This is a genomic window from Lysinibacillus sp. RS11, from assembly GCF_042019215.1.
GTDB classification, from domain to species: Bacteria; Bacillota; Bacilli; order Bacillales_A; family Planococcaceae; genus Lysinibacillus; species Lysinibacillus xylanilyticus_A.
On record NZ_CP168124.1, the window covers coordinates 2,882,912 to 2,940,582 of the forward strand.

Below are 57,671 nucleotides of genomic sequence, written 5' to 3' on the forward strand. Positions count from 1 at the left end.
TCTGCTAAATGGGCCATTCGCATATTTGCAATATCACGATCCTTTAAATTGATCTCTGCCGGGCTTCCTGCTCCTTCAAGGACAATGACATCATATGTATTTTGTAAAGTTCTCACAGACTTTCCAACAATCGGCATCGCTTCTTGTACAAATTGATTACGATAGCTTTTAGCGTCCATATTTAAAAAATGCTTGCCATGAACAATCACTTCTGAAACCATATCCTGCTTCGGTTTAAGCAATATAGGATTCATATCCGTAGTGGCGACAACGCGTGCCGCCTCTGCTTGTACCCCCTGTGCACGGCCGATTTCTCCACCATCATGCGTTACAAATGAATTCAAGGCCATATTTTGCGATTTAAACGGTACTACCTTTAGCCCATCATCTGAGAAAATACGGCACAGCGCAGTACAGATCATACTTTTCCCAACATCAGAAGCCGTTCCTTGAATCATAATAGATTTTGCTGGCATAGTCTTTTTCCTCCGTATCTATAGTTGAAGCGTAGGTACTCAGCTTCTTAGCGCGGGGATTCTCTTCGCTTCCGCGGGTATTTCCCTCCGAATCGCGGATATTCTCTTCACTTTCGCGGGTATTTCCCTCTAAAGCGCGGATATTCTCCTTGCCTCCGCGGGTATTTCCCCTAAAGCGGGGATATTCTCTTCGCTTCCGCGGGTATCCCCCCCCAAAGCGCGGATATTCCCTTCGCTTCCGCGGGTATTTCCCTCTAAAGCGCGGATATTCTCTTCACTTCCGCGGGTATTTCCCTCCGAATCGCGGATATTCTCTTCGCTTCTGCGGGTATCCCCCCAAGCGCGGATATTCTCTTCGCTTCTGCGGGTATTTCCCTCCGAATCGCGGATATTCTCTTCGCTTCCTTCCGCGGGTATTTCCCCCCGAATCGCGGATATTCTCTTCGCTTCTGCGGGTATCCCCCCAAGCGCGGATATTCCCTTCGCTTCCGCGGGTATTTCCCTCCGAATCGCGGATATTCCCTTCGCTTCCGCGGGTATTTCCACCTGAAACGCGGATATTCTCCTTGCTTCCGCGGGTATGTCTCCCCGAATCGCGGATATTCTCCTCACTTTCGCGGGTATTTCCCTCTAAAGCGCGGATATTCTCTTCGCTTCCGCGGGTATTTCCCTCCGAATCGCGGATATTCTCTTCGCTTCCGCGGGTATTTCCCTCCGAATCGCGGATATTCTCTTCGCTTCTGCGGGTATCCCCCCCAAGCGCGGATATTCCCTTCGCTTCCGCGGGTATTTCCCTCCGAATCGCGGATATTCTCTTCGCTTCCGCGGGTATTTCCACCTGAATCGCGGATATTCTCCTCGCTTCCGCGGGTATTTCCCTCTAAAGCGCGGATATTCTCTTCGCTTCCGCGGGTATTTCCACCTGAAACGCGGATATTCTCCTTGCTTCCGCGGGTATTTCCCTCCGATGCGCGGATATTCTCCTTGCCTCCGCGGGTATTTCCCCCCGAATCGCGGATATTCTCCTTATTAATAACTGCTTAGAATTCTAGGCCCTTGACTGCTGGAATTCCTTCGTCATAATAATGCTTTGTCGCATCAATGTTCGATACTAAATCTGCCATCGCGATAAGTGCTGGATTTGCGCTTCGTCCGGTAACTACTAAATGCATTGTCGATGGACGTTGTTGAATGGCTTCTATGATTTCGGCTAGTGGTAGCACATCATCAATAGGGAATTTTGTTATTGCCAGTGCATTATTCAGCTCGTCTAGTACGAGTAAATCAATATTGTCGTCTTGCAATGCTGCTTTTGTTTTCTTCCATGCTTTTGCTAAGGCAGCACGATGCTCTTCCGGTGTTTTTGTCCAAGTGAAGCCAATGCCCATCTGCTCCATTTCTACGCCAAGCTTACGAAGTGCGATTTGCTCTCCGTATGTACGCTCTGGTGATTTAATAAACTGCATATAGCGTACATTTAGACCTCGACCAATTGCGCGCAGTGTGACACCTAGAGAAGCTGTTGTTTTGCCCTTCCCTTCACCTGTATAAACTAAAAACAAGCCTTTTCTAGCCATTGTTCAAGCCTCCCTTAAAGCCATGTTGTTTTTTCTTCAAATGGTGTGCGTTTCTTGTCTTTAAGCTCCTGCTCTTCTGGATAGCCAATAAAAATAGTACCTACTACTTTTTGTGATTCATTCGCTCCGATAAATGCATGCATTCTTGCATCATGAACAAGCCCTACTCCGCGTGTACGCCATACAAAGCCAAGTCCTAGCTCCTCCGCAGCAAGCCACATCGACATGATCGCACTACATACAGCAAAGACATTATCCTCTGTCGCATCAGCATCATCTTCCACCATATCTGCCGTAACAACAATGGCAACAGGTGTCGTTTGCACAACTTTTAATGAACTTTCTACTAAATTTGGCTTTGTTGGGAATCGCTCCTGTAAATAAGCATTAGCCATTTCCTCATAGCGTTTCATCGCTTCGCCTTGAATAACATAAAAATGCCAAGGCTCGCGCATACGGTCATTTGGAGCATAGGTAGCTGCTTGTAATATTTTCTTGATTTTCTCTTGTTCAACAGGCTGTGTCGTGTAATTGCGAATCGCCCGACGATTTTTTAAAGCCTCAATTACTGGCATGATGTTTCCTCCTTTGTTAAAATCTTTGCCCTCATTTCATTACGATAAAGCAAGTCCCTGCTCTTCAAACCATTTAATTTTCTCGCGGACATTTACTACTTCACCCACAACAATCATGGAAGGATTATGATAGCCTTCACGTTCAATAATGTTGGCTATTTCATCGAGCTGACCTGTAATGGTACGTTGTTGATCTGTTGTTCCCCATTCAATCACTGCTACTGGGGTAGTTGGCTTACGACCATTTTCGACGAGCTTTTTAGTTATATAAGCAATATTGCCAACACTCATATAAAAGGCAACTGTATCAATACCTGTTGCAAGTGCAGACCAATTTAAAAAGTCCTGTCCTTTTTCCTCACGACCATGCCCTGTTACTAGAGCAAAGCTTGTCGCAAAGTCTCGGTGTGTTACAGGTATACCTGCATATGCTGGCGCAGCAATTCCTGCAGTAATACCAGGGACGATTTCATAAGCAATACCATGATTTTTTAAGATTTCGGCTTCCTCTGCGCCGCGACCAAAAACAAATGGATCGCCACCCTTTAATCGTGTGACAATCTTGCCTTCTTGTGCTTTTTCGACAAGTAATGTATGAATCTCATCTTGAATGAGGTGATGCTTACCAGGTAATTTACCACAGTACACAAGCTCAGCATCTTTTTTTGCAAACTCTAGCAATTTAGGATTCACAAGACGATCATACGCAATGACATCAGCCTTTTGAATACATTCTAGCCCGTACACTGTAATGAGCTTTGGATCTCCTGGTCCAGCTCCAACTAAATACACTATTCCGTCTTTCATCGCGCTTCTCCCATCAGTAATTGTTGTAAATAAGCTTCGCGTCTATCAATCTCTCCACTACGTGTCCATTCTAGTAAGCTCGGTTCAAGTAATGCTTGTAATAAAGCACGTCTTTGTGGACCTTTCTCAAACTTAGCAGCAATCATTAAACGTGCCTGCTGCAAGAAGCATACATAGTCATCATAAATCTTATCAAATTGCTCTTCGAGATCCGCTTTGATTTTACGCGCTAGTGATGGACTGGCACCTGACGTTGATACAGTTAACACTAATGGACCACGGCGCACTGTTGCTGGCGTTATAAAATCGCTCTCCGCTTGTGCATCAGTACGATTGATTAGCTGCCAATGCTGTGCTGCTTCTTGTACAGCTTCATTTATTGTCGTATCATTTGTTGCCGCAATGATGAGAATTGCATCATCTAAATCACGTGGTTCAAATGCTTTTTCACGCCATGTAATTTGACCTGATTCAGCAAGAGGTAGTAATGAATCATCTAGGGTTGGACTTACTATAACAATATTTGCTTTAGCCGGAAGCAGTGATGCTACCTTCTGTGTTGCTACGTGACCTCCACCAACGATTACTACCGTTTTATATTCAACATTAATATGAATAGGAAAATAATTAGTCATAATTTTTCACCTTCTTACAAGCTGTTAACCAGTTGTCAACAAGTTTTGGGTTAGATACAAAATGAAAATGCGTATAGCCAGCCACTAGATTTCCTGCTTGGTAGCCCTCTTGTTTGTTACCAAATCGCCCTTTCGTTTGGTAAGCTGGTGTGTTATGTGTGCCGCTATACTTTGAATAGTGGAATTCATGTCCCTTTGCCTCTTCATCCGTACCAATTAAGAAATTACCTTGTGTGCCAAAGATTTCACGGTAACCAAGGGCTGCTAATTTTGTTTGCATTGCTACTTCACCTGGAATAACACCTACCATGTCATAACGGTCCCCATTACTATTCGTAATAGCCTCCGTCAAGTACATATAGCCCCCACACTCTGCTAATGTTGGTAACCCTTTGTCGATTGCTTCACGAATAGATTTTTTTACAGCAGTATTTTTTGCCAGGATATCAGCAAATTCCTCTGGGAAGCCCCCACCTATATACAATCCATCTGCTTCAGCTGGAACAGGTTCATTTGCTAGTGGAGAGAAAAATTGCAGTGTTGCTCCCTTTGCACGTAACAGTGCCAAATTTTCTTCATAATAGAAGTTAAACGCGGCATCCTTTGCTACAGCAATGCAGATATTTTGAGAGGGTTCTTCCACAAATAGTTGCCCTGATTCTTGTAAAACAGGAGCCTTTGTTAATGCAAGTAATTGATCTAAATCAATCGTCTCTGCCATTAATGAGCCTAGCTTTTCAAAAAATGTATCGAGTTCTCCTCGTTCAATCGCAGGCACTAATCCTAAATGACGACTAGGAATATCAATCCCTACCTCACGCTTCAAGTATCCGATAACAGGGATTCCACATTCCTGCTCAATGGCAGCTTTCGCAATTTCATAATGTCCGACACTACCGACCTGATTGGCAATAACACCAACGATATTCGGCTTATCAGACAACAATTGGAAGCCTTTCACAACCGCTGCTACACTTCGTGCCATACTTGCACAATTGACAATTAAAATAACAGGGCTCTCTGTTACTACACTAATGTCCGCTGCAGAACCTTCATCAGATAATGGACTTTTACCATCATAAAAGCCCATAACGCCTTCAATAATTGAAACATCCGCATCAACGCTTGCGCGCGCAACAATATCACGCACGGCTTCATGTGAAAACATCCAGCTATCGATATTGCGCGATACCCGTCCTGTTACGGCAGTATGATACGTTGGATCAATATAATCGGGACCACATTTAAAGCCCTGCACAGTCTTGCCCTTTTCTTGTAATGCTTTCATGAGTCCAATGGTAAAAGTCGTTTTACCAACTCCACTGCCAGTACCAGCAAGTACAAAGCGATTTGTTTGCATAGGCTTCCTCCTTAAAATGTTAATCTAGCAACAGAAATCGTAGCATTGCCCGATTTTTTCTTCTGTAACACAAGCGACTCCACCTGCGCATAACGCATCGCTGCAGGCTCACTCACTCCATATGCACCTGTATATTGAAAGACCGTCTCTGAAGGTGTTGGAAAATCGATTTCATTTAATTCAGTAGGTGAATATGTTACAAATTCCCAATCATATCTCTTTGTTATCTCAAGGAAGCATTGCTCATCTTTCTTCAAATCGATTGTACATAGTGCCTTGACACTTTTTTTCGAAAGTTTAAGCTCTGCAAGTGTGTCATCAATGACCTGTTCAATTTCTTCCACAGATGTCCCACGATTACAGCCCATGCCAAGCACAACCGATTTTGGTCGATAAATGACACCATTTTCAAGAAGTACTTCTTCTTCAGGTTCTATTATGCGATCTGTAATAAGCAATGTCGCATGTGGTTTAGCTTCAATCGCAGCATACGTTGACGGATAGACTTTAATTTGCTCAGGCATTGGTGTGTCACGCATCCACCAGTCGCGTTCACCCGTTTCCTGTACGATTGCGACATGCTCCTCATTGACAACAGAGGCACTAACTGGTGTTAGTTTATCGGCACTATCCCATACCCAGCCAAATCGTGCGCCAAATAAATCAACAGGGATTGTCTTTTGCACATCTGAAGCTGTTGTAATTATTGGATTGGCTCCAAGTGCTGCGGCCACTTCATGTGTCAGCTCATTGGCACCACCTAAATGTCCAGATAACACGCTAATCACATTTTCACCTCGGTCGTCAATGACAACAACGCCAGGATCTGTTTTCTTATCCTTTAATATCGGTGCAATCATGCGTACAACTGCACCGAGTGAAATGATTAAAATTAAACCTTTATATTGCTTAAACAAGGTTGGCAGTAGCAAACGCACAGTCCCTGTAAACATTTGAATATGCTTTTCCGCTTCATCGCCCTGTTCAAATTTACTCATATAATATAAATCGCTCGCAGCAAAAGTTTGCTGCAAGCGGCGTCCGAGTTGAACACCATGTTTGGTGATGGCTACAACAGCATAAGCATTTCGTTGCTCAACTGCTGGTAAAATACCTTCTTGTAACTCAATCACTTGTCTTCACACCTTTTCTAAAACCATGTGTAAAGGTAGCATCATATAACTTCGAACGATATTGATCCTTATCATGAATAGTCGGATCTAATGCCCAACCAGCTAAAATCATCGCATGCTTACGAATACCGTTCACACGCATTGCTTCATCTAGCTCAACCAACGTAGTACGTACGATTTTTTGATCTGGCCAAGAAGCTCTTTGAATAACCGCTACAGGTGTATCATCAGCCCAGCCTGCACTCTGCAATTCTTTTACGATTTTCTTCGTTAGCGTTGCACTTAGGAATAAGGCAATTGTACAATGGTGACTTGCTAAATCGCGTAGTTTTTCGAATTCTGGCACAGGTGTACGCCCTTCTGCACGCGTTAAAATAAGTGTTTGCGTTAAGTCAGGGATCGTTAATTCTGCCCCAATTGCTGCCGCCGAAGCGAAGACAGAGCTAACACCAGGAATGACCTCGTAGCCAATGCCTTCTTTTTTTAATAATGCAACCTGTTCCATGATGGCACCATACATAGCAGGATCTCCTGTATGCATACGAGCCACTACTTTACCTGCATTGACACGGTCTGCCATTACGGCTACCATTTCCTCTAAATGCATACCCGCTGTGCGAATAACTTCCGCATCTGGCCTTGCTTTGGCAATAAGATCTTCATTTACTAACGAATCTGTATACATGACAACATCCGCTGTTTGTAGCATATGTAAACCTTTTACTGTAATTAAATCCGGATCGCCAGGACCAGCGCCGACAATATATATTTTCTTCATTATTTTCGCACCACCATTAATGTTAAGTATTCTAAATCGACACCGTCTAGCTCGCGTACATCCCAAATAATCTCCTCGTCAGATGTGACCTTCGTTACGACAGATGCCTTATCAAGTAGATCTAAATCACGTAACACCTCTAACATTAAATCAATCACCTTCGCCACTTTTATGAATACCACCGCATCGTGACTTTCAATCGCTTCACGCATTGCATCATAGTTATCATAGGCAGGTACGATGGCAACACGGTCATCACCATCTGCGAGCGCAATCCCTAAACGCGATGCCGAACCATTGAACGAAGAAATTCCTGGTACTGTTTGGATTTCAACCTCTGGGTGCATGTCCTGCATAAGCTTCATCATATGGATAAACGTACTATATAATAGTGGATCTCCTTCTGTTACGAATGCGACATCTTTGCCTTCTTTTAATTTGCTATAGACAAGTTCAACAGATTTTGTCCATTCACGTTCTAATACAGCCTCATCCTTTGTCATTGGGAATACTAGGCCAAGCATATCCTTTTCTTCTGGATTAATGTAAACATCTACAATACGATGTGCATAGCTTTTACTGCCTTTTAATTTTTTTGGATACGCAATAACTGGCGACTCCTGAATAACGCGGAATGCCTTAACTGTAATTAATTCTGGATCGCCAGGACCTACGCCCAAGCCATATAAAATACCAAGATTACTCATGATTTTCTTCCTTTCGATATGCAGAAATAATATAAATCGGATTTAATGGGACAAAACGTGTCATATCTAAAATTGGTTTACTGCGCGCAAGCTGTGCCTGTAAGATGTCAACAGCAAAGCCACAAGCTTTAAACGCTTCGACTGCCTTATATAAATTTTCAATTGTTGCAGCATTTAAGACAATGCGACCTTTTGGCTTTAAGCGGGTACAGCATAATTGCAATAGCTCCACCATTTCGCCTCCTGTTCCACCGATAAAAATCGCATCCGGATCAGGGAAGTTTTCAAGTCCTGCAGGTGCTTTACTATGAATAGCGGTTATATCAACACGAAACTTTTGCTGATTTTGCAGGCAATTTTCTAAATCAGGTGCATTTTTCTCTACCGCAAAAACTTGACCTTCTGGCGCAAGCTTACCAGCCTCAATCGCCATAGATCCCGTACATGTACCGACATCCCATACAATACTATCCTTTTGTAGCTGCATTGCTTGTAAACTTAAGACACGAATTTCTTTTTTCGTAATAAGCCCTTTATCTGGCTTACGCTGTGAGAATTCTTCATCATCAATCCCGAGTGTATAGCGTTTTGGTTCTAATGATTGTTTTAAAATCACGACATTTAAAGGAGAAAAGTCTGTAGTCTCTAATTCATCAAGAGAATACGAGCCAAATTTTTCATTAATGCCCTGTAAATTTTCTGCCACAAATGCACTGTATTCTGTCATGCCAAAATGCTTTAAATAGCGTGCTAGTGCATTCGGGTTATTTTCAGCATCTGTTAGAAGCGCCACTTTCTTTTTGCCATCAATACGCTGTGCTAAGCCTTTCATAGAGCGCCCATGAATACTTGTTACATAAGCGTCCTGCCAGCTTTCTCCCATCTTCGAAAAGGCAAGCTGTACCGAGCTCATATATGGATAAACTTCAACGTTTAGCTTTTTCGCTAAATAACCACCGATTCCATAAAATAGCGGATCACCTGACGCTAGAATAACGGTGTTTCTTGTTTCTGTAGATAATCTTTCAACAAGCGTTGAAAGACCACCTTTGATTATTATTTTTTCTCCAGTAAAGCTCGGGAAAAATTCTAGAACACGCTCACCGCCAACAAGCACCTCACAGTCTTCAATCCACTGTACATATTGTGGTAGCAAGCTTTCTTGTCCGTTATCCCCGATCCCAATCAATTTCATCGATCGATGCAATGTCATCAGCCCTTCCTAATAATTGTCCCTGCATCGAATAGATCGATGTGGAAAGCGTTAAACCGCCTCTAACATGATGTAATGAAGAATAGCAACAAGCCTCACATAAATGGTGAAAGAATGCATCATAGCCCTTCTCTGCCATAATTTCGCCGACTTGTGAAGCAGTATTTGCCTCTCGTACCTCAGCTACTGTCTCTTCGTCTGCACCTATATCCACTGCCAATTGTGCTAAAGAGTTAAAATCAATCGGAGCACTTTTGGAATGCACCATCATCACACCTTGAGCAACCTTTGAAAACTTACCCATCATACCAACTAGTGATACTTCTTTAATACCAAGTCGTTTACAATGTTTTAATGTAAAGCCAACAAAGTCGCCCATCTCTATAAACGCTTCCTCTGGCAAATGAGGGTACTGTGCCATCCCAAATTTTTCACTGCGTCCACCAGTAGTCACGACTAAATGCTCACAGCCAGCTGCCTTTGCAACACTAATAGCTTGAACGATACTTGCCATATAAGCGGAACTCGAAAAAGGCACGACGGTTCCCCTTGTGCCTAAAATGGAGATGCCTCCAATAATACCAAGTCGCCCATTTAACGTTTTCTTTGCAATTTCCTCACCTTCAGGTACTGAAATCACTACATTGACGCCTCTGTCAATTTCAAAATCGTTAAGCACACCCTGTACAGTACTATGAATCATCTTCCTTGGCACAGGATTAATCGCTGCTTCTCCAACAGGCACTGGTAAGCCGGGCTTTGTTACGCGCCCGACACCAATCCCTCCGTCTAAATGAATGCCAGGTGTATCAGCCCAGCTCACTGTACCAATAATAAGTGCCTTATGTGTTGCATCAGGGTCATCACCAGCATCTTTAATCGTTTCACAACTTACAGCATTATTTTTAAATGTACATTTTTCTATCGTAAAGGTTGCATCTCGCCCAATCGGCAAATGAATTGTACTTGTTTCTTGCTCTTCATTTGTAATTAAGGCCAGTAATGCAGCCTTCGTTACTGCAGTTGCACAGGCTCCCGTTGTATAACCGTGACGCATGTCCTTGGGATCCTTTTTAGGCTTCCGCTCCATTATTTTTTCGCCTGTTCATCCGCTAAAAGTGAAACAGCATTCAATGCGGCAACCGTCACTGTACTACCGCCTTTACGACCAACATTTGTAATATACGGAATACCTTCTAGTTTTAATAACTCTTCTTTCGACTCAGCAGCAGAAACGAAACCAACTGGCATACCGATAATTAAATCTGGTTTCGCTAAGCCTTCTTTAATTAAACGAATTAATTCCAGCAATGCTGTCGGTGCATTACCGATTGCATAAATGCCGCCTTCATGTAATTTAGCTGCCTTTTGCATAGAAATAATCGCACGCGTAGTGTTTTGTTTTTTCGCTTCAATCGACACGTCTTCATCTGCAATATAGCAGTGTAAATCGCCACCATGTTTTTGGAAGCGTTTTTTCCCTGAACCACTTTCAATCATTTGCACATCTGCAATGACATGGCGACCAGCAAGAATTGATTTAATACCAGCTTCAAGCGCACCTGGTGTAATAATTACGCTACGTCCTAGTTCAAAGTCAGCAGAAGCATGAATGATGCGACGTACTACTTTCCACTCGTCTTCTGAGAAATTATGTTCGCCCATTTCCTCTGCAATAATTGAAAAACTGTAATCGTAAATTTTATCTGGGTCTACTGTTAATGGTTTGAAATCTGTTTTAAAGTCCATCTGGATTGCCTCCTAAAGTGTGTTTTGTACAGCTTGTAATACATCTTCAAATGTAGAGTATTGCTGTCCGTATTTTATATTTGGTCTTGCAATTAAAATCGTTTCAATGCCACATGCTAGGGCAGCATCTAGCTTTTCATCCACAGAACCAACCTTGCCGCTTTCTTTTGTGATCATCAATGTCACATCATATTGACGGAAAAGCGCTTCGTTTAATTCCTTTGAAAACGGACCTTGTATCGCAACGATATCTCTTTGTGCCACACCAAGTGCTTCACATTTTTCCATATTATCGAGTCGAGGAAGCATACGCGCAATTACTCGTGTATTGTCTAAGCCATGTAATACTTTTGTAAATGTTGCAAGTGTTTTACTGCCCGTCGTTAACATGATGACACCACGTTTTTCCGCTGCTAAGTGAGCAGCCTCCTCATAATCTTTCACAACCGTAATTAGTGGGTGTGAATAATGCTCCTGTGCTCGTTCATAGCGAATATATGGTACATTTGCTTGCTCAGCTGCAGCCATAGCATTTTTTGAAGCTTCCTCAGCAAATGGATGAGAGGCATCTACAACTAAACGATACCCTTGCTCTGTGATGATTGTCGCCATTTCTTCAGCTGTTAATCGACCGACTAAATGAGGCAGACCCACTTCTGCAAGGCTTGAAGCGGCTGATTCAGTAACGACTGTAGCTGTCACAACATAACCTGCTGACTGTAATTCTAGTGCTAAATTCCTTGCATCACTCGTCCCCGCTAACATGAAAATCATTTCACTGGCTCCTCTTCATGGTGGTGGTCGTGATGATGGTCATGGTCGTGATCATCGTGGTGATGGTGGTCGTGCCCATGATCGTGGTCATGATGGTGATGATGATGCGCATGTCCATGTACCGCCGCATAAGCACGATAGTTTTCTAAATCTTGCATACCTGTTGATGTACCATTCACAGCTTGCTCAATACGCTCTAATAACACATTTTGCAAACGCTCATGATAGCCAAAATAGTTAGCGATTTGAATATCACAATCCGGATATTTCTCGTTAAATTGCTTGCACATACCATTCATGCGTTCCATTAGGATACCTGTGAATAAAAAGTACGGTAGCATAATAATTTTTTTAGCACCAAGTTTTACACAGCGCTCAATGCCTTCTTCAACACGAGGATCTGTTACTCCCATAAAGGCGCTTTCTACGTACTGTACAGGTAGTTTTTCCCATAGCAAACGTGTAATTTTATAAAAATCACCATTCGCATATGGGTCACTGCCGCCTCGTGCAATTAATAAAATGGCAGTATCCTTATGTTCTTCTTCCGCATTAAAGCCAATCTCTGTTAGGCGGTCTTCTAGAATCGCAAATATTTCTTCATGCACACCAATAGTTTGGCCATATGTGAATGTAATATTTGGATAATGCTCACGCGCATGCTCGATTTCTGCAGGAATATGCAGTTTTGAATGTCCCGCATGAAGCAGAATAATCGGAATAACATGTACCTCAGTAGCGCCCTTCTTGACACAATTCGTAATACCTTCTTCAATGTTTGGCGAGGCAAACTCTAAAAAACATGTTTCTACTAAAAAACTATCATCAATACGAGGTGTCATTTGCTCGATAAATGTACGTACCTCATCATTTCCTGCTGCTAAACGGCTCCCATGGCCAACAAATAAAATTGCTTTCATCCTCATTACTCCTCACTAGTCGCCGCACGGAGCTGGCTCAACTTTTATTTTTGAAGACATATCCTGATACGTAAAATGAAGTATCTTTTTCACACGCTTAAAGTATTTAAACAAACGTTCATTCGGATGTGCATTTGCTTTATACTCTTCGATAATATCTGTGATCAGCGGTATAAGTTGCTCAGGTTCTAAACCCTCCACAACAGGCTGAGCGGCATGTGCTGTACGACCAACTGGCTTAGCCCCAATAAAAACATCAAACTTACTTTTGCGATACACAATACCAATATCATCAAATACCGCTCGATAACATGCCATACCACAGCCGTTAAAACCTATATTCAACGTTTTCGGTAACGACATACCGCCAAGCTTTTCTTGAATCTCTTCTGCATAAGGAATCGAATCAGTCTTTTCTCCATAGCAGAAATCACAAGCCTTTAACGATAGCACGTCACCAATCGGTGCTAGTAAAAAGCCAACTTCTCGAAGCTTTGCTGTAATCACTGCAGGATCAGTCGTCGGAATTTTCAGATGAATTTGATGGTCTGGTGTATACTCCATCGTTCCTTCTTCACCAACTACCTCTGCTAGCGTCATCATTTGTTGAGGAGTAAAGAACTTATTAGCTACTCCTGGACTCACAGCTAATTCAAAAATGGATTCAATTTTCTGTTGAACAAGCTTCGGTGTTACCCTCACTGCACTTGTTCCCTTCACCATTGCTAGTGCTGATGTCGCCATTTCAAGTGATGACTTTTTTTTAGGCTTTGGTTCTGATGTTATAGCTAAACTGGGCTTAATACGATTGGCATTGGGATCTGTCGCAAAATCATTACGAGCCATCCCTGTTTCTTGATTCATTGCCCATGGTTCATTTTCTTCTTTTAGACGTTGATGTGGTCGTAACGGTTGTTTTTCATCGCCAAGTGTATATTTACGCTGATAACCACGTGGCGTAATCATTTTATTGTCATAGAAAAACGTTGATGAATTCCCGATAACAACAGTTGTTAGCATGCCAATATCATGTTCTAGCATTTCCGCTAAAGTTGTCATCGTAATTTCCTGACGTTCACGATACGCACTTTTCACAAGTCCTACCGGTGTATCTGGAGAACGATATTCTAATAAAATTCGTTGTGCTTCTACGATTTGTCTCGTACGACGGCCACTTTTTGGGTTATAAAGAGCAATAACGAAATCAGCCATTGCCGCTGCTTCTACTCGCTTTGCAATTAAATTCCAAGGTGTTAAGTGGTCACTTAAACTAATCGTACAGGCGTCATGCATAATCGGAGCACCTAGTAAACTTGCACATGAATTGATAGCAGAAATACCAGGAACAATCTCTACCTCAACACCAGTTGCTTCCGTCCAGCCTAGTTCAATTAAAACTTCATATACTAAGCCTGCCATGCCATAAACGCCAGCATCACCGCTCGATATAACCGATACGATACTTCCTGCCTCTGCTTGGCGTACTGCTTCTTGTGCACGTGAAACTTCTTCTGTCATACCAGTACTAACAATTGACTTTGCACTAACTAAATCCTGAATAAGCTCAACATATGTTTTGTAGCCTATGATCATATCACTTTGTTGAAGTGCCTCAACAGCACGAGTCGTAATATGTTTAAAATCCCCAGGTCCAAAACCAACTACGAAAATCTTTCCTTTTTGCGCCATTTTGTTACCCCTCTTTCACCTTTTCAATGCCTTTAATGGCTGTTGTTTGTGCTGTACGCTGTAACGAACCTTCACGCAGTGTAAAGACATGCTCATTTTGTAATACTTCATGATTTAAATCTTGTACGAGTGCCCGCGCATGCTCTGTAGTCGGCACACGGTACCAATTCCCCTGAGGATAAGCGATAACAACACATGCATCCTTACATCTACCATTACAGCGTGTCCTAGTCGTATGTATGTCCTGATCAAGCGCTTGCATTTGTATTTCATCACGGATTGCCTGTGTAATTTCCTCTGCATCTTTTTTCATACAGCTACTGCCATTGCAAATAAAAAGATGCGTTTTCATCCCCTCTAAATTCCAAGTTGTCATTGTTGTTCTCCCCTCATTTGCTTTTAGGAAAAAGAAAAAACCTTTACTCTAGACGAAGAATAAAGGTTTTGTAGAAGCCAAATTAAAACGAATATATACAGGTACTCGCTCTCGCTTCAACTTCTCCCTCCGAAAAGTTTGCATGCATTTATCACAATAAGCAGGTTTCCTGACTTAAGCTTCCTTTTACTTTCGCGCCTTCCTAAGTTTTCACTAGTGGCATTTGCGATTTCATCAGCTATTACAGTAGCGGGGGCTGTATCGGATTTTCACCGATTTCCCTATTATCTCGAAAATATTCAAGCACTTATTGATGTTTTATATGAAATTGTATCTTTTATGTAATAGAAAACTGTCTCTATCATATCTTAATTTTTAAAAATTTCAATATTTCTTTCTCAAATTGTGACATTTTTATTAAAAATTCAGAGAAAACGCGAAATTTCTATCTGTATTTATCTGAATTTTCGACATTGACCTTTAATTCTAAAATTTTTATAAAAAGTATGGCATATATGTGGAAATTCATGTTACACTTTGTCGTGAAATCTCACAACTTCATACTTTTTCGGTGCGAAGTGTATACCATTTCGCTTAAAAGGGAAGCCGGTTCAAGTCCGGCGCGGTCCCGCCACTGTACTAGGGAGTTTTATAGATCATGTCACTGTCCAAAGGATGGGAAGGCCTATAAAACGTTGAACTAAAGCCAGGAGACCTGCCGAAAAATATGTGATCGTTTCAACCTACGAGGATAGGTGTGCGGCTTAGCAGATTAAAATTTTATTTGCCTCTTTTAGCTATGCACTTTTCCAAAGTCGGAGAAGTGCTTTTTATTTTCATTCAGAAGAGACCCCATCTTATGGTGGTAGATGTTTACAGATATAACCAAAACACCTCCTGAATGGAAATAAAGCCTCCGGACGCAATTACGCCAAGGCGAAATTGATTTCGTTCGCACGCTACATTCGAAAAATATAATGTTAGGAGGAGAGATTTTGAAATTCTCACATTGGAAGCTTAGTTATTTCTTGTTGGCATTTTTACTTGTGCCAAATCGTGCATTTGCTATGCATATCATGGAGGGCTTTTTGCCGATTGAATGGGCGATTTTTTGGTGGGTCTTATCGATTCCATTTATTATTTTAGGATTACGCTCTATTCGTAAAACCATTGATGAAAATCCTGAAACAAAAATGATACTAGGTTTATCCGGTGCCTTCGCCTTTGTATTATCAGCCTTAAAAATCCCTTCTGTAACGGGGAGCTGCTCGCATCCGACAGGAGTTGGACTTGGGACTGTTCTTTTTGGGCCACTAGCCATGAGTGTGATTGGGACAATCGTTTTATTATTCCAATCTTTACTTTTAGCACATGGCGGGCTTACAACATTAGGGGCAAATACATTTTCTATGGCAATTGTTGGTCCTATTATTGCTTACTCTGTATTTAAAGGCGCACAAAAAATGGGGCTATCATTTTCAGTAGCTGTCTTTTTAGCAGCAATGCTTGGTGACTTAGGTACATATGTTGTTACATCTGTACAATTAGCTCTTGCCTTCCCTTCTGAAGTAGGAGGATTTATGGCATCATTCACAAAATTTGCTGGTATTTTTGCATTAACACAAATTCCGCTCGCGGTTAGTGAAGGAATTTTAACAGTGATTGTTATGAATTTCTTGAAAAAATATAATGTGAGCGAACTAAAAGCATTACGTGTTTTCTCAGCTAAGGAGGCACACTAAAATGAAAAAAAATTTACTGCTCTTGGCAATTGTTGTGTTTCTAGCTATCATTCCTCTATTTATCCAAAAGGGTGCAGAATTTGAGGGTGCTGATGGCCAAGCGGAAGCAGCAATTGGTGAAATTAACGCTGACTACGAACCATGGTTTGAAAGCATTTGGGAGCCACCAAGTGGTGAAATTGAAAGCTTATTATTCGCTCTACAAGCTGCTATCGGCGCTGGATTTATCGGCTATTTCATCGGCTTTATGCGCGGCAAACATAAAGAAGGTTAAACGATATGTTACTCATTGATAAGTATGCTTATTTGAATAAGCTAGCGTCTGTTCATCCGCTAGAAAAAATGACGTTATCCTTAGGACTACTATTATTGTCGCTTATCATGAGAGATGAACGAATTTCACTCATTACATTTATTGTAATGAGTGCTTTTACCATTTTAAGCGCAAAAATCCCAGTTAAATATTATGCAAAACTTCTATTACTACCGGGATTTTTTTTACTTTCTAGTTTAGTATCCATATTAATTTCTATAGCCCCATCAACAAGCACGCTTCCTACCCATATTTGGTCATTTTCTATTAATGGTTGGACAATTTTTGTAGGGCGCGCGAGTATAGAAACAGCCCAGCAGCTTTTTTTCATCGTCCTTGGTAGCATTAGCTGTTTGTATTTTTTAATTCTTACAACATCAGTACAATCGATCTGCTATGTTCTACGACTATGGCGACTTCCCACTTTATTTGTAGAGTTAGTGGAACTAACGTATCGATTTATTTTTATTTTTTTAGACAGTATGCAAAAAATCCATCTTGCCCAGCAGGCTCGATTAGGTTACCGCTCCCCTATGCAATGGCTACGCTCAATTTCAATGCTAATTGCAGCTTTATTTGCCGAGATGTTCCAGCGAAGTCGTGAACTAAACAATGCAATGCAAGCACGCGGTGGAGAAACTGTCTATTGGCAGGAGAATTGTACCTATTGCATGAAAAACTGGCTAGGTATGGCTGTTATTTTTATTTCCCTTATCATTTATGGAGGTTTTTTCTGATGACAGATTTATACTTTGAACTAAAACAATTATCCTACGCTTATGCAGATGGAACCCATGCTTTGACAGATATGACACTCCAAATTCCAAAGGGAAAAAAAATCGCTTTACTTGGTCATAATGGAGCTGGGAAATCGACTTTATTTCAGCATTTAAATGGCATTTTAAAGCCTACCACTGGAAGTATATCCTTTTGTGGCGAAGAACTTAACTATAATAGAAAAGCATTAAAAGAATTGCGCCAACAGGTTGGTATTGTTTTTCAGGATGCAGACAACCAGCTTTTTTCAGGTACTGTTATGCAAGATATTGCGTTTGGACCTTTAAACCTTGGTTGGACAACAGAAAAAATTGAAGAGAAAATTGCATGGGCTGTTGCTCAAACTGAAGTTGAATCATTACTCGATAAACCGATCCATTTTTTAAGTGTTGGCCAGAAAAAACGTGTTGCAATGGCTGGAGTACTAGCGATGGAACCATCTGTTTTATTATTAGATGAACCAACTGCTGGACTTGATAATTATTATGCTGCACAAGTTTTACAGTATTTAGCTAAATTAGAGAATGGTGAACGGACTATTTTACTGGCAACGCATGATATCCCATTAGCTTATGAATGGGCAGACCAAATAATCGTGATGGAAGCTGGAAAAATCATTTATAATGGGGACCCTGTTGAGTTGTTCTTTCAAGAGCAATTGCTTGAACGGGCCCATCTCGAACGCCCATGGGTCTTTGAAATGGCGATTGCCTTGCAAAATAAGAAACTATTTGACAAAAACATTACAATGCCTCGTTCGAAGGAAGATTTACAAAGACTTATTGAGCAGCTTTAAGACGATGTTTTAAGGATGTAACATTTCTTGGACTATAGTTGTGTTTTTAGGCTCATCACCAAAAGTTGTGGATGACATTTATTAAGACGTATGCCTTTTATCTTCATTCAGTAGAAGACTCCCACCTCTGAAGGTTGTGAGATAAATACGGATGTGGTTAATTGTTAATATATTCTAATCATTTACTGAAATAGAGGAACTCAGTCTAAGAACGCCACGTCCTCAGTCGGAACGGAAATCAACCACACGTTATGGTGATGATCCATAGATTTTACATAAAGGAAAAATATAGATTGGTACTTTTGGAAAAATAACACCTTATTTACGAAACTTTTCTATCATTCATCCGTATTAGTATAGATGTGACTTATATTAAACACTCAAGGAGGTAATACAGTTGAAGAACTGGAAAAAGAAATCATTTGCTATAGTAGCATCTGCTGCACTAATGGTCCCTACTGCTTCTGCCTTTGCTGAAGCACCGCAAAAAGCAGAGAAGAACCCAGAGTCAGTGAAAGTAGCTAGCAATCAGAAACAAGCAGAAAAGAATCACAAAGAATGGATTAGTAAGGATACAATTATCGTCAAGCATTCTGGTCTTGATAAGAATGTCCATAAAAAAATTGGCGCAAAAGTAATCCGCTCTATTCCTTCATTAGGTTACGATGTTATCCAACTTAACAAAGGAGTAACTTTAGAAAAAGCAGTTTCATATTATGCAAATCAAAAAGGGGTTAAAAATGTTTCCCCAAGTTACATGTATCATTCCTTTGGCAATGGCGGAGACCCAAAGAAAAATGATATGTATCATTTAAACTTACTTGAAATTGATAAGGCCCTAGAATTAGCAGGCAATAACGAAGTAAAAGTAGCGGTTATCGATTCTGGTGTGGATTTTAAACATCCAGATCTAAAATCTCAAGTGCTTCCACCTTATAATGCAGCAGCACCTGCCAATACTACTAATACTGGTGATCACGGAACACACGTAGCAGGAATTATTGCTGCGGCAAAAGATAATGCTGTGGGAGGACATGGGATTAATCCAAATGCCAAGATTCTTCCAATTGATGTATTCAACGGAAAAGCTGGAGCCAATGATTTCGTCATTGCACAAGGTATCCTTTACGCTATTGAGCAAGGCGCTGATGTTATTAACATGAGTCTTGGTGGGTATGGACAATCTCCACTAATGAAAGATGCTGTTCAGAAAGCGATTGATCAAGGAATTACCGTTGTAGCGGCTGCTGGTAATGAATCGACAGATAATTACTCCTTCCCTGCTTCTTACGAAGGCGTTATTAGCGTAGGTTCTACGAATGATAGAAACAAACTATCAAGCTATTCAAACTATGGCCCATCGGTTGACCTAGTAGCTCCAGGTGAAGAAGTATACAGTACAGTTCATGATGAGAAAAAAGGATCTTCCTATGTAAAATTTAGTGGGACATCGATGGCTTCTCCTGTTGTTGCAGGTGTGGCGTCCCTATTAAAATCAAAATATCCAAATTTAAAGCCTCATGAAATAGAAGCTATTCTCGAAATGACGGCAAAAGATTTAGGTGAGAAGGACTATGATTTGACATATGGACATGGCCTTGTTAACCCTGTGAAAGCATTACAGTTTGATTTAAAAAATCTTCCTAAACAGTATTCGGAAACAACAGATGAGCGTATGAAAAACGCAAAAGTCCTCAAAAAGAATACACTAAATACAGAAAAAGGTGAATTCAAGCAGCCAGACGAAAAGAAATGGTACAAGGTTGATTTAGAAGCAAATGAATACGCACAACTGACACTAAAAGGTGCAAATAAATACGATTATGCATTTGATTTGTACTTCTACCCTGAAGGTCAAAATGGGAAAGCAGAACCAATCAACGTGAATGATGTTCGTATTGGAAAGCAAGAAGGATACCTATATAAAGCAGATCAAAAAGGAACCCTTCTTGTTGGCGTAAAGGATCATAATGGCAGCTACGACTTAAAGGGTAAATCTAACTACATCTTCACAGCTCAAACAACTAAAGAATTACCAGTTGATTCATTAGAAATAGACAAAATGGAGAAAATTGCAAAATTCCCATTCAATACAGCAGGGAAAAACTATACCCTACTTTCTAAAGATCAGAAAAGTGACAAAGATTATTTTACATTTTCAGTAAAAGAACCAACGACACTGAAATTTGATTTATCTGGTATTCCAGGTGTTACAGCATCTATGGAACTTTATTTAAAAGAAGACTTAGATAATGTAGCAAAAGAACAAGTCGATACTGAGGAACCAGAAGAGGCCTATCCTCTCCAAGCATCCTACGGTATGGATAAAGGCGACGGAGTAAGCCTTATTGTCGATGCTATGCCTGAAGAAGAGTATGTACTAAGCGTATCTAATGAAAACGGAAACGACTTCTCGCTTGAAATGTTCTTTAGCGGCGGCATTGATACGAAAGAAAATGTAAGTGAATCAATTATTCCTTACACGTTAACAGGAGCAGCCGTTACCCTTCCTAAAGATGAAGACGGACTTCCATTAATTGAGGAAATGCCAGAAGAAAATGGACAAATGGATTCTGTACCTTTAGCTGAATCTAAAATAACAAAACGCAATGAAATAGATGATTTAATGAATATGTTCATGAATCCCGATGCTATGGAAAATCCAGAAGACGTGGATGCAATTATGAAGCATGCGATTCGTTTTGATATTGGTAAAGATCAAAAAGCATACTTCCAATCAGATTATGATAAAGATTACTTCTTATTTAAAGCCCAAGAAGATGGCATATATGGTTTCAACATTAAAAAAGGTATGAACCAAATGCCAGCTGGTACTGTATTTGAATATGATGAAGAAACAAAAGAATTATTACCAGTTTCTTCATTAACAAATGATTTAGGGCTAATGGGTCTATTCCTTGGATCAACAAGTGATGAAAACGTTGCAAAGACAATTTCATTGAAAAAGGACAAAACCTACGTTGTAAAAGTAGGTAATTTTGGTGACCGTTCTTCTGAACCATATACACTTAAAACAAGTAAAGTGGCAGCTATTCCAGAAGGCTATAATAAAGAAAATAATACAGAAAAAACAGCTCAAACGATTCAACTTGGTAACAGCTATAAAGATTATCTAGTTTATCAAGATGATAGTGATTTCTACTATTACAAGCAACAAGGCAAAGATGAAGTCATGAGTCTTCTTGTTTCTTCTGAACTACTTAAAAATGAACAGCTAGATAAATTACCTAAAGAGCTTCAAAATAACTTAAAATTCACAGGTTCCATTATTGAAGACACAAATGGGAATATGCAAATTGATCCACAAGAAATGGCAACAGAAATTACTTTTGGACAACCTGATAATATCTTTGAATTACTACTTGGTATTTCAGGGACATCAGATGTAAATACTTCTTTCAAAGCGAAAAAGGATCGCGGTTATTTTATTGTTGTTAACGGAATGAAACTTGGACAAGTATCAACTCAACCATATACATTAACGTTGTTTGATCATACAAAAGTAGATGAAGATGCAGATTCCAAGGTAGTGAATGGTATACCAACAAAACCATCTACACTTACGAAAAAAGACGACAAATGGGTAGCGACGCACTATCTAAATGCAGGTGTTCCATTTGGAGATAAAGACTATTTCGAATTTAATAATGACCGCAAACGCGATGTGCTCTTCTCTCTACAAACAGAAAAAGCACTAGATGGCGTCATCCGTATTATTGATGCAAAAGGAAAAACAGTAGAAACCTTAGATCTTTACGGCGCAGAAGATGCTGAAGTAGGTACAGTTGAACTGGATGAAGGAACATACTTTATTGAAGTAAGTGAAGCTGACGGCAAAGCAAGTACACAACCATATACACTTGAAATAAAATAAGTTGAAGGATTGTCCCCTAGATAATGAAATCTAGGGGATTTCTTTATCATTATCGATTTCATCCATGTTAGGCGAATACTAAAAAAGCATCTCATCCGTGATGGATGAGATACCTCTTTTTAGCTAAAATACTTTACATAATTACAGTATTGATCTTGTTTCATATTAAGATTCTCATATAGCTTCCGTGCATGAACATTATCAGTTGCCGTTTGAAGCGTCACGTAGCGAGCATATTGCTGTTCACAATATTGAAATACCTTTTCCATCAATGCCTTGCCCACCCCTTGGCCTCTAGCTTCTTCTTTTACATAAATATCATTTAATATATATGCACGCTGTAATGCAATGGACGAAAATGTCGGATATAATTGTGCAAAGCCAATTATATTTCCATTTTCTACAACTACAAAAATAATGGATTCTTTTAAGGCCATTCGTAATTGTAAAAATGCCTTCGCACTGCTTACATCTGACTCAATCCCATAAAACTGGCGATATTCATCAAAAAGCACTGTTAGCTCCTCTAGCTCATTCATTGTTGCTTGAAGTATTTCCATCCTATTCTCCCCTTGTGTCTACCCATGATCGTCTAAAATTATGAATCTAGTTTTCATTATAAAGGAAAAAATGGAATAAACAAAAGAATATCCATCCTATTCTAGCAAGGAGATACTTTAGCACAGCTTTTCATCTAAAACTTCGGAAACAATTTGCTCAATATGTCTTCAGGTTCTATTCCACCTATTGCGAATGCTTTGAGGTGCCCGTATGTATTAGCAGGTTCCTTCTTTAAGAAAGATTTTTTAATGTATTTAAAGTTTTGTATCCTTATTATTTTAAATGAGTTTGGAGGATTCGTATGCTAAAAAGAAAGTTTGGAGACCGTTCACAATGGCAACGAGTTATAGAAAGAAAATATGGCCAGTCATACCTTGATTCTAAAGATTTTAAGGGTTATATCACTTTATTAAAAACAGTAAAAGTGACAGAACCCCTTTCCGTGAATTATGGAGAGAAAAGATTATGTATTGTCGATAATGGCTATATATGGTTGCAACAATTTCCTCTTGAGAAAAACCATGCAGTAACAACAATGTTTGATGCTAACGGAGAAATAATTCAATGGTATATTGATATTTGCAATAAAAACTCAATCGAAAATAATGTGCCTTGGATGGATGATTTATTTTTAGACCTCATTTTGTTGCCGTCAGGAGAGCTGATTGAAAAAGATGCTGATGAATTAGAAGAAGCTTATGTAGCTGGTATCATTGATAAATCTCTTTATGAATTGGCATGGAACGAACTAAACAGTATAAAAAGAGATATAAGTAAAGGTGAATTTAAATTGGTTAATCTTTCTAAGCAGCATAAGGAAATATTAGTAAATAAAATAAATTAACTTTGGTTCTTCTCCTTACAAAACTCCATTTCGAAGTCATCTTTATTCAAAATGGAGTTTATATGTATTGGCAGCTTATTAAGTTTTACGAGCACATTATATGTAACTTTTAGAACACTCTTTCAAATTGACTATCTAGCACTAATTGATCACCTTGCCATCTGGTAATTTGTCAGCCTTTATCCACTCTTCTACAAAACAGTTAAAGAACTCGGGGTTTGCTAGTGAGACACCGTGGCCGATGTTAGATAACACAACACCTTTACAATTTGGATTGCTATTGACAAGATGGGCGGCTGATTTTTTCATGTTGCCCTTCTCTTTTTCACCAACCGTTACTAAAATACCGCATTGAGCTTGAAGCTTCGCGAATGATTTATTTTTTATCAGCGGAAAAGATAATTTCACCACCCCTTCTTTCTTCGTTGTTGTATTTCTCGGGAAATAATCAGATTATTCTTTCATTTTATACACTGTATTTATTTTACTATTTTTAGTGTCATATTTATAGTTACTGCTGCATATATAATACTTGAAAAACATTTTGCATTTTTAATGAAGCATTGTGGCTCTTGGGATTGAGGAAGAAAGACAAAAAAATAATAAACATGGAGGTAATACAGATGGATCAAAACAAAACGAATGAACCAAAAGAATTATTAAAAGCCATTAACCCTTCCAGTTTAGGAGAATTTCCCCTCGCACCAATTAGTGGCTTATATGCATGGAGTGAACAGCTAATCCATGAGGAACTTCGCCTTGACGTAGACGGATACTACCCACAAATGGTAGCAAGCGGAACTATTATTTCAAACACGTCTTCTACTATTCATTGGATTGCCAAGTTAACAGCTAATGGTACAAATACTTGGACAGGCAATATTCGAAATAAATACCTAGACGAAATACAATCATTTCCTTATACAAATGTAAAAATACAGGTAACACGCGGTTCAATCCCTGAACAACATACTGCAGAAGTCATATTTCTTATCGGAGGGGAGACAGACAGAACTAGCACTTTCCAGTTTCAATCTCCTCACTTCCACCCTGTAGAATTTGAATTTGATGCTGAAGAAGGTACAACGCCATTCATAACCTATCAAACACATGCCCATCCAGACAAGCCTACATCTTTGCCGGATGAAACTTTGTCAATTTCAGAAGTTTTTAAACGCACTGGATTTGATGTAAAAATATCAGAAGGTAATAATATTGTTTCCAAAGACTATACAGGGACTGATAAAAAGTGGAACACTCAAGAGATGCATGATGCCATGCAAGTATATTGGTCACACTTTGATAATAAGCCCCAATGGTCCATGTGGACATTCTTTGCAAATTCGGAAGCTGAAGAAGGCCATGGTCTGGGCGGTATTATGTTTGATAGCATTGGTCCGAACCATCGTCAAGGAACAGCCATTTTTAATAATTCATTTATTTCCGATCCACCTAAAGGTGACCCCTCCCCAGAAGCTTGGGTACAGCGATATCGTTTTTGGTGTACTTGCCATGAGATGGGACATGCTTTCAATCTCCTGCACTCTTGGCAAAAACACCTAGGTCATCCTTGGGAACCGTTGGAGCGCCCTCTTACCCCAGAACCTAAGGCTCTAAGCTTTATGAATTATCCTTTCAAATTTGATGGCAACCAACAGGAGTTCTTTAAAAACTTTGAGTATCGTTTTAGTGATCAAGAGCTTTTATTTTTGCGACACGCTCCTGAGCTCTTCGTACAAATGGGTAATGCTGACTGGGCTGTTGATCATGGGTTTGAACAACCGATCATTTCTGATCACCCTTCTTTTAATCTTGAATTGAGAGTTAACCGTAAAACACCTATATTCCAATGGTTAGAACCTACCGTTATAGAAATCAAACTAACGAATACTTCAAATCAACCTCAGATAATAAATAAACATATTTTATCCGATTTATATGGAATGTCTGTAATGGTTAAAAAAGATGGCAAACAAGGTCGTCGCTTACTACCTTATGTTCAATTTTTAAGGAACCTAGAGAACAAGGTAATTATGCCTGGAGAATCACTGTATGAAACCATTTTCGCTTCCGTAGGGAAAAATGGCTGGTTAATTGATGATCCAGGATTCTATAACATTCAAGTAGCCCTGCAAATAAACGGCCATAACATCGTATCTAACAACTTAAGGCTACGAGTTTTACCACCTACAGGATACGATCAGGAATTCCTTGCTCAAGATTATTTCTCTGAAGAAGTCGGCCGGATTCTTGCATTTGACGGCAGCCGTTTTTTTGAAAAAGGGAACGATATCCTTCGTGAGGTAACAGAAAAACTTAGTGACCATGCTGTTGCTCTTCATGCTCATATCGCCCTTGCTAAACCGTTGGCGTTTGATTATCAATTCCTTGACTTCAAAGAAGACTCAGATACAAGAGGTAAAATCAAAATAATACCTGCCCAACCAGATGAGGCACGTAAACAGTTTACTTCTGCTTTAACTGCGCACAAACAAATAGCGGCTAAGACACTTTCCAACATAGATTATCATCAATATATGGTTACCTACAGTGAATTTCTAAGTAATCAAGCAGAAAACAAGGAAGCCGCAGAGGTACAGAATGTCCTTTATCAAACGCTGTCTGAACGGAATGTTCTAGACAGTGTATTACAAAAAATCAAAAATCGCAGCGAAATTTATGGACAAAAGGAAAATGAACACTTTACGAACAGCTAAAATAATTTAAGTTAAAACATTACTCATCGACAAAGATATTCAATTAAGATATAGAAAACTACAAATTGAAAACCGTTATTTCGAAAAAAGCTTGATCGAAATGACGGTTTTCTTTTGATTTTAACTAACTATTTCTTTATGAAATTAAACAAGTACTAGTTAGCTTAATAAGACGTAAGTGGTGCCATGATTATATAGTATTCCTTAAGAAACTAAATTCTTTACTCGTTCCTTTTACTTATGTTCGTCCCAAAAGTCCTTACTAAAACTCGTATTCGCATGATATTTCCCAACTGGTTTGGCAATATCTGAACCTCTAACGATCGTTCCTTTTCCAAACTTTTGTTCCATTTGATCAACGAGTTTAATGATTGGTTCTTCTTTTATATGTTCTTCAAAGTTAAATAACGTTAGCTGCTGTGTCGTTTCTTTAATATCACTGACATTCGATACGGTAACACCTAGTAATCGAACAGGCTCTTCACTCCAATGCTTATTAAATAAATACCACGCTTGCTCAATGATATCCTCTTTTGAATGAATCGCGTTATTGATGGACTTACTCCGTGTACATGTTTCCCAGTCTGCTGAACGAATGATGATACTTACGGTTACCCCTGCAAGTTTCTTAGCCTTTAATCTTTCCGCTACTTTTTCAGAAAGTGTTGCGATTACTTTATATAATTCATCTCTATCTGTCGTATCAAAAGAAAGTGTTGTAGAATTCCCTACACTTTTTGTATCGTATATTGCTTCTGGATCAACAGGTCTGTCATCTTCGCCATTTGCCTTTTGCTTCATACGTAGACCATTGATGCCAAAGTTTTGCTTTAATATATATTCATCAGCTACAGCTAGTTCTCCAATTGTTTGAATACCTAAATTACCTAATTTCTCCGCTGTACTTTTGCCAACCCCATGCATCTCAATTACATTCATCGGCCATAGTATTGTTGGTACATCTCGCTTACGGAGTATTGTAATACCCATCGGCTTTTTCATGTCACTTGCCATTTTCGCCAAAAATTTATTTGGCGCAATGCCGATTGAACAAGGGAGTTGCAGTTCGTTCCAGATTCTATCTTGAATATTTTGTACGTGTTGCAATACATTTTGGCCATCGACTATAGGAAGTTGCAAATAACCTTCATCGATTGAAACTGGTTGAAGAATTTCGCTATACTCTTTTAACAAATTAAAAAAAGACTTAGACGCAGCTCTATATCGTTCAAAATTAGGAGGTAGTACAATTAGCTCTGGGCACTTTCGCCGCGCCTCCCCGACATTCATAGTTGTATAAACACCTCTTGCTCTTGCTTCATAACTACAAGTAATTATAATACCTCTACGCTCTTTAGGATTCCCAGCTATAGCTATGGCCTTGCCTTTTAAACTCGGGTCATAAATCTGTTCTACTGAAGCATAAAAACTATTCATATCAATATGGAGAATGATTCTTGATTTATTAGCCATAATATTCCCTCCATAAATAACGTATTTTCGGCAACATCTAAATCGATTTAATGATGTGTATTTCTTGTTTAGATAGATGCGAAACGATAGGCAAAATTCTACGCTCCGTAAAACAAGAATATTTGTTCTTATTTTATCATCAAAAGGGATGTTTTGGCTATCACTAAGCGACATTCCTCACCTATTTTCTCATCGGAAACTGTCCCCGTTAGCTACTTGGTTTAATGTATTCTCCCGTTGAAGCATTAAAGCTTGCAGTATTCATTGTTGTGACACTTTATTCCATTTCAAAGTAGGCGGATATACTAATTCAATCACTTGTTTTATTGATCATTCTTGTTGTACATCGACTTCAAATGTAGCTTCATTTAATGAACAAGCAAATAATTTTTCGCTAGCACCAACTGAAATTAACAAATTTTTTTCATTTTCTTGATTCCGCTTCGTTAGTAAACTAAAAGAAATCCTACTAACATGAAAGCTAATAGGATTTCTTATCAAACTTTATTTTAATACCACAGTAACATTAAAACTTATCTCGATATTTGCTGTTCCAATTAAATCTGCTAAAAGAAATGCGTCTAATCCTAAGACTTGCTAGTGATATTTTTGAATCATATAGTAAAAATTAAAAAGCTAAGAGTATTCAATTAAATGAAAACTCTCAGCTTTTTTGCATTACGGCAACCAGAGGAGATTGTGACAAGTAGTCGCCAAAAGATGCTCTAAGTGACGTGTTAGGATGTAAGCAATCCAGAAAGCCAACACTGCATATCATTTGGACCGATCTAATATTAAATCTGTTTGATCTCGAATAATGTATGCTTCCGGAGTAGCAATATTGGCTCTTTCCGTCATAGCGTTAGCATGGTAATATAAAGGATTTGTCTCATATAGATAATCATCAAATTGTATTCCTGTAATTTCAGTTATTGTTGTTAAAGGAACTTGGTATTGTGTTAGTACATCCATTTTCTCTAGTAAGCGATTTTTTGTCGAAGAACGAAATTCCGCCTTTACGTTATGTCTCCAATAATCATCCTGTAATATTTTAAATGCGACTGAACGGAGCCTATCATCAACCCCTATATAAAAAGCTACTTTCCAAAATCCGGCCGGTATCTTTATACCGCAACCTAAGGGTTTTTGATATCCACAGTACTCCCTGTCATTTTCCGTAAAGATCGGCCCAGTGAAAATTGAGAATTTTTTATTTTTGCTCTTAGTTTGATTAATAATCCACCCTTCGATGTCTCCCCATTTTGTATGATGAAACTCCTTATGTTGAGGGGCAATATTTGCAAAGCAAAATGAATCACAATCTCCGTCCTTTGCTTCATCTCTTTCTCCCCAACCTACATCATCTCTTCTAACAAGGTGACCTCTATCCCACAAGTCTGCTTGCCCTCCTTCATATAACCATCCACCTACCTGGTTTTCCTCTCCAATCCGATCGTCAGTATGCCAATTATTACATCTTCTAAGTTGTATATCCCGTTCTTTATCCGTATTGTTCGCTCCATAAATGGCAAATTTCCGCTCTTTATTCATCACAATTGAAAAGTGCGTAAATGGATAAACTTTACCTCCTTCCAATGCTACTTGGCCTATATCTTCACGTAAACGTGGAAATGGGATAGGAAACTCTTCGCCTAAAAAGGTAGTATCAAAGCCTTTATTTAAACCCATTTTTGAACGACCTCCTTCTTATCTAGAAATCAAACCTAACAACTAGATCCTCTTGGACATTGCAAATATAGCAGAAATATGTTGCTCAAGAAAATAAAACAAAAGGGTGGGCATGTCCTAATTTTTTTTGTTTCTATTTATATATTTGCACTGAGCAGCATATATGACTTCCACAAGCTGCTACGAAATAACTAATTCATCATTTGTTATGAAAAAGAATTCTAAATATTAAATGTTGACTTTTTGACTGAAGAAAAGCTTTCATTTTGAAAAAGTATCACTTGTCCTAACATATTCTAATCAACAAATGAATAATCCCCATCACTTTCAAGTAGATCCTTCAATATAATTAGTGCTTGTTCAAGCTGATTTTCCGGTGCAGTGATGGCCAAACGCACCGCATTGATCGGTTTCACATTTCCCACAGCAAAGCGTTCAGCTGCATATACTTGCACACCTGCTTTTGATGCAAGCAATTCAAACTGCACACCAGTAAATTTTTCAGGCAGTATAAGCCATCTAAATATGCATTCTTCTTCCCCTAAAATGTTATAATCCCCTAAATATTGATTGACTAGTGAATTTTGTTGTTTTGCATACAATCGATGTTTCTCTAAAATGGATTGTGCAACACCATCATGAATCATCCTCGCTGTTAACTCCACCATCATCGGAGACACTGAGATATTTATATTATAAAGTGTTTCCATTATTTTCTTCCGAAGCGTTAAAGGTGTAACAATAAAGGATAGTCGTAAGCCCGGCGAGATGGTTTTTGACATACTAGCAATATAAATAACCTTTTCTGGTGCATAGGAAGCTATTGGTGCAAATGGCTGCTCCTTCAGAAAACTATATATCGCATCTTCTATGACGATTAAGCCTGTCTGCCTTGCAACTACCGCAATCATTTTTCTTGTTTCCATCGACATTGTATGGGTAGTAGGGTTATGAAAATCAGGAATAACATAAAGACCTTTAATATGCTCATTTTTACAAGCGTATAATAGCCCCTCTCTTGTCATTTCTCCATTTCTTTGTTGGATGGCTACGAGTTGGATACCAAGCATATTTGCCGCTGTTTTTATCCCTGCATATGTAATGGGATCTGTTCCAATTCGATCACCTGGCTGAAACAAAGCAGCTAATGTTCCAACAATGGCATTTTGTCCCCCCGCTCCAAGCAATATAGGTTGATCCGTTTGATAGTTGACTTTTTCCAAAAGCTTCATTGCCGCCTCCGTTTGCCACGCATTACCTTCAGGTCGTCCGTATTGAAATAATTTGCTAAAATTCGGGTCATTCATCATCTTTTTCATATACCGTGTAATGTCCTCATTTGCATGATTTTCTGGTAATACAGACCCCATTTCAATCATATGAGAAGAATTACTAGTCGGTAATAAAATTTTATTCGTCGCGGCGTCTGATGAAACGAATGTTCCGCTTCCAATCGAGGCATAAATAAGCCCCTTCTGTCCACAAAGCTTAAACGCCCTTGTGATCGTGCTTAAATTAACGTCTAAAAAGTCAGCTAATTCCCGCTGTGGAGGAAGCTTAGTTCCTGGCGATAATTTTCCATTCTTTATATCTTGTTCAAGCTGTTCGGCAATTGCTATATATAACGGAGCCGAAATATTGCTTATATCGGGCTTCCAACTCATCGGATATTCTTCAAACGAATTTACTGGCATTAGCACAGCCCCTTCTTTCTCTTTGATTGCATACAATATTTAATTGTCTTGCATACAATGATAATATTGTATGCAAATGATTACAATGATATAATTTTTAAAAAATCAGAAAAAAGGACCGATACATTATGCAATTTTCAGAAAGAATTTTAAAAACCCCATCTTCATTCATCCGAAATATTTTGAAAGTAACTGATGCAGAGGATGTCATTTCCTTTGCAGGGGGTCTTCCTAACCCAATCTCGTTCCCGATTGATGCGTTACAGGCATCTGCGAACCATGCCATTGCTGAAAATGGCAGTCGTCTATTCCAATATTCATCTACGCAGGGTTATGCGCCTTTACGTGAATACATCGCTGCAAAATATCAACGTGTACACGGACTAGACATCCATGCTGACGATGTATTTATTACTACAGGCTCACAACAGGCTCTTGAATTAATTGGGAAAGTACTAATTAACAAAGGTGATGGCATTATTATTGAAGAACCTGGTTATTTAGGTGCCATTCAAGCCTTCACATTAAGTGAACCTACATTTTATGGAGTAACTCTCGAAAATGATGGCTTAAACTTAGAAGAATTAGAGAAAGCCCTTCAGCAACCAAATGTAAAATTCATTTATACAGTACCAAACTTCCAAAACCCAACAGGACTAACGTATTCTAAAGAAAAACGTCAGCAAATTTACGAAATCATTTCAAAATACGATGTAGCGTTAATCGAGGATGACCCATATGGAGAATTACGCTTCGAAGGTGAGCCACTACCATACATTGGTGCTGGTAAATTAGAAAATAGTATTTTGCTAGGTTCTTTCTCTAAAACAGTCACACCAGGAATGCGTCTTGGCTTTATCATTACAAAAAATAAAGAATTAATGCAGCATATTGAAACAGCCAAGCAAGCAACTGACCTACACACAAATATTTTCTCTCAATATGTCATTTATGATTATTTAGCAAACAATGACTATACGGAGCATGTCCAAAAAATTAAAGCATTATATCAAAATCAAGCACAGGCAATGCTAGATGCGATGGAAGAGTTCTTCCCTGCACATGTGGACTACACACGACCTGAAGGTGGAATGTTCATTTGGGCTACAATGAACAATGGAGCATCATCCTTAGATATTTTCCATAAAGCAATGGAGCAAAAAGTTGCTTTCGTACCTGGCGACCCATTCTACACTTCGAAAACGAATGTGAATACAATGCGACTAAACTATACAAATGCAACACCAGAAGTGATCCGTGAAGGTATTAAACGTTTAGGTAGTATTTTATAATCAAAGCAAGAGAAAACCGTATGAGCGCTTTTGAACGCTTGTACGGTTTTCTACATTATACAGGATAATAGATGGTCATACTTAATCGTGTTAAAAGGCATAGTAGGTGTAATCAGTACATTCAGTTGGACCTTATTTGGTTCAGCTTTTCAAGCAGTACCAGCAACCGTTTAATATCGTGATGGCGCTTTTATGAGTGTGTAGTGCCATTTCAATTCTCATTCATTCATAGTTTTGTACAACGTAAAAACAACCCTCTTCGACGCGATAGCGCACAAAGAGGGTTGCTGATCTTTCACTACTTATATTATTTTGTATATGTTAAAACGGCATTTTTTTTGAATTTAGCTAAAGCTTGTGTTGCCTCATTTTTGTTTGTATACTCAAAAATTCGAACGTCCTTTTTATCAAATACTGTAATAACCCACATTAATAAAATCTCCCTTCCAACTCGTTTTTGTAATATAACAATCAATGAAAATCGTGCTACTTTTTCTAACTGTATCACAACAACCTCTTGCTCAATTCTTATTTTACACCGATTTTTTTAAAAAGAAAGCATTATGTGAAGCCCTTCACAAACTGTTCAATTTCAAAACGCTTTCATTGAACAATTTGTGAAAACCTAAATTTTCAAGGTATAAAAACAATCTTTATACCGTTTCAATATTGTCTATCCGTCGTTCGGGGTACACTATCGATTACTTTCTCCTTTCTTATCCGTTCAATACAAAAAAACCGTATGTACGCCTTTTCCACGACGCACATACGGCTTTTCAATTTCGATGATAATTAAGTAGTAGTAGTAAATTTTATTTCATAAGTTTTATTTAGCAGAACGCTTCTTCTTGCTTCGCTGATAATTCAATTTCAAAGCCTAAATCCTCAAGCATACGATAATCACTGTTTGCTTCTTGACCTTCAGTTGTTAAGTAATCCCCTACAAAGATACTGTTTGCTGCATATAGACCTAGTGGCTGAAGTGACCCAAGATTGACTTCGCGACCACCAGAAATACGAATTTCTTTTGTTGGATTAATATAACGGAACAACGCTAAAACCTTTAAACAATAGCGTGGATTTAATTCTTTCGTTCCTTCTAGTTTCGTACCGTCAATCGCGTTTAAGAAGTTGACAGGAATAGAATCCGCGTCTAATTGATGAAGTGCACGTGCAATATTCACGACATCCTCTTTTGTTTCTTTCATACCGATAATGGCACCTGAGCAAGGTGATATTCCATGCTTTTTCGCAATCTCAACCGTATTTACACGGTCCTCATACGTATGGGACGTAGTAATATAGGAGTGATGTCGTTCAGATGTATTTAAGTTATGGTTGTAACGGTCTACCCCCGCTTCTTTTAATTGCTGTGCCTGTTCTTCTTTTAATAAGCCAAGACAGGCACATACTTTTAAGCCATACTTTTCTTTAATTTCTGACACAGCCTCACTTACGACATTGACATCCTTTCGAGTTGGCCCACGACCACTTGCTACGATGCAATAAGTACCAATTTTATTGTCAAATGCTCGTTTTGCCCCCGCTAAAATTTCCTCTTTCGTAATGAATGGATATTTGTCAATCGGAGCTGTTGATTTAGATGACTGTGAACAATAGCCACAATCCTCTGGGCAATAACCGCTCTTAGCATTCATAATCATATTTAATTTTACTTTTTTCCCATAATAGTGCTTACGAATGGCAAAGGCTCCGTCCATCACCTTCAAAAGCTCATCATCGTCACTATTTAAAATAGCAAGAGCCTCCTCATTGCTAATGATCTTCCCCTCAATAACTTCCTCTGCTAATTGTAACCAATTCATTAGACATTCTCCCTCTCTACTTGTACAATCTATCAAATATGCCACGGCATAATTGCGTCCGGAATCGGCTTTGTGCTTAGGCCTGCAGATGTTTTTTGTGCGAAAGCGCAGTGCTAACGTATCGGCAGCAGCATGATGCAGGTCAGTTAGCCGTTATCGCATGGATGCGATGGTTTTGGGCTAACATCCCCTAAGTATTCCTTTCCGATTCCGTGACATCCGCCGGAGGCTATAACTTATTTCAGCTAATGTTGGATATCCGCTAAAAAACAACTTAAATCTGCATTTATCTCTCTACCTATAGAGGTGGGAGACTTCTGTAGCTGACGCTTTGCTTTCGCTACAAAAGAGATTTGCTGAAAGAAGGTATTGCCCTTGCTGAATTAAATACTTTGTAAAGTCGCTCAGCCAGAAGTGCAGAAGCGATTGCTAAGCAAAAATCTGCAACAATACTGTTTAAAAAGCCAACTAAGAAAATATGTGACCAGCTAGTTTCCATGTGTAACCAGAAATTCAAAGACACATATAAATATGGAACGGCCACCGCATAAATAACGATAAGCCCGACAATATTTGCACCGATAAAATGTTTTTTCGTTGGAGTATCCACTCTTTCAATGATGAAACCAATGACTAAAGCTGCCAGTGCAAAGCCAATAAGATAACCAAATGTTGGTTGCAGTACATAGGTGATGCCTCCACCTTGTGTAAAAACGGGCAAGCCAACTAAACCAACGCCTATATAGACGAGCTGACTTTGAAATCCATTGCGACTGCCGAGCAAGCAACCTGCTAAAAAAACAAAGACAATTTGTAGTGTAAAGGGCACTACAGGTAGCGGTATTTTAATAAACGCCCCGATTGCGGTTAAAGCGGCAAACAGCGCAATCATGACAAGTGACAGTGTTGATTGTCGTTTGAACAAACTACTCCCTCCCACTCCTCAAAAAATTGCATAAGCGTTTCTTTTGTTGTATCAATCATAAAACGCATTTCATCATCAGATATAATGTAAGGAGGCATGAAATATAATATATTGCCAAGAGGACGAATCAGTAAGCCTTTCTCTAAAGCACGTTTATAGATTTGATAACCGATACGTTCTTCACTTGGAAGTGGCTCCTTTGTTTCACGATTGGCGACTAGTTCAATAGCGCCAACTAACCCTACCTGTCGATATTCGCCAACAAATGGCAATTGTTCAAATGCCTGCATAGCTAGCTTTCGCATACGTTCACCCTTGTTTTGTACAATGTCGATCACACGCTCCTCTTCAAACATTGTTAAAACTTCTAGAGCTACTCGACAAGCCAGTGTATTACCAGAATAGCTATGAGAGTGTAAAAACGCTTTCATCGTGCCATAATCATCATAAAAAGCGTTGTAAACAGCGTCAGTCGTTAATACAGCGGATAGTGGCAAATAACCACCTGTTAAACCTTTTGACAAGCACATAAAATCTGGAGCAATATCTGCTTGCTCACAAGCAAATAGTGTACCTGTACGCCCAAAACCAACTGCAATTTCATCTGCGATTAAATGAATATCGTATTTTGTACAAAGCTCTCGTAATCGCTTCAAATAGATTGGAGGGTACATTTTCATACCCGCTGCCGCTTGAATTAGTGGCTCAATAATAACTGCGGTAATTTCTTCATGATGCTGATGAAGCTCTTCTTCAACAAATTGTATACATTGGGCATGACAGCTTTCAGGCTTCTCTTTGAAAGGACATCGGAAGCAATCTGGCCCCTGTGCACGCACCGTATCCAATAATAGTGGCTGATATACTTCGTTATACAACCCTACCCCTCCAACAGATAAGGCACCAAGTGTTTCACCGTGATAAGCATCCGTTAAAGCTAAAAACCGCTTTTTCGTTGTTTTTCCAGTTTGCATATGATACTGAAAACTCATTTTTAGTGCGACCTCTATAGCTGATGAGCCGTTGTCTGCAAAAAATACTTTATTTAAACCATCCGGCGTTAAGGCTACTAATTTTTCTGCCACCTTAATCGCAGGTTCATGTGAAAAGTTCGCAAAAATCGCATGTTCTAATGTAAATGCTTGATCACTTAATGCCTGACTAATACGAGGATTCGCATGTCCAAACAAATTAACCCACCAAGAAGATACGGCGTCTAAATAGCGATGATTATTTTCATCGTAAAGCCAAACACCTTGTCCTTTTTTAAGTACAATAGGCGGAAATTGCTCATAGTCCTTCATTTGTGAGCATGGATGCCAGACATGTTGTAAATCTCTTTTCTGCAATTCAGTTAATGCTTGTTTCATAGTTGACCAGCCTTTCAAACAAAGATGTACCCGAAATGGAATAGTCAACAGCTTGTGAAATATCTGGAAGCTTTGGAATCGTCGCATATGGTAAATCATGATGTTGTAGAATCGTTTTCACATTATCTTGTTCCATCTTACTGCCTGTGTCTCCATTAAATACAATGCCAAGAACCTCAACATTTCGAGTATGTAAAGCCTCGAGAGTTAGCAAGGTATGGTTAATCGTTCCTAGTGTTGTTCGTGTGACAATAACAACTGGAAGCTTACTTTGAACGATTACATCAAGGAGAGTATTTTCTCCAAATGTATCCAATGGAACAAAAAGTCCCCCTGCTCCCTCACAAATCACGACATCGTTTGATTGCTGTAACTTCTGAATTTGCTGTAATAAATGCTCCACATTAATTTGCTGGCCCTCCAGTTGCGCAGCAAAATGTGGTGATGCGGCTTCCTTAAACGAATAGCCATTTAAATTTTCTGGCTCCAGTCTTTGTAATGAATACTTTTCATACATTGCTGTATCGTAGTAATAGCAATGCCCATTCTCATGTACCTCGCCCGTTTGCACAGGCTTGTAAGGCGTGACTTGTAGATTATGCTGCTGTAATTGTCGCATCAGTAATGTGGTGATAACCGTTTTACCGACATCTGTATCTGTCCCTACAACCCAAAAATGTTGCATTGTTAACCTCCCCCTTTAAGTTAACTAATTATATTTCTAAAGTTAACACATATATTTTTATTTTGTAAATGCTATTTCCATATTTCTTCATAAACGATACTTTTCTTAACAAAAAATAAGGAATTTTGCGATAATTTAATAAGTTTTTAATTCACAAAAAACTCTAGGCTCTTACCTTGAGGTAAAAATCTAGTGCCATATTGTTAAAAAACTATATTTTGTCAATGATATTTGTCCAATTAAATAAAGTTTGGCTGTTCGGCAATACGAGGGGTTGATTTCCGTTCCGACTGGGCGCTTTGTGCTGTGCGAAAGTGGAGTGCTAACGAAGCGGCAGCAACAACTGTTTTCTGTGCGAAAGCGGAGTGTTAACGAAGCGGCAGCAACAACTGTTTTCTGTGCGAAAGTGGAGTGTTAACGAAGCGGCAGCAACAACTGTTTTCTGTGCGAAAGTGGAGTGTTAACGAAGCGGCAGCAACAACTGTTTTCTGTGCGAAAGTGGAGTGTTAACGAAGCGGCAGCAACAATATTTCAACTGCGCGAAAAGGAAAGCATTTTTTCCGGATATTATCAAAAATTTAAAGGATTTCCTTCTTCGTTCGTAGTATTAAAACTAGACGGGGGTGGTTGTATGTTTGGTATTTTTAAAGAATCAGAAAAGATTATAGATACATATGAGCAAGTTGCTTTTATTTTAAAATACTTGCTCACATACGAGCTAAAAGACTTACCTATTCGTTATGAATTTTGGTATCGCGTGGCTATTCGTCAGGAAGAATTGCGAACATTAAATACTGAGCATCGAGCAAAGATTACGATGACTACAGCAGTAGGTCGCTTTCACAAAGCACAATATGAGGTAACGAAACAACAATTGGCAAAGCTTGAGCGCCTCGCAGATATATATAAATCGTTTTGTATCGCGGAAGAACGAGAAGCATTAAACCATCGACTCCATTTCCAAAAGGAAGCGATTACGGAGCTATATGAGCATGTTCAAAATAAAGAGCTATATCTATATTGTGATTCTGTACAGCAACAATTTTGGGATGCAGTCAGTGAAGATATATTAAATGCAATTGCCCACCTGGATTAGCAGATGGGCAATTTCCAGGTCTATCTATTTTTCTATGAGTCTTCCTTTATCCATCTGTACAAGTCGATAAAAACATTTAAAGGCTTCTCTTCTATAGCCATCGCGAAAACGATTCCTTCCTCCTACGTAATGGACAGTACTATAGCGCCTTTCCCCCTTGCAAATGATATTCCACATATCTTTTGCGATATCCGCTTTCCTTTCTTCATGATTCACTATTTTTGGCATATCTTTATAATCTTTTTTAATACAATTGTTTTAATTAAAAACTTACGGTACTTTAATTACTATAACTGTATTAATTAAAGTTTGGAGGTTTTATATGATTGCCTGGATTATTACTGCGGAAATCGCCTTTTGGATTGTTATTATTCTAGGGCTTATTTGCAGATATGTTTTGAAAATGCCGAAACTGAGCATTTTCTTTTTTGCACTAACACCTGTTATAGATTTGTTACTTGTCACCCTCACTGCACTAGATTTAAAAGCAGGCACTTCCGCTTCTATATCTCACGGTATAGCAGCTATCTACATTGGGGTCTCCATAGCCTATGGTAAAACGATGATTACATGGGCAGATGAAAAATTCCAACAATGGTTTTTAAAATCTGTCCATAAAAAAGAGCCATTGACTGGAATGGCAAAAGGTAAGCATGAAATGAAAATGCTTGGACAGCATATTGTTGCCTTCATCATTGGTACTGGATTATTGTATGCTATGTCTCTTTTCGTTGGTTCAAATTCTGATACATCTCCCCTATTTCAAGTAATGAAAGTTTGGGGTATTGTCCTTGCGATTGATACTGCAATAAGCATTTCATATGTTTTATTCCCCAAAAAGAAATAACTCAAATTTCGAAACATTTCTCCTCTTTATTCGTAAGTAAATAAAAGGAGAGGACGTTAATGACAATAGATATTAATATACATAAAGGTGGCTATGTAGAAGAAGAAATCGTTATTACGGACATTCAATTTCAAGTAAACAGCGGTGAGCTTGTTGGATTAATCGGTTCAAATGGGGCAGGTAAAAGTACAACCTTGCAGGGAATGATGGGTGTCTTACCAATTATGGATGGTCATGTCTCAATAGGAACTTACGGCTACATACCAGAAAGACCAATTTTGTATGAGTATTTTACATTATGGGAGCATATTGATTTTTACATGCGTGTAGCAGGTAAAGAGGCTTCTTTAACCGATCGTGCACATGAATTACTAGATATTTTTAAATTAGACCATAAGCTACATGATTATCCAACAACGTTTTCCAAAGGTATGCAACAAAAAGTGATGCTTATTTTAGCATTTCTTCACAATCATTCTTCCTATATTTTAGATGAACCATTTATGGGGCTAGATCCACAGGCAATGCGTAAGCTCTTAACGACTTTAGACGAATTAAAAGCGCAAGGTGCCTCCATTTTAATGAGTACACATGCGCTCGATACGGCAGAAAAAATATGTGATCGTTTCATACTGATTGATCATGGGCGAATTCTACAGCAAGGTACACTCACATCATTACGCCTAACGGTGAAACAGGACAAAGCATCTCTTCTTGATATTTTCGATACATTACTTGAGGAAAATCACCATGACTAGTTTATTTCAGCAACGAAGAAAAATAGAGCGCTCCAATAATTTTAAGCTACTAGCAAGCATTATCGATTGGACAGTCGCCTTATATATTGTTGTGCCATCTCTTGTGATTGGCTTTTTCCTCTATAAAGACTTTATTCTTAATGTCCAAACATCATGGGTTGCTCATACTACTCCTGTTATCTACATTGTGCTGTTACTTTTCATCACACAAATTGAAACAATTCGTACATTTTTACAACGAGCTGATCGCCTTTTTTTAATCCAAAATCAAAAACAAATGATAAAGTTAAAACAAGCTGGTCTTTATTGGACGTTTAGTAAGCAGCTCTTCATACTTGTTTCTGCCCTTGCTTTATTAGCGCCCATTTTTATAATCGTTCATCATATAACAATTTTGGAATTACTTATTTTATTACTGCTACTATTTACAACTAATTTTTTCAATGCACTTGTAAAATTAAGACTTCGTAAATGGCAGCAGCTTTTAAGTAAAATTGTGATGTGTATTCTCGGCACAGTTTTCTTTTTGTATGTACCCAATATTATTACGGCACTTTTTTATCTAATTCTTTTTGTCTATTGCGCAAGCTATTATTATAGACATTTTATTTATAGCACGAAATATTTTGATCAGCAGGTGAAGCTCGACCAAGCAGCTTTTTATAAATGGCAAAGTCTCTTATTTCGAATTACTCCTGAACTTAAAAGTCAGTTAGTGCCAAAATTTAAAAAGCCTCGTCTACTATGGAAAAATTCAAAGCGCATGTTTAGACGTTCCGATTATTTTATAGAGGAAATAGTATGCAAAACGATGCTTCGCCAAAAACAGTATCGCCTTGGCTATCTTCGTTTTTTAGCGATGGGGATTGGGCTTACCATCATTGTTCCGACTTGGGGTAAATTTATCATAATTGGAATGCTTTATTTTACTTTACGTAGCGTTATGCAATCGATAATCCAACAAATTATTGAGCACAGAATTTGGTCAATCTTTCAATTATCCAATGAACAAATTCAGATAGCTAAAAGTCGATTAATTAAAGGGTTTGTAGATTTCCCATTATGTGTTCTTGTTATCTTAGTTATTTTTAGTCTTGTAAATTAAACAGGTGCTAGCTTAGTTGCTAGCACCTGTATTTTATTATCTATTATTTTCCATTCCGTATAATAGCATATTTCTAAATTCCTGCACTTGGTCCGCTTTAATCGCCACTTTGTTATAATGTTTTTTTAGTCCAAGCATAAAAGTCACTTCCACAGGTTCCCTCATCTTTAAAATAAATTGTGGGGAGGCCTCACCAAAATCACGTGCTACAAAATCAATCGTATCTTTAGATAATTTTTCTTCCAACTGTTCCTTATCTTCAATAAGTTCTTCAATATCTTCAAAGCGAATTTCTGCACGTTTCATCAAACCTAAAGACAAATACAGCTTATCAGATGTAACATAGACAGGATTTAAACGAATTGCCTGCATATCTGCAATAAAAAATACAACAGAGTATACATTAAAAATAAGCAATAGAATAGAAAGAACCATTGATTTCTCATGTAACCACCAGTGAATTCCTATTGTTTCAATGGCAATTCCATGAATGATCATGATTTGAAAAGCAATATAGCTGGAGTTTTTATGTAAGGTTAATCCTGGACGCTCTTTTCTCTTCCAGCTTGCAAAACTATAGTAAAGTACTAAAAAGTCTGTGCACAGCATTTGAATAATAAGATGCTTTGGGGCATGTTTTTCAACTGCTTGTGGAAATGTGAACAGGTCTGGTAAAGTATTTGATCGTACATCTGCCAGAATTCTCGGCATGTAACGAACAAGAGTTGTCACTAGTAATATTTCTAATAAAATAATCGAACCTTCAATGGCAAATCCAACCCATGTTACCGCAACAAAAGGCTGTAGATGCTCGATTGGAATAATAAAACGGGCTGCAATACAACCAGTCGCTGCTAAAATTACCGCTTGTTTTACAGAAAACTTACCCTTATACAACATAAATAAAACAGGCATTACAAGTAGAAAATCAATTAATGAACCAATGACAACTCCATTTGTTTCAGTTGGTAAAATGGATATGCCAAGTCCCGTGTTATAGAGTGTGTAATTACTAGCGAGAACGACTAACAAAAATGCTAGCCATATATTTTGCTTTTTCTTTAAAGCGATCATGTTAAATCTCTCCCTTTCTTAAATGATGATCGTTTAATTCATCGATAATGCCTTCCTTAATGACAATTTGATTTAGTTTCTGAATAATCTTCTTTAATTCCACGACCTCACTTAATTCGAGCCTAGAATAATATTTAGAGATAATAAATCGTTTTATTTCTTCCTCTCGTTCAAAATACTTAATGCCTAAAGTATCTAAACTCACAAATATTTCACGTCGGTTTTCAGGATTAATACTCCTAATTACATATTGCTGTTCTTCAAGCTTACTAACCAATTGACCGACAGCACTTGAAGTAATATTCAAATAACTTGCAATCTGACCTATCGTCACTTGGCTATTTTTTTCAATAAAATCTAATAAAATTATTTGCTTAGGCGATAATTCATCAGTCACTAAATTCTGATGTAACTTAATGAAATGACTATCCATCGAGTAAATGGCATCATTTATTTCCTGTACAAGGTGATATAGAAGTTCTTCATCCTTTTTCATTAAAAACCAAATCCTTTAAGTAAAGTTAATAGTAAAGTCTCCTTTACTATTAACTCTACTTTACTACATTTGGTTATTGCTGTAAATAAATCCAGCGTTAAAGCTCCATCCTTATACCTATAATTTTCAATAATTTTTCACAAATGGGGATTTGATTCTCATTTCATGGCTAGTCCTTGCTTCGCGCGCGGATATTACCTCTCTTCCGCGGGTATTCTTGCTTCGCAGCCTAGAACTCCTTAAGCTGTTATAACAAATGTATTTTGGCTTAAAATTTCCTTCGATAGTTTTTAATTTATCGGAACTTTGCTTATTCTATGTATGATTTTATACCTCACTGTTTTTCAGAAAAAACACTCTTAGCATACACTCTATAAATTTGGATTATTCTGAAAAATATTAGTCGTTAATTCCTATAAAAGATCATAAATACGATAAATCTATACATAAAATTTACTTATTTTATATATCCTTTTTCCTTGTCAGTCCATTATACTGAAAATATCATCAATCATATTAAAGGGGTATTTTTATGGATAAAAAAGTTATTTTTTTCGAAGTTCGTGGCGGCACAGATAAGGGACCAGATGGCTATCGACAAGATACAATGCCAATGGTGAATGCGCTAAAACAACGAGGACAGGATGCAGAAGTCATTTTCTTTGATGTGACAAAAAAAGAGGAAATTTATCATTATGTCAAAGAGCATGGTGCAGCCTTTGTATCACGTATAAATCCAGGAAACTTACAGCATGAGGAAGAATATTTTGATATGTTACGCGAGCTATGTAATGAAGGTGTCATCGGTATGCCTCATCCAGATGCAATGATTGGCTATGGCTCTAAAGATGTATTATCAAAGCTATCTTCTACAAATTTAGTGCCCAATGATACATTTGCTTATTATACGGTTGAAGCATTTAAAGCCCAATTCCCTACCTCTCTTGCTATTACTGAACGAGTTCTAAAGCAAAATCGTGGTTCAACGGGCGAAGGGATATGGCGAGTAAAATTAGTTGAACCTCTTGCTAAAGGGATTACAGAAGTGCCACTTGATGCGGAGATTAAATGTACCGAAGCAAAAGATAATCATGTGGAATATTGGAAACTTGGAGACTTCATGACGTTCTGTGAACAGTATATTACAGGTCCAAATGGCATGCTAATTGATATGCGCTTCCTTCCTCGTATTACTGAAGGTGAAATCCGCTTATTTATGCTGCGTGATAAAGCAGTACACGTAGTACATAAAAAACCAGCAGATTCCGAAGACGCTTTTAGTGCAACACTGTTCTCAGGAGCTCAATATCGCTATGACGCCCCGGAAGACTGGGAAGAGCTTGTTCAAAACTTTTTAACCCAACTACCTCTCGTAACTAGTTTACTAGGCAATTATGCTTTACCACTCATATGGACGGCCGATTTCATGCTTGATACAAACGAAGCTGGTGAAGATTGCTATATTTTAGGGGAAATGAATTGTTCATGTGTAGGCTTCACTTCTGAACTCTCTTTAGCACATCAAGTAGCAGAGGAAATTCTCGCTTGTATCCATGAAAATGCCGAAGTTTCAGCGTAAAGTGGACTTTAAGTAATGGTGCTTTTACTGACCGTTAATACAGGATAAATGAAAAAAGTGCGATCTTTTGGGATCGCACTTTTCATATATAGATCTTAATAGCTTGTATAAATTCATAGATAAAATACCCTGCAAAGCCAATTAATAATACCCCCGCTACTATTGTAAGCGACTTTATGACCTTACGACTCATCGCTTTACGGGTAACAGAAACAATGGTCATCAAGCCTATATCATGTAACAATATGCCACTCAGAACCCCTGCAGCAATGACTAAAAAATGATCCGACTCCCCTTGCCCATATGATTTGGCTAGTACGACACCGAAAACATTTACCCAGAAAACTAAATTTCCAGGCGAAATTGCTACTAGTAAACCATTTCGATAAGACGTGAAAAACGATTTTGTCACTTTCTCGCCTGCCAGTGTAATATCATGGTCAGCATTTTTTATCGAATCCAAACCTAAAAGGAATAAGAAGCCCGCCCCTATAAGCCACATAGGAATTTGAATGATGGGCATTGCTAAAATGGAGGCAAGTCCCATATATAAAGCAAAAACCAATACAACATCAATTGTCATACCGCCAAGCCCTACAGCCCAGCCATGCATAAAACCATTTTTTAGTCCTTGCTTTGTCATTTCTACTGTAATAGCTCCAACAGGCATGGCAATCGCAAGTCCTACCAACACATACGCTACATATAAACTCAAAGCAACACTTCTTTCATGCAATCAATTTCGCCTTGGCGTAATTGCGTCCGGATTTTGAATTGTGCACGCACAATTCATTCCTTTCAAAATATCCGTGACATCCACCGGAGGCTTTATCTTCAATCAGTCGGTGTTTGGGTATCCACTGAAAAGGAACCAAATCCGCATTCATCTCTTCACCTATAAAGGTGGATGTAACTGTCGCGTTGCTTTCGCTACAAAAAAACATTTTGCTGCTGTCGCTTCGCTTTCGCACAGAAAAACACTTTTGTTGCTGTCGCTTCGCTTTCGCACAGAAAAACACTTTTGTTGCTGTCGCTTCGCTTTCGCACAGAAAAACATTTTGCTGCTGTCGCTTCGCTTTCGCACAGAAAAACACTTTTGCTGCTGTCGCTTCGCTTTCGCACAGAAAAACATTTTGCTGCTGTCGCTTCGCTTTCGCACAGAAAAACACTTTTGCTGCTGTCGCTTCGCTTTCGCACAGAAAAGATCTGCTGAATAAAGATAAAATAAGTTTCATACGTCCGTTTATATTTGTATTATAGCATAAAAATACAGAAAAAGACGTAAATATTAATAATTATTCATTTTAATGGAATAATTATTAATATAGTTAAACCTGATTGTTCATTCCCTATTTTATTTATGATTCCTTAATTATATGACATTATTTGGAGTCATACTTATAGCTTTCTACCCCCCCTAACTACGAGAGGTATCCTTTCTTTCTATAACATTTGCTTTTTCCATTGCAATAGTAGGTCATTGGATTTCGCAATGTCCACTTTTAGGGCAATCTGTTTAGCAGAGCAGCGTTTTTTAGCCTTTTCCCAGGCTTCTTCTAAAGCCGGTAAATAGCTTAAATTTCTTGTTGCTGCAACAAGTTGCAAGAAAATATTTCCTTGAATATAGTACCAGCGAGGGTTCATGCTATCTAACTGTATTGCTTCTTCAATGAGACGCAGTGCTAAATACGGACTGCCTTCACTACGGTTCAAAAACTGTGCAAAGGCTCCCCAGTAAAGAGCTTTATTTGGCTGTAATTTTACCGCTTCAACAAATTGCGCCATTACCTTATCATACTCCTTAGCAAGAACAAAATATTCCGCCATTGTATAGTAGGCATTCGCTTGCGCTTCCACGGATCCAGCTAATAATTCGTCTACCACTTTAGCAAACTGTTCATCATCCTGACTTCCTAAATAAGCAGCGAGTACATCACGCTCTGGGTAGGAGCCATCTGCCCGTTCAACACTTTGCTTCTCCTTCTCAGTAGACGGAACAGGCATATTTGCATAGCCGTTCGCTTCTAACAACGCGACGTGCTGTTGAATGGTTGCCAATGATTCATGTTCAGTAAACGCTCTATCAGCTAAAACTATTTTCGCTAACCGATAGCTTTCTTTCACTTTTCCACTTAAAAATAATTCATTTATCTGTTGGACTTGCTCATCAAACTGTTTGATCACTATTAAAATCCTCACCTTCACCAAAAGAAAAGTCTTATAGTAGTTTACCATCTTTAGAGAGAAAAGGAGCTATTATCATCTAAAAATTCTTTCAATTCAACTAATTTCATATGCCGTATGTTCCATTAGATGAGCTGCTATTAACATATCTACCAGGAATTTTCCCTTATCATCCTAATGCAATAGCATGACATCGCATTAGAAAAGTACTGTTTTTTACCATTATCAAAAAAGGTTGCTAAAGTTCTGAATTATGAGATAATTGAAGTAGTCTATCTACATCATTTGTGCATTCAATCTAAAGGAGGGCTTGCTATGAATAGTCGTTATCATTTTATATCGCTTATTATTGGAAACTTGTTTACACTAGGAGCTATTTTCATTTATGCTCTGCAAAGTCAAGTGGACGTGGCCCTCAGTACTTATGCCCTTGTGACGGGATTTTTAAGTACATTACTCATTATCTTTTTTTATTTATGGCGGGATGAAAATTTAATTTCAAATCGTTTTTCTAAATAAATCGCTGGGTGGAAAATATAGTTTCGAAGCTTATAACTAGAATTGTGATGAGTTATCAATTTTTTAACAAAGTGCATCCTGTAATTCGAACAAAACGATTTGGTAAAAATGCTCATTTCCTCCCCTTTCTACAGCAGTAGTAAAGGGATTTTTTTTCATAGAAAGCTTCCTTTTTCGTGGTATTCCCCTCTGAATACGACTGATTGTTGTAGAAAAATAAATTTTTTTGTAGAAAATTTAAAAACAATGATTGAGTAGTAAATCAATTTTCTGTATAATCAGCTTGTTTGACAATACTTTTATGAACTTGGGGGTAGACAATTGGGTAAAGCATTGATTATCGGAGCTGGCGGAGTAGCCAGTGTTGTGGTACACAAGTGTGTTCAAAATTCGGACGTATTTGAGGAAATTTGTATCGCAAGTAGAACTGTTTCAAAATGTGACGCTCTAAAAGAAAAACTAGAAGGCGGAAAAACAAAGATCCAAACTGCACAGGTAGACGCAGACAATACAGAAGAGGTTATCGAGCTTATTAAAGCCTTTGGACCAGATGTTGTCATTAACGTAGCACTACCTTATCAGGACTTAACGATTATGGATGCTTGCTTAGCGACAGGTGTACACTATGTGGATACTGCAAACTACGAGCCACCTGAAACGGCAAAATTTGAATATAAATGGCAATGGGCTTACAAAGAGAAGTTCGAAAAAGCTGGCTTAACTGCATTACTTGGTAGTGGTTTTGATCCAGGCGTAACGGGCGTTTTCACGGCTCATGCTCAAAAACATGAATTTGATGAAATCCACTACATTGATATTGTGGATGCAAATGCTGGTGATCATGGTTATCATTTCGCAACAAACTTCAACCCAGAAATCAACATTCGTGAAATTACTGCGAATGGTCGTTACTGGAAAGAAGGCGAGTGGGTAGAAACTGCACCACTTGAGAAAAAAGAAGTATATAACTTACCAGAAATTGGACCAAAAGATATTTACCTGTTATACCATGAAGAGTTAGAATCTCTTGCTAAAAACATTAAAGGCTTAAAGCAAATCCGTTTCTGGATGACATTCTCAGAAAAATACTTAACACACTTAAAAGTATTAGAAAATGTTGGTATGACTTCTATCGAGCCTATCGAGTTTGAAGGGCAAATGATTCAACCAATCCACTTCCTTAAAGCAGTACTGCCTGATCCAGCATCACTTGGACCACGCACAAAAGGGAAAACAAATATCGGTTGTATCGTTCGCGGTCTAAAAGATGGCAAGGAAAAAACTTATTATGTGTACAACGTATGTGACCACGAAGAATGTTATAACGAAGTTGGTTCACAGGCGATTTCTTACACAACTGGTGTACCAGCAATGATTGGTGCGATGCTTGTGATGAACGGTGAATGGCGTAAACCAGGCGTTTGGAACGTCGAAGATTTCAATCCAGATCCATTCATGGATGCGCTAAATAAATGGGGTCTACCATGGCAAGAAAGCCATAATCCAGAATTACTTGACCTTGATTTAGATGCAAAGGAACTAAGCCAATGAAACCAATTGATTTTTCAAAAGTTCCATCCCCTTCTTACGTAGTGGATGAGCGATTATTAACAAAAAATCTAGAGCTTTTAAAATCGATTCAAGATCGTACAGGCTGCCGTATTTTACTTGCCTTAAAAGGATTTTCAATGCACTCAACATTCCCTTTAGTAGGTAAATATTTAGCCGGCATTACATCAAGCTCACTTCATGAAGCACGACTTGGCTATGAAAAAATGGGCAAGGAAGTACACGTTTATGCACCTGCTTATATGGAGCATGAGATGGACGAGCTTCTAGGCTATGTTGAGCACATCGTGTTTAACTCATTTAACCAATGGGCACAGTACAAGGATAAAGTAAAATCTGCTGGTAAAACAATTGAATGTGGTATTCGTATTAATCCTGAGTACTCTGAAATTGAAACAGCACTTTACGATCCTTGCTACACAAATTCTCGCCTAGGTACAACATTAGCCAACTTCGACAAGTCACAACTTGACGGTATTGATGGCCTACACTTCCATGCAATGTGTGAGCAAAATTCAGATACGTTAGAGCGTATTATACAAGTTGTCGAAGAAAAATTTGGTGATGTTTTGCATCAAATGAAATGGTTAAACTTTGGCGGTGGTCACCATATCACTCGTGAAGATTATGATGTGGAAAAGCTAGTGAATATCATTAATTATATTCAAGACAAGTATAACCTTCTCGTATATTTAGAGCCAGGTGAAGCTGTTGCACTAAATACTGGTTATTTAGTAGCAACTGTTCTTGATATTCAGAAAAACGGTATGGACTTAGCAATTTTAGACACATCGGCAACATGTCATATGCCAGACGTTCTAGAAATGCCATACCGCCCTATGATTATCGGTTCTGGTCAAGCAAATGAGCTAGCACACACATATCGTCTAGGCGGACTTACATGTCTTGCTGGTGATATTATTGGTGATTATTCATTTGAACAACCTTTAAAACCAGGAGATCGTCTTGTATTCACGGATATGGCACATTACTCAATGGTGAAAAACCATATGTTTAATGGGGTAAACCTTCCATCAATCGTTTCTTATAACGATGAAGAAGGCATTAAAGTTATTCGTGAATTTAAATTTGAAGACTATAGCGGTCGACTTTCCTAATAGAAAAAATCCTCTCCAACTTCAGCTGGAGAGGATTTTTTATTATGGCCGCATATTCATCCAACTATCGACATGATGAATGGCAAAACCATTAAAGCTTGTTTTATTTGCATAATGACGATGAACCGTTGCTAATTGTTTATTCATAAAGGCTTCTCCATTATCATAAAAGGTAATTGTTTTCCCCTCGTTAGAAGCGCCTGTTTCTACACCAATCACAATTGATTTATTTACTTTTTGTGCATACTCTATTTCATTTTCAACTATTTTGATAATGTTTTTAGCTGCATCTCGATAGGCCATGATCGAAACACTATCCACTTGATCGATAACCCATTCAGCTAATATACCATTGCCATATTGATTGCTATAAGCGATCTCATCAAACCAAAATGGCATATCGACTTCCAAAGGTATTTGTAATTGATTGGCCCCCTCTTTCGCTCTAGTAAGGAGCGCTTGATAGGATTCTATTGTATTTACTTGGTTCGAGCTCCATCCACTATTTAGATAGGGCTCTACATCCAGGTGGACTCCAGAAAATTGCTCTGTTGTTAATGCACGCTCATTATATGTATGTAACCACTCAAACAGTTGATCCTGCATTTTATAGCCATCCTCTGATACCCAACTTGCAGCACCATCCAATGCATATACTTTTATACCTTTTGTTGTTGCTTTGTCAATAAAGCTTTTATAATTGTCATTTGCTATATCAGTATTAATTTGTAAATAGACTTTGTTAACATCTTTGCTTTCTAAAAATTGGAGTACGCCTGATTCATCTTCAACAATTTTTGTCGTATCCCATAACCAAGTTGCTCTATCTTGCATGGCCGTTGCCTCTACCTTTCCTATTGTTAATCCTAGCGTACTTACAATTGTTACTATAAAAGCAATGATTGCTTTTGATAGTGAACGACTTACCATATGTTACATCTCCATTCTATTTACCAAGGCTCATAGAACAGAACCTGGCAACCTGACAATCATGCACTATACTAATATAGTGTTTAGACTCATGGCTTTGCGTCCTTCCCTTTCAGTGAAGTTTGCCTTTTACAGTAGTTTTATTACTTTACATAATACGCAGTTAGAACGAAAATGTCTGTAGGTCCAATTAATAATTATCGGGAGTACTGTTCGATAAAATCGTATAAACACAGGTGATTTTTACTATAGAAGCAAAAAAAAACGTAGAGTACTCAAGCCTCTACGTTTTCATTTTCAAGCAATTTGTGCAAATAATTAATAATTTCACGAATACCTTCTAATGAATTCACAAGTATTTTTGGATCTACGTATGTAATCATACGATTTTCCAGATTTGCCACAGCTGTAAAGTAGCGTGTTTTTGAATAATTGACAAGTCCCACTTGCTTTAATACAGACTCATCAAAATCAAGAATTTCACGAGCATCTGTCACAAGTAATCCATAATTCACAACATCCGTGTTCAATACGATAACACGTGCTGTTGCAGTATTTGAAGAACGGTTGTAAAGAATACGTTCAAAATCAAGCACAGGCACAAGCTCACCACGAATTCTTGTGAAGCCTAGTAGATAATTTGGTAAATGAGGAATAGGTGTTACATGCTCTAACTTTTCAATCGAAATCGCTTGCTCCACAGGTACTGCATATTCTTCTGTACCACAAGCAAAGACTACTGCCTTTACACTTTCCATGCGGTCACATCCTTCGACTCTGTTGTTATTTTTTTGCAGACTCTTTTACAATTTCGACAAGTAAATCTGCTAATTTTTCTAATTCTTCTACTGGTATTTTTTCATTTGTTGTATGAATATCTTCATAACCAACAGATAAATTTACTGTAGGGATACCGAAGCCAGCAATAACATTGGCATCAGATCCACCACCAGAAATACCAAGCTTTGGTGTACGTTCAATGCTATGTGCAGCCGCCATTGCCACTTGAACAACTTTATCCTTTTCTGTTACACGGAAGCCAGGATACATTAGTTTCACTTCAACTTCAGCTTTTGCCCCTAATGAAGCAGAAACTTGCTCAAACGTTTCCTGCATATGCTTAGTTTGTGCATCAAGCTTCGTTTTGTCGATAGAACGTGCTTCTGCTAGTATTGTCACTTCATCACATACAATATTTGTTGCCTGGCCACCTTCAAAGCGACCGATATTTGCTGTAGTTTCTTCATCTAAACGACCAAGCTTCATTTGTGCAATACATTTAGAAGCAACCGTAATCGCAGATATTCCTTTTTCTGGAGCAACACCAGCATGAGCTGTTTTCCCAATTATTTTAGCGAAGATTTTTGCTTGGAATGGTGCAGCTGTTACAATACCGCCTACTTTGCCATCACTGTCTACAGCAAAACCATATTTTGCTTTAATTTTAGATGGATCTAACTCTTTAGCTCCAACGAGTCCACTTTCTTCACCAGCTGTAATAATAAATTCAATATCTCCATGTTCAATATTTTGCTCTTTTAAGCGTTTAGCCATTTCAAATAAAGCAGCAAGGCCAGCTTTGTCATCAGCACCTAAAATTGTTGTGCCATCGGATACGATATAGCCATCTTCACGAAGAGACGGTTTAATACCTTTACCTGGAACAACTGTATCCATATGAGAAGTAAAATAAATAGGTTCGACATCCAACGAACCTTTTAATGTTGCAAGTATATTCCCTGCTCCATGCCCGTTACGAGTATGTGCATCATCTTGTTCTACTGTAAAACCTAGCGCTGTTAATTTGTCGATTAAAATCGGCGCAATCACTTGTTCATGTTTTGTTTCTGAATCGATTTGTACGAGCTCAAAAAACTCTTCTACTAAACGACTTGTCATGTTGTAAGACTCCCTTAGTTTACGTGTTTTTCCACGTTATAGTATATATTTTATTTTAGCACAACGTCTGCAGAGTTGAAATAATTCGCTACGAAAATCACCAATCACTCCTTATTGCGAAATGAAGAAAAAACCTATGAAAGAAGGAGATTCTTTTCACAGGTTACTTCGATGCTTGGAAAATAGTTTCTTTCTCTTTTTGTAGAGACTGCAAATAATCCTCTGCCTTGTTATGTTTATCCTGCAGACGCCAAATCGTATTATGTACATCATCTTGTACACGAGAAACCTGTTCTCTTGCTGTTGATATTTTGGAATGGACGGACCAAGCTGAAAAAATGTCATCAAAGAAATAGTCCGCAAATTTTACAAATCCATCGGTCTCAACTGATAATGTTTTCGTAGACATATCATGTACATCCAGTAGTTCGTTATGAAAACGTTGCAAAGCTATTTGAGCATTATGAAGATAATTTTCGGACTTATCAAGTGCATCATGCTTTAAATGTGTAGCAATAAGTCCCCCACTAAAAAACGTATCCCATGTTGAGTATCCATTTGCGGAATGCAAGGACTCTGCTGCTTGTCCAAGCTTAGTCAGTGCTGCTTCACCAGCCTCTTCAGCTTCCTTTATTTCTACAATTAGTTGTTTCGTTAACATTTCTTCATGCGCTAATTGTTCTAGCCTTTTTGCCTGTTCAGGCTCATGTATTTGTAAGTAGCTTTTCTTTTTAGCATTTAATACGCTTAACGCTTCGTGCAACACTTGTTCATCAATTTGAGAAAGTTTAGTGTTTACTTGCCCTAAATCAGCTATCAAATCAGTTTCCATCTTCTTTGCTTCATTTATTTTTAATTCAAGCACGGCTGCCTTGTCGATTTCTTCTGCACGTAGCTCATCTTGTTGCCCTGTCCACGTACGAATCATATTCATAAAAGAAAAGCCTTCTAACTTATCGAGTTTCATACGAATTTGATTGAGTGCTGTAGAATGTTTATAAATTTCTTGTTGTGCATGCTCGATTTGCTTTTCAATTAAATCCCTTTGTTCACTTAACCTACTGACAGTTCTTAATTGTGCATGAATCATTTCCTGCTCTTTTTGTAATTGTTTCCATTCCATTCATCTCAACTCCTCTACATATATGTACGGTTGAAACGAGGATATGTTTCAATTATCTTTCTCATCAGCATTCCGTGTGATTGATTTCCGTTACGGCTGGGCGCTTTGCCGCTGACGCTTCGCTTTCGCGCAGATAAAACATTGTTGCTGACGCTTCGCTTTCGCACAGATAAAACATTGCCGCTGACGCTTCGCTTTCGCGCAGATAAAACATTGCCGCTGACGCTTCGCTTTCGCGCAGATAAAACATTGTTGCTGACGCTTCGCTTTCGCACAGAGCAAAGCTTAATGAGGGGCGTCCCTTGTGCCGCTTCACTCGCGTAATCCGCGGAAGCTTTAACTTCTCAAATTAGTTCAAGATTAAAAGAAAAGCCTAGTAATCGAATGACTACTAGACTTGTACAATTCTTATAGAGGAATGTTTCCGTGTTTTTTCTCTGGACGTGTTTCGTGTTTGTTTGATAGCATATCTAGCCCTTGAATTAACTTAATACGTGTATCACGTGGATCGATAACATCGTCTACCATACCGCGAGATGCTGCAACGTATGGATTCGCGAACTTTTCTTTATATTCTTCAATTTTCGCTGCACGTGTTGCTTCTGGATCTTCTGATTTGGCAATTTCACGCGCGAAGATGATGTTTGCCGCACCTGCCGCTCCCATAACCGCGATTTCTGCGTTAGGCCAAGCAAATACAAGGTCTGCTCCGATTGATTTAGAGTTAAGGGCAACGTATGCACCACCATATGCTTTACGCAGAATGACTGTAATTTTTGGTACAGTAGCTTCTGAGTATGCATAAAGGATTTTAGCTCCATGACGAATGATCCCACCATGCTCTTGTTTAACGCCTGGGAAGAAGCCAGAAACGTCTTCAAATGTAATGATTGGTATATTGTAAGCATCACAAGTACGAATGAAACGAGCAGCCTTGTCTGAAGAATCAATATCTAATCCACCAGCTAATACTTTAGGTTGGTTACATACAAGACCAACTGATTCACCAGCAATACGCGCAAAACCAACGACTACGTTTTTCGCAAATTCTGCATGAACTTCCATAAATGAGCCTTCATCCACTATTTGCTCGACAACTTTACGTACATCATAAGGACGAGTAGTTTCGATTGGTACAGTATCCACGATTTCTGGACGATAGTCATCACCCTCTGGTCGTGCCTGACGCGGTGCTTTTTCTTTATTATTTTGTGGTAAGTAGCTTAATAGTTTCTTAATTTCATTAATAGCTTCTTCTTCAGATGGTGCGCGGAAGTGTGCATTACCACTTACAGCGTTGTTTACTTTAGAACCACCTAAATCTTCAGCAGAGATTTTTTCACCTGTTACTGTTTCAATAACTTTAGGTCCTGTAATGAACATTTGAGATGTTTTATCAACCATTAGAATAAAGTCTGTTATTGCTGGAGAATATACCGCTCCACCAGCACATGGTCCCATGATAACGGAGATTTGCGGAATTACTCCAGAGTAGATTGCATTACGATAGAAAATATGGCCATAACCGTCAAGTGAAAGTACACCCTCTTGAATACGAGCACCGCCTGAATCATTTATACCGATGAATGGTGTACCATTTTTCGCAGCTAAGTCCATTACTGTTGCCATTTTTTTAGCATGCATTTCACCAAGCGCTCCACCAAATACTGTGAAATCTTGAGAGAATAAGTATACTGGACGTCCGTTGATTTTACCAAAACCTGTGACTACACCGTCACCAGGACCTTCCATTTTGTCCATACCGAAGTCTACTGTACGGTGTGTTATGAATGGGTTGATTTCAAAAAATGTATCTTCGTCAAGTAATAATTCAATACGCTCACGAGCTGTTAATTTCCCTTTTTCATGTTGCTTGTCGATGCGTTCATAGCCACCACCAAGTTCAATTACCGTCTTACGGTCATACAAGTCATTAATTTTGTCGAACATATCCATACTGATCACTTATCCCCTTTTCCACTTTTATCACATAATTCATATAACACACCGAAAGATGATTTCGGATGCATGAAAGCAACCTCAGCACCACCAGCACCTGGTCCTGGTTCATCGGATAATAGACGTACGCCTTTTTCGCGAAGCTCTGCCATACGCTCACGAATTCCTGTCACACCGAAAGCTACATGGTGAATACCTTCCCCACGTTTTTCGATGAATCCGTGGATAGCACTTTTTTCACTCATCGGTTCTAATAACTCAATTTTTACGTTACCCGCATCAATGAATGCAACACGAACCTGTTGAGATTCTACCTCTTCCACTTTCAGTAACTTTAAGCCTAAAGTTTCTGTATAATATGTAATGCGTTCATCAAGATCGCGGACTGCAATCCCAATATGATCTACTCTCTCCATGGTGACATCTCCTTCTGTTATGGTACATAATCTATTTTACAGACTTTTTCGTCAAAACTCTACTACTTGAGAAATTTTTCAGATTTGCTAAACTATTTATAAGAAAAGAAGGAGCGAACGAGCATATGAGTAATAAAAAATTTCAAAAAATCGTTATCTATACTATGATCGCGATTATGTTAATTTCATCTCTAGCATTTGGTTTATCAATGATAGTATAAAGAAAGGCGAGGCGTCTGCATTACTGCGGACGCTCTTTCTTTACATTTAAACCTTTAAAAGTCTGCTTAATTTCTAAATAGCGATCCATTTCCTCAATAAATTGATAGAGCGCCGCTTGTGCTAGAAATTGCTCATGGTTTTTCGGTAAAGGTAATTGGGCGAAATCTCGCTTTACCTGCTCTAGTTTTTCTCTAAAATGGCGAGCCGTATTTCCTGAATGAACGTGCTCACCGAGGTCTTGCAGAAAGTCGGCAACGATAATTGCCTCTTGTACTATAACAGGAAGTGCCGTTATTTTTGGAAGGACCCTGTCTATAATTTCTAGCTGTTTTTCACGCATATCAAAATAAACATAGTAGTCATTTTTCCGTCTCGTAAAATGATTTTCAACATCTTTAAATGCTAAGGATTTCGCATTATTTAATACTGTGATTGCTTCAATGATTTCCTGTCCATCCCACATTGTATCGCCTTCTCTTAAATAGTTGGCAATTTCTAAAAAAATCTTACTGTAAAGTTCCTCAATTTTAACTCGATAGTAATTTAATTCCTTTTGAATGTCTGGCATATACATATTTATAGCTATTCCCGTCCCATAGCCAATCGCCATTAAAGCAAATTCATTATAAACAAGTGCCAATGAAAAACTTTTAGCAGCATAAATATGCATAATAATAACCGCACTCGAAACAAAACCATCTGCTACCTTTAATGACACGATTGTTGGTATAAAAATGATAAGCATACCTGCTAATGTAAGCGGATGATAGGAAAATAGCTCAAAGCTCAAAAATGCATAAAGCATACCGATTATACTTGCGACGAATCGTGTATAAGCAGCATGAATGGATTTTTTCTTCGTTGGCTGTACACATAATATTGTTAGAATACCAGCAGATGCATAAGAAGCTAAATCAAAATATTGGGCAATGGCAATAGCGATTGCTGCACCAAATGCCGTTTTTAAAGTACGATAGCCGATTGAAAATTTCTTCAAGTCGACTGCCTCCTATCTTTCAGTATTCTACTTATTTTATTCATTTTAAGAAAACTATCAGCCAATCATTTAGCCAATATTACAAAAATTCCAATCGCACTATAATTACGTCTAAAGAATCAAAGCTATCCACGGGGAATGTGGTTAGGTAAGAAGTCTCCGCAGACGATTTATAGCCTGCGGAGCTTTCTACTAAAAAATAGCTTCTCTTTTAATTTAATGATTGAAATTAAAGTTCGTCGCAGTATTCTTCAAAGTTTGCTTGTAAATTTGTCACTACTGACATTGGGTCATGACCCTCAATTTCATAGCGTCCAACTTCTGCTACTACTTGTCCATCCTTTAATAACACAAATGACGGAGAGGATGGTAAGTGATCTTCACCGAAGTGATAACGAGCAGCTGCAGTTGC

General features: G+C 38.5%; 58 protein-coding genes and 3 riboswitches (2 of these 61 running past the window's edge). Of the genes, 18 read left to right on the forward strand and 40 right to left on the reverse strand.

All coding sequences use genetic code 11. The features are described from left to right. From AB9L17_RS14825 to AB9L17_RS14900, 16 genes are all read right to left on the reverse strand, one after another. Positions 1 to 476, reverse strand: partial view of a cobyric acid synthase gene (locus tag AB9L17_RS14825; RefSeq protein WP_375199334.1) — the beginning only. Its footprint begins 1,024 nt before the window's first position; only the first 476 of its 1,500 coding nucleotides appear in the window; its start codon is at positions 474 to 476; the stop codon falls past the left edge of the window. Positions 477 to 1,516: 1,040 nt separating this feature from the next. Then, positions 1,517 to 2,053 (reverse strand): cob(I)yrinic acid a,c-diamide adenosyltransferase, encoded by a 537-nt coding sequence (locus AB9L17_RS14830; RefSeq protein ID WP_068984697.1) that lies wholly within the window; start codon positions 2,051 to 2,053, stop codon positions 1,517 to 1,519. 14 nt (positions 2,054 to 2,067) lie between these two features. Then, entirely contained in the window at positions 2,068 to 2,628 is a 561-nt protein-coding gene (locus AB9L17_RS14835; protein WP_375199335.1) for a nitroreductase family protein, read from the reverse strand. A 39-nt stretch (positions 2,629 to 2,667) separates the two neighbouring features. Next, entirely contained in the window at positions 2,668 to 3,435 is a 768-nt protein-coding gene (gene cobA, locus AB9L17_RS14840; RefSeq protein WP_375199336.1) for a uroporphyrinogen-III C-methyltransferase, read from the reverse strand. Beyond that, on the reverse strand, positions 3,432 to 4,070 hold the full coding sequence (locus AB9L17_RS14845) for a precorrin-2 dehydrogenase/sirohydrochlorin ferrochelatase family protein (protein ID WP_375199337.1): 639 nt from the start codon (positions 4,068 to 4,070) through the stop codon (positions 3,432 to 3,434). Before AB9L17_RS14845 ends, cobA begins: the two co-directional genes overlap by 4 nt. Continuing rightward, positions 4,063 to 5,430, reverse strand: coding sequence for a cobyrinate a,c-diamide synthase (locus AB9L17_RS14850; RefSeq protein ID WP_375199338.1), 1,368 nt, complete (start codon positions 5,428 to 5,430; stop codon positions 4,063 to 4,065). Before AB9L17_RS14850 ends, AB9L17_RS14845 begins: the two co-directional genes overlap by 8 nt. Positions 5,431 to 5,441: 11 nt before the next feature. After that, entirely contained in the window at positions 5,442 to 6,563 is a 1,122-nt protein-coding gene (locus AB9L17_RS14855) for a cobalt-precorrin 5A hydrolase (protein WP_068984702.1), read from the reverse strand. Beyond that, entirely contained in the window at positions 6,556 to 7,341 is a 786-nt protein-coding gene (gene cobM, locus AB9L17_RS14860; RefSeq protein WP_223553324.1) for a precorrin-4 C(11)-methyltransferase, read from the reverse strand. The genes AB9L17_RS14855 and cobM overlap by 8 nt, the downstream gene beginning before the upstream one ends. Further along, a complete protein-coding gene (gene cobI, locus AB9L17_RS14865; protein WP_223553325.1) occupies positions 7,341 to 8,048 on the reverse strand; it encodes a precorrin-2 C(20)-methyltransferase in 708 nt (235 codons plus the stop codon). The genes cobM and cobI overlap by 1 nt, the downstream gene beginning before the upstream one ends. Then, positions 8,041 to 9,261, reverse strand: a complete 1,221-nt coding sequence (gene cbiE / locus AB9L17_RS14870) for a precorrin-6y C5,15-methyltransferase (decarboxylating) subunit CbiE (RefSeq protein ID WP_375199339.1) — start codon at positions 9,259 to 9,261, stop codon at positions 8,041 to 8,043. The genes cobI and cbiE overlap by 8 nt, the downstream gene beginning before the upstream one ends. Continuing rightward, the gene (locus AB9L17_RS14875) at positions 9,218 to 10,351 is read right to left on the reverse strand and encodes a cobalt-precorrin-5B (C(1))-methyltransferase (RefSeq protein ID WP_375199340.1); all 1,134 of its coding nucleotides are present in this window, start codon (positions 10,349 to 10,351) and stop codon (positions 9,218 to 9,220) included. The genes cbiE and AB9L17_RS14875 overlap by 44 nt, the downstream gene beginning before the upstream one ends. Continuing rightward, a complete protein-coding gene (locus AB9L17_RS14880; protein ID WP_053483787.1) occupies positions 10,351 to 11,010 on the reverse strand; it encodes a precorrin-8X methylmutase in 660 nt (219 codons plus the stop codon). Before AB9L17_RS14880 ends, AB9L17_RS14875 begins: the two co-directional genes overlap by 1 nt. Positions 11,011 to 11,022: 12 nt before the next feature. Further along, entirely contained in the window at positions 11,023 to 11,784 is a 762-nt protein-coding gene (gene cobK / locus AB9L17_RS14885) for a precorrin-6A reductase (RefSeq protein WP_068984706.1), read from the reverse strand. Further along, positions 11,781 to 12,704, reverse strand: a complete 924-nt coding sequence (locus AB9L17_RS14890; RefSeq protein WP_375199341.1) for a sirohydrochlorin chelatase — start codon at positions 12,702 to 12,704, stop codon at positions 11,781 to 11,783. Before AB9L17_RS14890 ends, cobK begins: the two co-directional genes overlap by 4 nt. Positions 12,705 to 12,719: 15 nt before the next feature. Beyond that, entirely contained in the window at positions 12,720 to 14,393 is a 1,674-nt protein-coding gene (gene cobJ / locus AB9L17_RS14895; RefSeq protein WP_375199342.1) for a precorrin-3B C(17)-methyltransferase, read from the reverse strand. 4 nt (positions 14,394 to 14,397) lie between these two features. Next, complete coding sequence (locus AB9L17_RS14900) at positions 14,398 to 14,769, reverse strand: (2Fe-2S) ferredoxin domain-containing protein (protein WP_068984709.1); 372 nt, start codon at positions 14,767 to 14,769, stop codon at positions 14,398 to 14,400. A 142-nt stretch (positions 14,770 to 14,911) separates the two neighbouring features. After that, positions 14,912 to 15,095, reverse strand: a riboswitch (cobalamin riboswitch). A 225-nt stretch (positions 15,096 to 15,320) separates the two neighbouring features. Continuing rightward, positions 15,321 to 15,506, forward strand: a riboswitch (cobalamin riboswitch). A gap of 258 nt (positions 15,507 to 15,764) precedes the next feature. On the opposite strand from AB9L17_RS14900, the gene AB9L17_RS14905 reads away from it, so the two are divergent. The 5 genes from AB9L17_RS14905 to AB9L17_RS14925 all read left to right on the forward strand — a co-directional run bounded on the left by AB9L17_RS14905 (position 15,765) and on the right by AB9L17_RS14925 (position 22,292). Continuing rightward, positions 15,765 to 16,511, forward strand: coding sequence for an energy-coupling factor ABC transporter permease (locus tag AB9L17_RS14905; RefSeq protein WP_223553337.1), 747 nt, complete (start codon positions 15,765 to 15,767; stop codon positions 16,509 to 16,511). Between the two features lies 1 nt (position 16,512). After that, a complete protein-coding gene (locus tag AB9L17_RS14910) occupies positions 16,513 to 16,785 on the forward strand; it encodes an energy-coupling factor ABC transporter substrate-binding protein (RefSeq protein WP_068984711.1) in 273 nt (90 codons plus the stop codon). 5 nt (positions 16,786 to 16,790) lie between these two features. Continuing rightward, a complete protein-coding gene (cbiQ, locus tag AB9L17_RS14915; protein ID WP_223553339.1) occupies positions 16,791 to 17,561 on the forward strand; it encodes a cobalt ECF transporter T component CbiQ in 771 nt (256 codons plus the stop codon). Continuing rightward, entirely contained in the window at positions 17,561 to 18,397 is an 837-nt protein-coding gene (locus AB9L17_RS14920; protein WP_068984713.1) for an energy-coupling factor ABC transporter ATP-binding protein, read from the forward strand. The genes cbiQ and AB9L17_RS14920 overlap by 1 nt, the downstream gene beginning before the upstream one ends. A gap of 397 nt (positions 18,398 to 18,794) precedes the next feature. Then, on the forward strand, positions 18,795 to 22,292 hold the full coding sequence (locus AB9L17_RS14925) for a S8 family peptidase (RefSeq protein ID WP_375199343.1): 3,498 nt from the start codon (positions 18,795 to 18,797) through the stop codon (positions 22,290 to 22,292). A gap of 119 nt (positions 22,293 to 22,411) precedes the next feature. On the opposite strand, the gene AB9L17_RS14930 is transcribed toward AB9L17_RS14925, so the two are convergent. After that, positions 22,412 to 22,852: a GNAT family N-acetyltransferase gene (locus AB9L17_RS14930; protein ID WP_068984715.1), complete on the reverse strand. Its 441-nt coding sequence runs from the start codon at positions 22,850 to 22,852 to the stop codon at positions 22,412 to 22,414. Positions 22,853 to 23,154: 302 nt separating this feature from the next. Between AB9L17_RS14930 and AB9L17_RS14935 the strand changes: the two genes are divergently transcribed. Next, the gene (locus tag AB9L17_RS14935) at positions 23,155 to 23,697 is read left to right on the forward strand and encodes a DUF402 domain-containing protein (protein WP_068984716.1); all 543 of its coding nucleotides are present in this window, start codon (positions 23,155 to 23,157) and stop codon (positions 23,695 to 23,697) included. Between the two features lie 141 nt (positions 23,698 to 23,838). Here AB9L17_RS14935 and AB9L17_RS14940 read toward each other — a convergent pair whose 3' ends face one another. Then, positions 23,839 to 24,108 (reverse strand): alpha/beta fold hydrolase, encoded by a 270-nt coding sequence (locus AB9L17_RS14940; protein ID WP_375199344.1) that lies wholly within the window; start codon positions 24,106 to 24,108, stop codon positions 23,839 to 23,841. Between the two features lie 212 nt (positions 24,109 to 24,320). Between AB9L17_RS14940 and AB9L17_RS14945 the strand changes: the two genes are divergently transcribed. Beyond that, positions 24,321 to 26,414 (forward strand): hypothetical protein, encoded by a 2,094-nt coding sequence (locus tag AB9L17_RS14945; protein ID WP_375199345.1) that lies wholly within the window; start codon positions 24,321 to 24,323, stop codon positions 26,412 to 26,414. Between the two features lie 234 nt (positions 26,415 to 26,648). Here AB9L17_RS14945 and AB9L17_RS14950 read toward each other — a convergent pair whose 3' ends face one another. The 3 genes from AB9L17_RS14950 to AB9L17_RS14960 form a co-directional block, all read right to left on the reverse strand. Beyond that, entirely contained in the window at positions 26,649 to 27,887 is a 1,239-nt protein-coding gene (locus AB9L17_RS14950) for a DNA polymerase IV (protein ID WP_068984718.1), read from the reverse strand. 774 nt (positions 27,888 to 28,661) lie between these two features. Beyond that, positions 28,662 to 29,576: a DNA/RNA non-specific endonuclease gene (locus tag AB9L17_RS14955; protein ID WP_375199346.1), complete on the reverse strand. Its 915-nt coding sequence runs from the start codon at positions 29,574 to 29,576 to the stop codon at positions 28,662 to 28,664. Positions 29,577 to 29,872: 296 nt separating this feature from the next. Continuing rightward, positions 29,873 to 31,270 carry a PLP-dependent aminotransferase family protein gene (locus AB9L17_RS14960; protein ID WP_223553347.1) on the reverse strand — a complete coding sequence of 466 codons (1,398 nt, stop codon included), beginning with the start codon at positions 31,268 to 31,270 and terminating at the stop codon, positions 29,873 to 29,875. A 128-nt stretch (positions 31,271 to 31,398) separates the two neighbouring features. Here AB9L17_RS14960 and AB9L17_RS14965 point away from each other — a divergent pair, with 128 nt between their 5' ends. Next, complete coding sequence (locus AB9L17_RS14965; protein WP_068984721.1) at positions 31,399 to 32,562, forward strand: PLP-dependent aminotransferase family protein; 1,164 nt, start codon at positions 31,399 to 31,401, stop codon at positions 32,560 to 32,562. A 307-nt stretch (positions 32,563 to 32,869) separates the two neighbouring features. On the opposite strand, the gene AB9L17_RS14970 is transcribed toward AB9L17_RS14965, so the two are convergent. The 5 genes from AB9L17_RS14970 to bioD all read right to left on the reverse strand — a co-directional run bounded on the left by AB9L17_RS14970 (position 32,870) and on the right by bioD (position 37,368). Next, positions 32,870 to 33,070 carry a hypothetical protein gene (locus tag AB9L17_RS14970; RefSeq protein ID WP_068984722.1) on the reverse strand — a complete coding sequence of 67 codons (201 nt, stop codon included), beginning with the start codon at positions 33,068 to 33,070 and terminating at the stop codon, positions 32,870 to 32,872. A gap of 322 nt (positions 33,071 to 33,392) precedes the next feature. Further along, complete coding sequence (bioB, locus tag AB9L17_RS14975; RefSeq protein WP_068984723.1) at positions 33,393 to 34,388, reverse strand: biotin synthase BioB; 996 nt, start codon at positions 34,386 to 34,388, stop codon at positions 33,393 to 33,395. A 340-nt stretch (positions 34,389 to 34,728) separates the two neighbouring features. Then, a complete protein-coding gene (locus AB9L17_RS14980; RefSeq protein ID WP_068984724.1) occupies positions 34,729 to 35,313 on the reverse strand; it encodes a biotin transporter BioY in 585 nt (194 codons plus the stop codon). Next, positions 35,277 to 36,683 carry an adenosylmethionine--8-amino-7-oxononanoate transaminase gene (gene bioA / locus AB9L17_RS14985; protein ID WP_068984725.1) on the reverse strand — a complete coding sequence of 469 codons (1,407 nt, stop codon included), beginning with the start codon at positions 36,681 to 36,683 and terminating at the stop codon, positions 35,277 to 35,279. The genes AB9L17_RS14980 and bioA overlap by 37 nt, the downstream gene beginning before the upstream one ends. After that, positions 36,664 to 37,368 carry a dethiobiotin synthase gene (gene bioD / locus AB9L17_RS14990; RefSeq protein WP_223553351.1) on the reverse strand — a complete coding sequence of 235 codons (705 nt, stop codon included), beginning with the start codon at positions 37,366 to 37,368 and terminating at the stop codon, positions 36,664 to 36,666. Before bioD ends, bioA begins: the two co-directional genes overlap by 20 nt. A gap of 274 nt (positions 37,369 to 37,642) precedes the next feature. On the opposite strand from bioD, the gene AB9L17_RS14995 reads away from it, so the two are divergent. The 5 genes from AB9L17_RS14995 to AB9L17_RS15015 all read left to right on the forward strand — a co-directional run bounded on the left by AB9L17_RS14995 (position 37,643) and on the right by AB9L17_RS15015 (position 41,174). Continuing rightward, positions 37,643 to 37,786, forward strand: a complete 144-nt coding sequence (locus AB9L17_RS14995) for a hypothetical protein (protein WP_375199347.1) — start codon at positions 37,643 to 37,645, stop codon at positions 37,784 to 37,786. Positions 37,787 to 37,825: 39 nt separating this feature from the next. After that, positions 37,826 to 38,464: a hypothetical protein gene (locus tag AB9L17_RS15000; RefSeq protein ID WP_375199348.1), complete on the forward strand. Its 639-nt coding sequence runs from the start codon at positions 37,826 to 37,828 to the stop codon at positions 38,462 to 38,464. Between the two features lie 322 nt (positions 38,465 to 38,786). Further along, entirely contained in the window at positions 38,787 to 39,311 is a 525-nt protein-coding gene (locus AB9L17_RS15005; RefSeq protein WP_068984728.1) for a hypothetical protein, read from the forward strand. Between the two features lie 59 nt (positions 39,312 to 39,370). After that, complete coding sequence (locus AB9L17_RS15010; RefSeq protein ID WP_068984729.1) at positions 39,371 to 40,069, forward strand: ABC transporter ATP-binding protein; 699 nt, start codon at positions 39,371 to 39,373, stop codon at positions 40,067 to 40,069. After that, the gene (locus AB9L17_RS15015; protein ID WP_223553357.1) at positions 40,062 to 41,174 is read left to right on the forward strand and encodes an ABC transporter permease; all 1,113 of its coding nucleotides are present in this window, start codon (positions 40,062 to 40,064) and stop codon (positions 41,172 to 41,174) included. The genes AB9L17_RS15010 and AB9L17_RS15015 overlap by 8 nt, the downstream gene beginning before the upstream one ends. Positions 41,175 to 41,210: 36 nt before the next feature. Here the strand turns inward: AB9L17_RS15015 and AB9L17_RS15020 are convergent, their stop codons facing one another. Next, complete coding sequence (locus tag AB9L17_RS15020; RefSeq protein ID WP_375199349.1) at positions 41,211 to 42,248, reverse strand: beta-carotene 15,15'-monooxygenase; 1,038 nt, start codon at positions 42,246 to 42,248, stop codon at positions 41,211 to 41,213. Between the two features lies 1 nt (position 42,249). Next, entirely contained in the window at positions 42,250 to 42,744 is a 495-nt protein-coding gene (locus AB9L17_RS15025) for a MarR family winged helix-turn-helix transcriptional regulator (protein WP_375199350.1), read from the reverse strand. Positions 42,745 to 43,276: 532 nt separating this feature from the next. On the opposite strand from AB9L17_RS15025, the gene AB9L17_RS15030 reads away from it, so the two are divergent. Further along, the gene (locus AB9L17_RS15030) at positions 43,277 to 44,323 is read left to right on the forward strand and encodes a Cj0069 family protein (protein WP_223553363.1); all 1,047 of its coding nucleotides are present in this window, start codon (positions 43,277 to 43,279) and stop codon (positions 44,321 to 44,323) included. 82 nt (positions 44,324 to 44,405) lie between these two features. Here AB9L17_RS15030 and AB9L17_RS15035 read toward each other — a convergent pair whose 3' ends face one another. From AB9L17_RS15035 to AB9L17_RS15045, 3 genes are all read right to left on the reverse strand, one after another. Beyond that, the gene (locus tag AB9L17_RS15035) at positions 44,406 to 45,038 is read right to left on the reverse strand and encodes a LysE family transporter (protein WP_223553369.1); all 633 of its coding nucleotides are present in this window, start codon (positions 45,036 to 45,038) and stop codon (positions 44,406 to 44,408) included. 13 nt (positions 45,039 to 45,051) lie between these two features. Further along, positions 45,052 to 45,558 (reverse strand): hypothetical protein, encoded by a 507-nt coding sequence (locus AB9L17_RS15040; RefSeq protein ID WP_375199351.1) that lies wholly within the window; start codon positions 45,556 to 45,558, stop codon positions 45,052 to 45,054. Positions 45,559 to 45,766: 208 nt separating this feature from the next. Beyond that, the gene (locus AB9L17_RS15045) at positions 45,767 to 46,507 is read right to left on the reverse strand and encodes a tetratricopeptide repeat protein (protein ID WP_375199352.1); all 741 of its coding nucleotides are present in this window, start codon (positions 46,505 to 46,507) and stop codon (positions 45,767 to 45,769) included. Positions 46,508 to 46,822: 315 nt separating this feature from the next. Here AB9L17_RS15045 and AB9L17_RS15050 point away from each other — a divergent pair, with 315 nt between their 5' ends. From AB9L17_RS15050 to nspC, 3 genes are all read left to right on the forward strand, one after another. Then, positions 46,823 to 47,026 (forward strand): hypothetical protein, encoded by a 204-nt coding sequence (locus AB9L17_RS15050; protein ID WP_068984734.1) that lies wholly within the window; start codon positions 46,823 to 46,825, stop codon positions 47,024 to 47,026. A 321-nt stretch (positions 47,027 to 47,347) separates the two neighbouring features. Continuing rightward, on the forward strand, positions 47,348 to 48,577 hold the full coding sequence (locus tag AB9L17_RS15055; RefSeq protein ID WP_223553376.1) for a saccharopine dehydrogenase family protein: 1,230 nt from the start codon (positions 47,348 to 47,350) through the stop codon (positions 48,575 to 48,577). Then, positions 48,574 to 49,713 (forward strand): carboxynorspermidine decarboxylase, encoded by a 1,140-nt coding sequence (gene nspC, locus AB9L17_RS15060; protein WP_068984736.1) that lies wholly within the window; start codon positions 48,574 to 48,576, stop codon positions 49,711 to 49,713. Before AB9L17_RS15055 ends, nspC begins: the two co-directional genes overlap by 4 nt. Before the next feature lie 42 nt (positions 49,714 to 49,755). Here nspC and AB9L17_RS15065 read toward each other — a convergent pair whose 3' ends face one another. From AB9L17_RS15065 to mce, 7 genes are all read right to left on the reverse strand, one after another. Further along, entirely contained in the window at positions 49,756 to 50,643 is an 888-nt protein-coding gene (locus AB9L17_RS15065) for an amidase (RefSeq protein ID WP_223553378.1), read from the reverse strand. A 43-nt stretch (positions 50,644 to 50,686) separates the two neighbouring features. After that, positions 50,687 to 50,780, reverse strand: a riboswitch (cyclic di-GMP riboswitch). Between the two features lie 138 nt (positions 50,781 to 50,918). Continuing rightward, positions 50,919 to 51,401, reverse strand: a complete 483-nt coding sequence (locus AB9L17_RS15070; protein WP_068984738.1) for a chemotaxis protein CheW — start codon at positions 51,399 to 51,401, stop codon at positions 50,919 to 50,921. Between the two features lie 25 nt (positions 51,402 to 51,426). Continuing rightward, positions 51,427 to 52,542: a M20/M25/M40 family metallo-hydrolase gene (locus AB9L17_RS15075; RefSeq protein WP_068984739.1), complete on the reverse strand. Its 1,116-nt coding sequence runs from the start codon at positions 52,540 to 52,542 to the stop codon at positions 51,427 to 51,429. Positions 52,543 to 52,705: 163 nt separating this feature from the next. Then, complete coding sequence (locus tag AB9L17_RS15080; RefSeq protein ID WP_068984740.1) at positions 52,706 to 53,665, reverse strand: hypothetical protein; 960 nt, start codon at positions 53,663 to 53,665, stop codon at positions 52,706 to 52,708. A gap of 64 nt (positions 53,666 to 53,729) precedes the next feature. Then, on the reverse strand, positions 53,730 to 53,981 hold the full coding sequence (locus AB9L17_RS15085; RefSeq protein ID WP_139114423.1) for a hypothetical protein: 252 nt from the start codon (positions 53,979 to 53,981) through the stop codon (positions 53,730 to 53,732). Between the two features lie 92 nt (positions 53,982 to 54,073). Continuing rightward, positions 54,074 to 55,621, reverse strand: a complete 1,548-nt coding sequence (locus AB9L17_RS15090) for an acyl-CoA carboxylase subunit beta (RefSeq protein WP_068984741.1) — start codon at positions 55,619 to 55,621, stop codon at positions 54,074 to 54,076. A gap of 5 nt (positions 55,622 to 55,626) precedes the next feature. Beyond that, complete coding sequence (gene mce, locus AB9L17_RS15095; RefSeq protein ID WP_068984742.1) at positions 55,627 to 56,040, reverse strand: methylmalonyl-CoA epimerase; 414 nt, start codon at positions 56,038 to 56,040, stop codon at positions 55,627 to 55,629. 125 nt (positions 56,041 to 56,165) lie between these two features. On the opposite strand from mce, the gene prli42 reads away from it, so the two are divergent. After that, entirely contained in the window at positions 56,166 to 56,261 is a 96-nt protein-coding gene (prli42, locus tag AB9L17_RS15100; protein WP_175401735.1) for a stressosome-associated protein Prli42, read from the forward strand. 20 nt (positions 56,262 to 56,281) lie between these two features. Here the strand turns inward: prli42 and AB9L17_RS15105 are convergent, their stop codons facing one another. Both AB9L17_RS15105 and AB9L17_RS15110 read right to left on the reverse strand, forming a co-directional pair. Next, positions 56,282 to 57,259 carry an aromatic acid exporter family protein gene (locus AB9L17_RS15105; protein ID WP_068984743.1) on the reverse strand — a complete coding sequence of 326 codons (978 nt, stop codon included), beginning with the start codon at positions 57,257 to 57,259 and terminating at the stop codon, positions 56,282 to 56,284. Positions 57,260 to 57,488: 229 nt separating this feature from the next. Beyond that, positions 57,489 to 57,671: the 3' end of a BrxA/BrxB family bacilliredoxin gene (locus AB9L17_RS15110; protein WP_068984744.1), read on the reverse strand. It continues 258 nt past the right edge of the window; the window shows 183 of its 441 coding nt (coding positions 259-441); its start codon lies off the right edge, out of view — the gene reads right to left on this strand; the stop codon is at positions 57,489 to 57,491.

Coding starts and splice junctions, on each gene's coding strand:
- AB9L17_RS14830 (WP_068984697.1), bottom strand. CDS start 2,053: ATGGCTAGAAAAGGCTTGTTTTTAGTTTATACAGGTGAAGGGAAGGGC.
- AB9L17_RS14835 (WP_375199335.1), bottom strand. CDS start 2,628: ATGCCAGTAATTGAGGCTTTAAAAAATCGTCGGGCGATTCGCAATTAC.
- cobA (WP_375199336.1), bottom strand. CDS start 3,435: ATGAAAGACGGAATAGTGTATTTAGTTGGAGCTGGACCAGGAGATCCA.
- AB9L17_RS14845 (WP_375199337.1), bottom strand. CDS start 4,070: ATGACTAATTATTTTCCTATTCATATTAATGTTGAATATAAAACGGTA.
- AB9L17_RS14850 (WP_375199338.1), bottom strand. CDS start 5,430: ATGCAAACAAATCGCTTTGTACTTGCTGGTACTGGCAGTGGAGTTGGT.
- cobM (WP_223553324.1), bottom strand. CDS start 7,341: ATGAAGAAAATATATATTGTCGGCGCTGGTCCTGGCGATCCGGATTTA.
- cobI (WP_223553325.1), bottom strand. CDS start 8,048: ATGAGTAATCTTGGTATTTTATATGGCTTGGGCGTAGGTCCTGGCGAT.
- cbiE (WP_375199339.1), bottom strand. CDS start 9,261: ATGACATTGCATCGATCGATGAAATTGATTGGGATCGGGGATAACGGA.
- AB9L17_RS14875 (WP_375199340.1), bottom strand. CDS start 10,351: ATGGAGCGGAAGCCTAAAAAGGATCCCAAGGACATGCGTCACGGTTAT.
- AB9L17_RS14880 (WP_053483787.1), bottom strand. CDS start 11,010: ATGGACTTTAAAACAGATTTCAAACCATTAACAGTAGACCCAGATAAA.
- cobK (WP_068984706.1), bottom strand. CDS start 11,784: ATGATTTTCATGTTAGCGGGGACGAGTGATGCAAGGAATTTAGCACTA.
- AB9L17_RS14890 (WP_375199341.1), bottom strand. CDS start 12,704: ATGAAAGCAATTTTATTTGTTGGCCATGGGAGCCGTTTAGCAGCAGGA.
- cobJ (WP_375199342.1), bottom strand. CDS start 14,393: ATGGCGCAAAAAGGAAAGATTTTCGTAGTTGGTTTTGGACCTGGGGAT.
- AB9L17_RS14900 (WP_068984709.1), bottom strand. CDS start 14,769: ATGACAACTTGGAATTTAGAGGGGATGAAAACGCATCTTTTTATTTGC.
- AB9L17_RS14910 (WP_068984711.1), top strand. CDS start 16,513: ATGAAAAAAAATTTACTGCTCTTGGCAATTGTTGTGTTTCTAGCTATC.
- cbiQ (WP_223553339.1), top strand. CDS start 16,791: ATGTTACTCATTGATAAGTATGCTTATTTGAATAAGCTAGCGTCTGTT.
- AB9L17_RS14920 (WP_068984713.1), top strand. CDS start 17,561: ATGACAGATTTATACTTTGAACTAAAACAATTATCCTACGCTTATGCA.
- AB9L17_RS14930 (WP_068984715.1), bottom strand. CDS start 22,852: ATGGAAATACTTCAAGCAACAATGAATGAGCTAGAGGAGCTAACAGTG.
- AB9L17_RS14935 (WP_068984716.1), top strand. CDS start 23,155: ATGCTAAAAAGAAAGTTTGGAGACCGTTCACAATGGCAACGAGTTATA.
- AB9L17_RS14945 (WP_375199345.1), top strand. CDS start 24,321: ATGGATCAAAACAAAACGAATGAACCAAAAGAATTATTAAAAGCCATT.
- AB9L17_RS14950 (WP_068984718.1), bottom strand. CDS start 27,887: ATGGCTAATAAATCAAGAATCATTCTCCATATTGATATGAATAGTTTT.
- AB9L17_RS14955 (WP_375199346.1), bottom strand. CDS start 29,576: ATGGGTTTAAATAAAGGCTTTGATACTACCTTTTTAGGCGAAGAGTTT.
- AB9L17_RS14960 (WP_223553347.1), bottom strand. CDS start 31,270: ATGCCAGTAAATTCGTTTGAAGAATATCCGATGAGTTGGAAGCCCGAT.
- AB9L17_RS14965 (WP_068984721.1), top strand. CDS start 31,399: ATGCAATTTTCAGAAAGAATTTTAAAAACCCCATCTTCATTCATCCGA.
- bioB (WP_068984723.1), bottom strand. CDS start 34,388: ATGAATTGGTTACAATTAGCAGAGGAAGTTATTGAGGGGAAGATCATT.
- bioA (WP_068984725.1), bottom strand. CDS start 36,683: ATGAAACAAGCATTAACTGAATTGCAGAAAAGAGATTTACAACATGTC.
- bioD (WP_223553351.1), bottom strand. CDS start 37,368: ATGCAACATTTTTGGGTTGTAGGGACAGATACAGATGTCGGTAAAACG.
- AB9L17_RS15005 (WP_068984728.1), top strand. CDS start 38,787: ATGATTGCCTGGATTATTACTGCGGAAATCGCCTTTTGGATTGTTATT.
- AB9L17_RS15010 (WP_068984729.1), top strand. CDS start 39,371: ATGACAATAGATATTAATATACATAAAGGTGGCTATGTAGAAGAAGAA.
- AB9L17_RS15015 (WP_223553357.1), top strand. CDS start 40,062: ATGACTAGTTTATTTCAGCAACGAAGAAAAATAGAGCGCTCCAATAAT.
- AB9L17_RS15020 (WP_375199349.1), bottom strand. CDS start 42,248: ATGATCGCTTTAAAGAAAAAGCAAAATATATGGCTAGCATTTTTGTTA.
- AB9L17_RS15025 (WP_375199350.1), bottom strand. CDS start 42,744: ATGAAAAAGGATGAAGAACTTCTATATCACCTTGTACAGGAAATAAAT.
- AB9L17_RS15030 (WP_223553363.1), top strand. CDS start 43,277: ATGGATAAAAAAGTTATTTTTTTCGAAGTTCGTGGCGGCACAGATAAG.
- AB9L17_RS15040 (WP_375199351.1), bottom strand. CDS start 45,558: ATGAAACTTATTTTATCTTTATTCAGCAGATCTTTTCTGTGCGAAAGC.
- AB9L17_RS15050 (WP_068984734.1), top strand. CDS start 46,823: ATGAATAGTCGTTATCATTTTATATCGCTTATTATTGGAAACTTGTTT.
- nspC (WP_068984736.1), top strand. CDS start 48,574: ATGAAACCAATTGATTTTTCAAAAGTTCCATCCCCTTCTTACGTAGTG.
- AB9L17_RS15065 (WP_223553378.1), bottom strand. CDS start 50,643: ATGGTAAGTCGTTCACTATCAAAAGCAATCATTGCTTTTATAGTAACA.
- AB9L17_RS15070 (WP_068984738.1), bottom strand. CDS start 51,401: ATGGAAAGTGTAAAGGCAGTAGTCTTTGCTTGTGGTACAGAAGAATAT.
- AB9L17_RS15075 (WP_068984739.1), bottom strand. CDS start 52,542: ATGACAAGTCGTTTAGTAGAAGAGTTTTTTGAGCTCGTACAAATCGAT.
- AB9L17_RS15080 (WP_068984740.1), bottom strand. CDS start 53,665: ATGGAATGGAAACAATTACAAAAAGAGCAGGAAATGATTCATGCACAA.
- AB9L17_RS15090 (WP_068984741.1), bottom strand. CDS start 55,621: ATGGATATGTTCGACAAAATTAATGACTTGTATGACCGTAAGACGGTA.
- mce (WP_068984742.1), bottom strand. CDS start 56,040: ATGGAGAGAGTAGATCATATTGGGATTGCAGTCCGCGATCTTGATGAA.
- prli42 (WP_175401735.1), top strand. CDS start 56,166: ATGAGTAATAAAAAATTTCAAAAAATCGTTATCTATACTATGATCGCG.